Source organism: Neobacillus mesonae, from assembly GCF_001636315.1.
Classification (GTDB): Bacteria; Bacillota; Bacilli; order Bacillales; family Cytobacillaceae; genus Neobacillus; species Neobacillus mesonae.
On record NZ_KV440949.1, the window covers coordinates 4,066,726 to 4,124,396 of the forward strand.

General features: G+C 40.1%; 49 protein-coding genes, 15 tRNA genes, 3 rRNA genes and 3 pseudogenes (1 of these 70 running past the window's edge). 61 read left to right on the top strand and 9 right to left on the bottom strand.

Annotated elements, in window-relative coordinates; genetic code table 11:
• Positions 1-42 precede the first annotated feature (42 nt).
• From A6749_RS18890 to A6749_RS18900, 3 genes are all read left to right on the top strand, one after another.
• On the top strand, positions 43-300 hold the full coding sequence (locus tag A6749_RS18890) for a YgaB family protein (protein ID WP_066394083.1): 258 nt from the start codon (positions 43-45) through the stop codon (positions 298-300).
• A 161-nt stretch (positions 301-461) separates the two neighbouring features.
• Positions 462-992: a nucleoside tri-diphosphate phosphatase gene (gene ntdP, locus A6749_RS18895; RefSeq protein ID WP_066394094.1), complete on the top strand. Its 531-nt coding sequence runs from the start codon at positions 462-464 to the stop codon at positions 990-992.
• Between the two features lie 180 nt (positions 993-1,172).
• Positions 1,173-2,939, top strand: a complete 1,767-nt coding sequence (locus A6749_RS18900) for an ABC transporter ATP-binding protein (RefSeq protein WP_066394096.1) — start codon at positions 1,173-1,175, stop codon at positions 2,937-2,939.
• A 17-nt stretch (positions 2,940-2,956) separates the two neighbouring features.
• Here A6749_RS18900 and A6749_RS18905 read toward each other — a convergent pair whose 3' ends face one another.
• Both A6749_RS18905 and A6749_RS18910 read right to left on the bottom strand, forming a co-directional pair.
• Complete coding sequence (locus A6749_RS18905) at positions 2,957-4,036, bottom strand: FUSC family protein (RefSeq protein ID WP_066394098.1); 1,080 nt, start codon at positions 4,034-4,036, stop codon at positions 2,957-2,959.
• A gap of 189 nt (positions 4,037-4,225) precedes the next feature.
• Complete coding sequence (locus A6749_RS18910; RefSeq protein ID WP_066394118.1) at positions 4,226-5,521, bottom strand: glutamate-1-semialdehyde 2,1-aminomutase; 1,296 nt, start codon at positions 5,519-5,521, stop codon at positions 4,226-4,228.
• A gap of 242 nt (positions 5,522-5,763) precedes the next feature.
• Here A6749_RS18910 and A6749_RS18915 point away from each other — a divergent pair.
• The 6 genes and pseudogenes from A6749_RS18915 to perR all read left to right on the top strand — a co-directional run bounded on the left by A6749_RS18915 (position 5,764) and on the right by perR (position 10,243).
• Positions 5,764-6,773, top strand: a pseudogene (locus tag A6749_RS18915) (ABC transporter ATP-binding protein).
• Complete coding sequence (locus A6749_RS18920) at positions 6,766-7,557, top strand: ABC transporter permease (protein ID WP_066394122.1); 792 nt, start codon at positions 6,766-6,768, stop codon at positions 7,555-7,557. Before A6749_RS18915 ends, A6749_RS18920 begins: the two are co-directional and overlap by 8 nt.
• Before the next feature lie 3 nt (positions 7,558-7,560).
• Positions 7,561-8,346: an ABC transporter permease gene (locus A6749_RS18925; RefSeq protein WP_066394132.1), complete on the top strand. Its 786-nt coding sequence runs from the start codon at positions 7,561-7,563 to the stop codon at positions 8,344-8,346.
• 138 nt (positions 8,347-8,484) lie between these two features.
• Positions 8,485-8,877, top strand: a complete 393-nt coding sequence (locus A6749_RS18930; protein WP_236719703.1) for an ion channel — start codon at positions 8,485-8,487, stop codon at positions 8,875-8,877.
• A gap of 75 nt (positions 8,878-8,952) precedes the next feature.
• The gene (gene bcp / locus A6749_RS18935; protein WP_066394136.1) at positions 8,953-9,420 is read left to right on the top strand and encodes a thioredoxin-dependent thiol peroxidase; all 468 of its coding nucleotides are present in this window, start codon (positions 8,953-8,955) and stop codon (positions 9,418-9,420) included.
• Positions 9,421-9,805: 385 nt separating this feature from the next.
• Positions 9,806-10,243 (top strand): peroxide-responsive transcriptional repressor PerR, encoded by a 438-nt coding sequence (gene perR, locus A6749_RS18940; RefSeq protein WP_066394144.1) that lies wholly within the window; start codon positions 9,806-9,808, stop codon positions 10,241-10,243.
• Positions 10,244-10,360: 117 nt separating this feature from the next.
• Here the strand turns inward: perR and A6749_RS18945 are convergent, their stop codons facing one another.
• On the bottom strand, positions 10,361-10,714 hold the full coding sequence (locus A6749_RS18945) for a YgzB family protein (RefSeq protein WP_066394150.1): 354 nt from the start codon (positions 10,712-10,714) through the stop codon (positions 10,361-10,363).
• 153 nt (positions 10,715-10,867) lie between these two features.
• Between A6749_RS18945 and A6749_RS18950 the strand changes: the two genes are divergently transcribed.
• The 27 genes from A6749_RS18950 (at position 10,868) to A6749_RS19080 (ending at position 26,660) form a co-directional block, all read left to right on the top strand.
• The gene (locus A6749_RS18950) at positions 10,868-11,743 is read left to right on the top strand and encodes a nucleotidyltransferase-like protein (RefSeq protein WP_066394153.1); all 876 of its coding nucleotides are present in this window, start codon (positions 10,868-10,870) and stop codon (positions 11,741-11,743) included.
• Positions 11,744-12,043: 300 nt separating this feature from the next.
• Positions 12,044-13,593, top strand: a 16S ribosomal RNA gene (locus tag A6749_RS18955).
• Positions 13,594-13,799: 206 nt separating this feature from the next.
• A 23S ribosomal RNA gene (locus A6749_RS18960) occupies positions 13,800-16,735 on the top strand.
• A gap of 134 nt (positions 16,736-16,869) precedes the next feature.
• Positions 16,870-16,986, top strand: a 5S ribosomal RNA gene (gene rrf / locus A6749_RS18965).
• The 16S, 23S and 5S rRNA genes sit together here with 15 tRNA genes alongside, the layout of an rRNA operon.
• 14 nt (positions 16,987-17,000) lie before the next feature.
• Positions 17,001-17,075: transfer RNA gene (locus A6749_RS18970), tRNA-Asn, on the top strand.
• A 7-nt stretch (positions 17,076-17,082) separates the two neighbouring features.
• Positions 17,083-17,174, top strand: a tRNA-Ser gene (locus A6749_RS18975).
• Between the two features lie 12 nt (positions 17,175-17,186).
• Positions 17,187-17,261 (top strand) — tRNA-Glu (locus A6749_RS18980).
• Positions 17,262-17,265: 4 nt separating this feature from the next.
• A tRNA-Val gene (locus tag A6749_RS18985) sits at positions 17,266-17,341 on the top strand.
• Between the two features lie 21 nt (positions 17,342-17,362).
• Positions 17,363-17,436, top strand: a tRNA-Met gene (locus A6749_RS18990).
• A gap of 3 nt (positions 17,437-17,439) precedes the next feature.
• Positions 17,440-17,516: transfer RNA gene (locus tag A6749_RS18995), tRNA-Asp, on the top strand.
• A 149-nt stretch (positions 17,517-17,665) separates the two neighbouring features.
• A tRNA-Phe gene (locus A6749_RS19000) sits at positions 17,666-17,741 on the top strand.
• A gap of 13 nt (positions 17,742-17,754) precedes the next feature.
• A tRNA-Thr gene (locus tag A6749_RS19005) sits at positions 17,755-17,830 on the top strand.
• 26 nt (positions 17,831-17,856) lie between these two features.
• A tRNA-Tyr gene (locus A6749_RS19010) sits at positions 17,857-17,941 on the top strand.
• 5 nt (positions 17,942-17,946) lie between these two features.
• Positions 17,947-18,020 (top strand) — tRNA-Trp (locus tag A6749_RS19015).
• A 14-nt stretch (positions 18,021-18,034) separates the two neighbouring features.
• Positions 18,035-18,110 (top strand) — tRNA-His (locus tag A6749_RS19020).
• 39 nt (positions 18,111-18,149) lie between these two features.
• A tRNA-Gln gene (locus tag A6749_RS19025) sits at positions 18,150-18,224 on the top strand.
• A 5-nt stretch (positions 18,225-18,229) separates the two neighbouring features.
• Positions 18,230-18,304, top strand: a tRNA-Gly gene (locus A6749_RS19030).
• 8 nt (positions 18,305-18,312) lie between these two features.
• Positions 18,313-18,386 (top strand) — tRNA-Cys (locus A6749_RS19035).
• A 13-nt stretch (positions 18,387-18,399) separates the two neighbouring features.
• Positions 18,400-18,481, top strand: a tRNA-Leu gene (locus tag A6749_RS19040).
• Positions 18,482-19,123: 642 nt separating this feature from the next.
• On the top strand, positions 19,124-20,386 hold the full coding sequence (gene ltrA / locus A6749_RS19045; RefSeq protein WP_066390170.1) for a group II intron reverse transcriptase/maturase: 1,263 nt from the start codon (positions 19,124-19,126) through the stop codon (positions 20,384-20,386).
• A gap of 556 nt (positions 20,387-20,942) precedes the next feature.
• Positions 20,943-22,181: a group II intron reverse transcriptase/maturase gene (ltrA, locus tag A6749_RS19050; RefSeq protein ID WP_066390172.1), complete on the top strand. Its 1,239-nt coding sequence runs from the start codon at positions 20,943-20,945 to the stop codon at positions 22,179-22,181.
• A gap of 228 nt (positions 22,182-22,409) precedes the next feature.
• Positions 22,410-22,763: a hypothetical protein gene (locus tag A6749_RS19055; RefSeq protein WP_084797901.1), complete on the top strand. Its 354-nt coding sequence runs from the start codon at positions 22,410-22,412 to the stop codon at positions 22,761-22,763.
• 79 nt (positions 22,764-22,842) lie between these two features.
• Complete coding sequence (locus A6749_RS19060; protein WP_066394159.1) at positions 22,843-23,496, top strand: HAD hydrolase-like protein; 654 nt, start codon at positions 22,843-22,845, stop codon at positions 23,494-23,496.
• A gap of 66 nt (positions 23,497-23,562) precedes the next feature.
• Positions 23,563-24,762, top strand: a complete 1,200-nt coding sequence (locus A6749_RS19065; RefSeq protein ID WP_066394161.1) for a hypothetical protein — start codon at positions 23,563-23,565, stop codon at positions 24,760-24,762.
• A 133-nt stretch (positions 24,763-24,895) separates the two neighbouring features.
• Complete coding sequence (locus tag A6749_RS19070) at positions 24,896-25,291, top strand: VOC family protein (protein WP_066394164.1); 396 nt, start codon at positions 24,896-24,898, stop codon at positions 25,289-25,291.
• 12 nt (positions 25,292-25,303) lie between these two features.
• Positions 25,304-25,675, top strand: coding sequence for an MmcQ/YjbR family DNA-binding protein (locus A6749_RS19075; protein WP_066394167.1), 372 nt, complete (start codon positions 25,304-25,306; stop codon positions 25,673-25,675).
• Between the two features lie 193 nt (positions 25,676-25,868).
• Positions 25,869-26,660 carry a lipid II flippase Amj family protein gene (locus A6749_RS19080; protein ID WP_066394174.1) on the top strand — a complete coding sequence of 264 codons (792 nt, stop codon included), beginning with the start codon at positions 25,869-25,871 and terminating at the stop codon, positions 26,658-26,660.
• A gap of 42 nt (positions 26,661-26,702) precedes the next feature.
• Here the strand turns inward: A6749_RS19080 and A6749_RS29000 are convergent, their stop codons facing one another.
• Positions 26,703-27,176: a hypothetical protein gene (locus A6749_RS29000; protein ID WP_236719704.1), complete on the bottom strand. Its 474-nt coding sequence runs from the start codon at positions 27,174-27,176 to the stop codon at positions 26,703-26,705.
• Positions 27,177-27,221: 45 nt separating this feature from the next.
• Here A6749_RS29000 and A6749_RS19090 point away from each other — a divergent pair, with 45 nt between their 5' ends.
• From A6749_RS19090 to A6749_RS19125, 8 genes and pseudogenes are all read left to right on the top strand, one after another.
• The gene (locus A6749_RS19090; RefSeq protein WP_066394176.1) at positions 27,222-27,518 is read left to right on the top strand and encodes a hypothetical protein; all 297 of its coding nucleotides are present in this window, start codon (positions 27,222-27,224) and stop codon (positions 27,516-27,518) included.
• Complete coding sequence (locus A6749_RS19095; protein WP_066394177.1) at positions 27,515-27,841, top strand: YnfA family protein; 327 nt, start codon at positions 27,515-27,517, stop codon at positions 27,839-27,841. The genes A6749_RS19090 and A6749_RS19095 overlap by 4 nt, the downstream gene beginning before the upstream one ends.
• A gap of 174 nt (positions 27,842-28,015) precedes the next feature.
• A complete protein-coding gene (locus A6749_RS19100; RefSeq protein ID WP_066394179.1) occupies positions 28,016-29,029 on the top strand; it encodes a serine hydrolase domain-containing protein in 1,014 nt (337 codons plus the stop codon).
• Positions 29,030-29,197: 168 nt separating this feature from the next.
• The gene (locus tag A6749_RS19105; protein ID WP_066394188.1) at positions 29,198-29,656 is read left to right on the top strand and encodes a 2-thiouracil desulfurase family protein; all 459 of its coding nucleotides are present in this window, start codon (positions 29,198-29,200) and stop codon (positions 29,654-29,656) included.
• 24 nt (positions 29,657-29,680) lie between these two features.
• The gene (locus A6749_RS19110; protein WP_066394191.1) at positions 29,681-30,892 is read left to right on the top strand and encodes an MFS transporter; all 1,212 of its coding nucleotides are present in this window, start codon (positions 29,681-29,683) and stop codon (positions 30,890-30,892) included.
• Between the two features lie 18 nt (positions 30,893-30,910).
• Positions 30,911-31,318, top strand: a pseudogene (locus A6749_RS19115) (NUDIX hydrolase).
• Positions 31,319-31,483: 165 nt separating this feature from the next.
• The gene (locus A6749_RS19120) at positions 31,484-31,705 is read left to right on the top strand and encodes a DUF3231 family protein (RefSeq protein ID WP_066394193.1); all 222 of its coding nucleotides are present in this window, start codon (positions 31,484-31,486) and stop codon (positions 31,703-31,705) included.
• 82 nt (positions 31,706-31,787) lie between these two features.
• Positions 31,788-32,303 (top strand): DUF3189 family protein, encoded by a 516-nt coding sequence (locus tag A6749_RS19125; RefSeq protein ID WP_066394202.1) that lies wholly within the window; start codon positions 31,788-31,790, stop codon positions 32,301-32,303.
• Positions 32,304-32,467: 164 nt separating this feature from the next.
• On the opposite strand, the gene A6749_RS19130 is transcribed toward A6749_RS19125, so the two are convergent.
• Both A6749_RS19130 and A6749_RS19135 read right to left on the bottom strand, forming a co-directional pair.
• A complete protein-coding gene (locus A6749_RS19130; RefSeq protein ID WP_066394205.1) occupies positions 32,468-33,205 on the bottom strand; it encodes an HAD family hydrolase in 738 nt (245 codons plus the stop codon).
• A gap of 290 nt (positions 33,206-33,495) precedes the next feature.
• Positions 33,496-34,167 (bottom strand): B3/B4 domain-containing protein, encoded by a 672-nt coding sequence (locus A6749_RS19135; protein ID WP_066394216.1) that lies wholly within the window; start codon positions 34,165-34,167, stop codon positions 33,496-33,498.
• 120 nt (positions 34,168-34,287) lie between these two features.
• Here A6749_RS19135 and queG point away from each other — a divergent pair, with 120 nt between their 5' ends.
• The 7 genes from queG (at position 34,288) to A6749_RS19170 (ending at position 42,595) form a co-directional block, all read left to right on the top strand.
• The gene (queG, locus tag A6749_RS19140; RefSeq protein ID WP_066394218.1) at positions 34,288-35,418 is read left to right on the top strand and encodes a tRNA epoxyqueuosine(34) reductase QueG; all 1,131 of its coding nucleotides are present in this window, start codon (positions 34,288-34,290) and stop codon (positions 35,416-35,418) included.
• 90 nt (positions 35,419-35,508) lie between these two features.
• Positions 35,509-36,378, top strand: a complete 870-nt coding sequence (locus tag A6749_RS19145; protein WP_066401057.1) for an amidase domain-containing protein — start codon at positions 35,509-35,511, stop codon at positions 36,376-36,378.
• A 71-nt stretch (positions 36,379-36,449) separates the two neighbouring features.
• Positions 36,450-36,941 (top strand): tRNA (uridine(34)/cytosine(34)/5-carboxymethylaminomethyluridine(34)-2'-O)-methyltransferase TrmL, encoded by a 492-nt coding sequence (gene trmL / locus A6749_RS19150; RefSeq protein WP_066394227.1) that lies wholly within the window; start codon positions 36,450-36,452, stop codon positions 36,939-36,941.
• A gap of 35 nt (positions 36,942-36,976) precedes the next feature.
• Positions 36,977-37,726: an oxygen-insensitive NADPH nitroreductase gene (nfsA, locus tag A6749_RS19155; RefSeq protein ID WP_066394229.1), complete on the top strand. Its 750-nt coding sequence runs from the start codon at positions 36,977-36,979 to the stop codon at positions 37,724-37,726.
• A 340-nt stretch (positions 37,727-38,066) separates the two neighbouring features.
• Entirely contained in the window at positions 38,067-39,962 is a 1,896-nt protein-coding gene (locus A6749_RS19160) for a PrkA family serine protein kinase (RefSeq protein ID WP_066394231.1), read from the top strand.
• Between the two features lie 283 nt (positions 39,963-40,245).
• A complete protein-coding gene (gene yhbH, locus A6749_RS19165) occupies positions 40,246-41,412 on the top strand; it encodes a sporulation protein YhbH (protein WP_066394233.1) in 1,167 nt (388 codons plus the stop codon).
• A 409-nt stretch (positions 41,413-41,821) separates the two neighbouring features.
• The gene (locus A6749_RS19170; RefSeq protein ID WP_066401058.1) at positions 41,822-42,595 is read left to right on the top strand and encodes a CAP domain-containing protein; all 774 of its coding nucleotides are present in this window, start codon (positions 41,822-41,824) and stop codon (positions 42,593-42,595) included.
• 65 nt (positions 42,596-42,660) lie between these two features.
• Here the strand turns inward: A6749_RS19170 and A6749_RS19175 are convergent, their stop codons facing one another.
• Both A6749_RS19175 and A6749_RS27780 read right to left on the bottom strand, forming a co-directional pair.
• Positions 42,661-43,917, bottom strand: coding sequence for a sensor histidine kinase (locus A6749_RS19175; RefSeq protein ID WP_066394241.1), 1,257 nt, complete (start codon positions 43,915-43,917; stop codon positions 42,661-42,663).
• Between the two features lie 111 nt (positions 43,918-44,028).
• Positions 44,029-44,271, bottom strand: a pseudogene (locus tag A6749_RS27780) (diguanylate cyclase domain-containing protein); the annotation flags it as partial.
• 401 nt (positions 44,272-44,672) lie between these two features.
• Between A6749_RS27780 and nagA the strand changes: the two are divergent.
• The 4 genes from nagA (at position 44,673) to A6749_RS19200 (ending at position 49,149) form a co-directional block, all read left to right on the top strand.
• Positions 44,673-45,872, top strand: a complete 1,200-nt coding sequence (gene nagA, locus A6749_RS19185) for an N-acetylglucosamine-6-phosphate deacetylase (protein ID WP_066401059.1) — start codon at positions 44,673-44,675, stop codon at positions 45,870-45,872.
• A gap of 1 nt (position 45,873) precedes the next feature.
• Complete coding sequence (gene nagB, locus A6749_RS19190; protein WP_066394245.1) at positions 45,874-46,596, top strand: glucosamine-6-phosphate deaminase; 723 nt, start codon at positions 45,874-45,876, stop codon at positions 46,594-46,596.
• Positions 46,597-46,619: 23 nt separating this feature from the next.
• A complete protein-coding gene (locus A6749_RS19195; RefSeq protein WP_066394246.1) occupies positions 46,620-47,360 on the top strand; it encodes a GntR family transcriptional regulator in 741 nt (246 codons plus the stop codon).
• A gap of 256 nt (positions 47,361-47,616) precedes the next feature.
• Positions 47,617-49,149 (top strand): MFS transporter, encoded by a 1,533-nt coding sequence (locus tag A6749_RS19200; protein WP_066394255.1) that lies wholly within the window; start codon positions 47,617-47,619, stop codon positions 49,147-49,149.
• A 77-nt stretch (positions 49,150-49,226) separates the two neighbouring features.
• Here the strand turns inward: A6749_RS19200 and A6749_RS19205 are convergent, their stop codons facing one another.
• Complete coding sequence (locus A6749_RS19205) at positions 49,227-50,411, bottom strand: ROK family transcriptional regulator (RefSeq protein ID WP_066394260.1); 1,185 nt, start codon at positions 50,409-50,411, stop codon at positions 49,227-49,229.
• Positions 50,412-50,662: 251 nt separating this feature from the next.
• Here A6749_RS19205 and uxaC point away from each other — a divergent pair, with 251 nt between their 5' ends.
• From uxaC to A6749_RS19235, 6 genes are all read left to right on the top strand, one after another.
• A complete protein-coding gene (uxaC, locus tag A6749_RS19210; RefSeq protein ID WP_066394267.1) occupies positions 50,663-52,066 on the top strand; it encodes a glucuronate isomerase in 1,404 nt (467 codons plus the stop codon).
• Positions 52,067-52,253: 187 nt separating this feature from the next.
• Entirely contained in the window at positions 52,254-53,666 is a 1,413-nt protein-coding gene (gndA, locus tag A6749_RS19215) for an NADP-dependent phosphogluconate dehydrogenase (protein ID WP_066394270.1), read from the top strand.
• Between the two features lie 270 nt (positions 53,667-53,936).
• Complete coding sequence (locus A6749_RS19220; RefSeq protein WP_066394280.1) at positions 53,937-55,205, top strand: nickel pincer cofactor-dependent isomerase, group 22; 1,269 nt, start codon at positions 53,937-53,939, stop codon at positions 55,203-55,205.
• Positions 55,206-55,222: 17 nt separating this feature from the next.
• Complete coding sequence (locus A6749_RS19225) at positions 55,223-55,993, top strand: SDR family oxidoreductase (RefSeq protein WP_066394282.1); 771 nt, start codon at positions 55,223-55,225, stop codon at positions 55,991-55,993.
• Positions 55,994-56,077: 84 nt separating this feature from the next.
• On the top strand, positions 56,078-56,878 hold the full coding sequence (gene larE / locus A6749_RS19230) for an ATP-dependent sacrificial sulfur transferase LarE (RefSeq protein ID WP_066394285.1): 801 nt from the start codon (positions 56,078-56,080) through the stop codon (positions 56,876-56,878).
• 120 nt (positions 56,879-56,998) lie between these two features.
• Positions 56,999-57,671, top strand: the 5' end (the start) of a protein-coding gene (locus A6749_RS19235) for a gluconokinase (protein ID WP_066394288.1). 803 nt of this gene lie beyond the right edge of the window; only the first 673 of its 1,476 coding nucleotides appear in the window; it begins with the start codon at positions 56,999-57,001; its stop codon lies beyond the right edge, outside the window.

Consider the following 57,671-nt stretch of genomic DNA (forward strand, 5'->3'; position numbering starts at 1 on the left):
TTTTAAAGAATACATAGAGGAACAAAAAAAGGCGGTGAGGGAATGGATGAGTTTAATCGATTAGTCTCTGAACAGATGGCAACAATGGAAAAATTACTGTTTCTACAGGCGGAGCTGGAACGCTGTCAAAAAATTGAAGTGGAATTGCTTGCATTGCAAGAAGAAACAGATCTCGAAAGTATCCAAGCCGACATTCAACTGATGAAAAAAGAGTTAAAAGAAATACAGGCCATTTTTGAAAAACAAACAGAAGAGGTCATTGATTCCTACCGGGAAATGAACCTGACTCCTTCTACATAAAACAGATTTTTACAAAAAGAGCCATGGAAAAATGGCTCTTTTGTTTTAAATTCTAGTCACAACCGTTATAATAATAAGAAAAGGACTTTTCTTTGTTGCCTTTTGTCGGTAAATTTATAGGTTAGGTTGCAAAGCGTTCGAAAATGAAGGTAGGGGAGAAAATGGGCGTACCCATCGAAGGTGAACCAGTACAAATACATAGCTATAAACACAATGGGCACATCCATCGCGTCTGGGAAGAAACAACTATCTTAAAAGGATCGCAAAACCTGGTGATTGGCGGTAATGACCGCACTCTGGTAACGGAATCTGACGGCAGGACTTGGATCACAAGGGAACCGGCGATATGTTATTTCCATTCGCAATATTGGTTTAATGTAATTGGTATGATTCGAGAAGATGGCATTTATTACTATTGTAATATCAGTTCACCTTTTATTTTTGATGGTGAAGCACTGAAGTATATTGATTATGATCTCGATATTAAAGTGTACCCTGATATGACCTTTAATTTATTGGACCAAGATGAATATGAACGTCATCGGCGGGAAATGAATTATCCCGATGTCATTGATCAAATTTTAAAACGGAATGTCGATAAACTGATTCAAATGATTAGACAGCGAACCGGCCCGTTTGCTCCAGATTTTATCGATATTTGGTATGAACGTTATTTAACGTACAGACGGTGATTGACAAGGGGCGGAGCGCCGCAAAAGTGAATTCGTCAAATTAAGTATGAAGATCATATTTATTTTGTGACTTGAGTAAAGTGGAGCTTGGCTCTGCTTGCACCGCCTTTTTTTATTCGCCTGTTGACATGTTCAACAGGCGTTTTTAATGGAAAAAGAGATAAGGAAGGGGGATTTCGTTTGGATAGTATACGAAGGTACCTTACATTTGTGAAACCGTACCGCTTGCAAATTATTGCTACAATCATCATTGGAATTATAAAATTCTCAATACCGCTTACTCTGCCAATGTTGATTAAATACGTTGTAGATGATATTGTGCAAAATCCCGGTCTAGCGGCTAATGAGAAACTTCATAAACTCATGTTAATTATGGGGATAATGATTGTTATTTTTGTCGTGCTGCGGCCCCCGATTGAGTATTACCGGCAGTATTTTGCCCAATGGACGTCGAATAAAATATTATTTGATCTCCGTGATGCGCTGTATAAGCATATTCAAAAGCTAAGCTTTAAATATTATGCAAATACCCGCGCAGGCGAGGTTATATCACGTGTAATTAACGATGTCGAACAAACGAAAACCTTTGTTGTTACGGGTTTAATGAACTTATGGCTCGACATGGCCACGATTATTATTGCTATTATTCTTATGTTTTTATTAAATGTGAAGCTAACCATTGTTTCGATCTTGCTTTTTCCACTTTACGCATTTTCGATTCGCTTTTTTTTCGGAAACCTACGCCGCTTAACAAGAGTTCGTTCGCAGGCGCTGGCCGAAGTCCAAAGCTATTTACATGAACGTGTTTCCGGAATGCCGGTCATTAAAAGCTTTGCCATCGAGGAATATGAACAAAATCAGTTCAATAAAGTGAATTACAATTTTTTAGATAAAGCATTGAAACACACAAGCTGGAATGCGAAATCGTTTGCCGTCGTCAACACGATTACGGATATCGCTCCATTACTCGTTATCGCCTATTCCGCCTACCTAGTCATTCAAGGAGATTTGTCATTAGGAACTATGATGGCATTTTATGCTTATATCGATAAGCTTTATAATCCGCTGAGAAGATTGGTCAATTCTTCAACAACGATAACTCAGTCATTCGCATCCATGGACCGTGTTTTTGAACTTATGGATGAAAAGTATGATGTGGTTGATGACCCGAATGCGGTTGAATGCCGGCAGGTGAAAGGGGATATTTCGTTTGAAGCTGTTTCTTTTGCTTATAACGAAGGGGAAGAAACTGTCTTAAAGGATATCGATATCCATGTGAAAAAGGGTGAAACGATTGCCCTAGTAGGTATGAGCGGCGGAGGTAAATCTACATTTGTCAGTTTGATTCCGCGTTTTTATGATGTGACCAAAGGAAGTATCCTTCTGGATGGTGTGGATATCCGAAAGTTTAAGGTTCAGTCTTTAAGAGATAAAATTGGAGTTGTTTTTCAAGACAATATTCTTTTTAGTGAATCAGTCAGGGAGAACATCTTATTAGGAAAACCTGGTGCCACCGAGGAAGAGGTCATCAATGCGGCCAAAGCGGCCAATGCCCATGAGTTTATTTCTAATCTTACAGATGGATATGAAACAAAGGTGGGGGAACGGGGTGTCAAGCTATCCGGCGGTCAAAAGCAAAGGATTGCCATAGCCCGCGTCTTCTTGAAAAATCCGCCCCTCTTAATTTTGGATGAGGCAACATCTGCTTTGGATTTGGAAAGTGAACACTTAATTCAGGAATCACTGGAGGAATTGGCGAAGGACCGGACGACCTTTATTGTGGCCCATCGTTTATCAACCATTACGCATGCTAACCGGATTGTATTAATTGATCATGGGCGGATTGTCGAAATTGGGACCCATGACGAACTGATGGCGATTCAAGGAAAATATTATAACTTATTTCAGGTACAAGCCCTAGAACATAAGGAAACCGAAGCAGAATAAACTTGCTTCGGTTTCTTCTATTCCGCTTCGTCCCCTTCAATTGATATTTCATTATGGTGAAAGGAATGGAAGCTTGTGATTAATGTGTCAAGATGCTCCACCTGCTCACCGTAATCAATGATGGAGGCAATAATTTGCATCATATGATAAATATGCGGCTGCTGTTCTTGACCAAAAAGTTCATTTTGAAATGTTAAAAAGAAATTGAATAATTCTTCTTTATTTAAATTATCATTTTCCTCAGGATATGGCGGCGGCGTTGGAATTTTCCCGATAAACCTGAGCATGAGATGTTCATGATGGTATACAAGAGAATCAAGCTGTTCCTGTGTCGCCTGCTTGAAATCCTCAGGAAGCTGTAAAAGCTCATTTTCATAGCGATGAATTCGTTTTAACGTATCAAGTGCTTTTCTTGCTGCAATTGTCATCTGCCGGTAAACAACCAGCTTTCGGGATTTTTCCAAGTCGTTCTTTCTAAAAAGCCTTCGTTCTTCTTTGTACATTTTATAAAACTGTTCCATCGAATGTACATTCTCTTTAAGTTTTCTAATATCCTCTTTCAGCAGCTGATGATCATAATTATGGCGGATGCTGAGGCGTATCCATTTGATCGTTTCCTCGGTTGTATGGACAATTTTTAAATAAAGTTTATTTTCGTATTTTGGCGGCATAAACACGAGATTGACAACAAATGCCGAGAAGACGCCTATCATCACCGTGGAAAAACGAATACCCGCAAACTGAATAAAACTCATGCTTGTTGTTTCCATAATTGAGATGAGCGTAACGAGCGAAAGTCCAATTGTATTTTCAAGCTTTAATTTAAGATGAAATAAGATCACAATTATGGCGGCGAATCCAATAACAATAAAATGATTACCAAGAAGCAGGACAAAAACGACAGCAAGGATCGCACCAATCACATTCCCTTGGATTTGTTCAATAATGGTTAAATAAGACCGGTAAATGGTTGGCTGAATCGCAAAGATGGCGGCGATTGCGGCAAAGACCGGTGAAGGGGAATGCAGCAGCTGAGCGATATATAGTGATAGAACAATCGCAATTCCCGTTTTTAAAATGCGGGCTCCTAACTTCATTATTTAGCAGGTTCCTTTCAAAATTGGTTATATGGGGAGTTAATACCCTTAAATAATAATGTACTATACATGGATTAAAACATATTATCAAGAAAAATTATATGAACAAATATCAAATTGTTGCTAAAAATCGGATGGAAAAATAAAACGTCCGCTAAAATGGGCTTGCGGACGTTTTATGGGGAGTTATTATTCTGTTTTTAATGCTGCAAATGCATTATTAACGGCATGTAAGGTAGCTTCAACATCTTCTGCCGTATGGGCAATGGTAAGGAACCACGCTTCATATTTCGAAGGAGCTAAATTGATTCCTTGTTGGAGCATGAGTTTGAAGAATTTCGCAAACATTTCTCCATCTGTATTTTCAGCCTGCTCGTAGTTTTCTACTTTTTCGTTTGTGAAATAAATGGTAAGTGCGCCTTTTAAGCGATTAATCGTGATGTTGATTTCGTTTTCCTTTGCTGCTTGTAAAATACCATCTTCCAGCATCGCACCTAAACGATCAAGATATTCATAGATCCCTTCTTGCTTTAAAACCTCAAGGCAGGCGATTCCGGAAAGGATGGAAGCGGGGTTGCCAGCCATTGTTCCCGCCTGATAAGCAGGTCCGAGCGGCGCTACTTTTTCCATAATTTCTTTCTTACCTCCGTATGCACCAATTGGCAGGCCGCCGCCGATGATTTTGCCCATTGCGGTTAAATCAGGCTTGACCCCTAATAAATCCTGTGCACCGCCATACATGAACCGGAAGGCGGTAATGACTTCATCATATATAACAAGCGCCCCAGCCGCATGCGTAAGCTCATTTATCTGTTCGAGAAAGCCTGGGTTCGGCTCGACAATCCCGAAGTTGCCGACAATTGGTTCAACTAAGACTGCAGCAATCTCGCTCCCCCATTTTTCTAAAGCCTGTTTAAATGGTTCAATATCATTGAATGGTACCGTAATGACTTCTTGTGCTATTGATTTTGGTACCCCTGCAGAATCTGGTGTGCCAAGAGTGGATGGGCCAGAACCGGCAGCAACAAGGACAAGGTCAGAGTGACCATGATAACAGCCGGCAAATTTTACGATTTTATCACGTCCGGTATAAGCGCGGGCGACGCGAATGGTCGTCATCACCGCTTCAGTGCCGGAATTGACAAAGCGAACCTTATCGAGCGAAGGCATCGCTTCTTTGAGCATTTGAGCAAACTTAACTTCGTGTGGTGTTGGGGTTCCGTAAAGGACCCCTGTTTCCGCAGCCCGTTTGATTGCTTCGGTAATATGCGGATGGGCGTGTCCTGTGATAATCGGGCCGTATGCGGCTAGATAATCGATATATTGGTTGCCGTCGACATCCCAGAAGTATGCACCTTGGGCGCGCTCCATCACAACTGGTGCCCCGCCTCCTACCGCTTTGTAGGAACGAGACGGACTGTTTACACCACCGACAATATGCTCTAATGCTTCGTTATGTAGCTTTTGTGAATTGGAAAATTGCATGATTTTTCCTCCTATTTTTTCATCATTTTTATTTTATCATGTTTTCATGGTTTTAACTTTTTGACTATTTAAGGAGTAAAGGTTATATTTGGCGAAGTCACGGATATATTGCTAGAAGTCAAAGATAAATATAATTGATTATAAGGCGGACGGTTATTTTACTTCATGTGAATGAAGCGAAAGAACCGTCCCCATGCATCATTGATGTGTTAGTATGTTATGTATCGGGAGGTACTAGAAAGATGAATAATGCGATTGAAGTGAAGGGTTTACGGAAGGAGTTTAAGGCGTATTCGAGCCGGTCAGGGTTGAAGGGAGCGTTTCGGGATCTTTTTACCCGTAATTATAAAGTGGTTCCGGCTGTTAATGATATTAGTTTTTCAGTTAAACAGGGAGAAATGGTAGGTTATATCGGGGAGAACGGGGCAGGTAAATCGACAACGATTAAAATGCTGACCGGGATTTTGACCCCGACTTCTGGACATATCCGGGTTAACGGGATGAATCCCCATAAAGAGCGGGAAAGATTTGTCCGCACGATTGGGGTTGTCTTCGGCCAGCGTTCACAGCTATGGTGGGATATTGCCGTACAGGAATCATTCCGGCTGCTAAAAAAAGTTTATAAAGTGACGGATGAACAATATGACGACCATATGCAGGCAGTCATTCGAACGTTAGATATTGAGCCGCTTTTAGATAAACCAGTCCGTAAACTTTCACTTGGACAAAGAATGAGATGTGAATTGGCAGCTGCACTAATACATAATCCGCCATTATTATTTTTAGACGAGCCAACAATCGGACTGGATGTACTTGTCAAACTCAAAATTCGTGAATTCTTAAAGGAAATCAATCAGAAATACAATACAACGATTCTGCTTACCACACATGATCTTTCAGATATTGAGGCCCTGTGTGAACGGGTGGTTATGCTGGATGAAGGCAAGGTTATTTACGATGGTGCGCTAAATAATTTAAAAGAAAATCTGGAAAAGAGCTGCATTTTCAGTTTCTTGAAAAAGTGGATCTTCCAGCTGTTAAAAAGATCACCAGCGGAATGCCGGTTAAATGGGAACTTGATGAAAAGGATCAGGTGTTTATTGCCAACCTTGAGAATGACGATCTATTAATTTCTCAAGTTATCGCGACTGTTGTAGCAGCTTTTAAAATCAAGGATATCAAAATAAACGAGACCTCAACGGAAGAGATCATTCGTAATATTTATGAAAAGGGTGCGGTCGAAGTTGGATAAATACTTGGAAATGATTCGCGTCCGTTTTTTGATGATGCTTGCGTACCGGACGAATTATTATACAGGAATTCTGATTTACAGCATTAATATCGGTGCTTATTATTTCTTATGGACCGCGATCTATGGCGGCAAGGAGGAAATCCAAGGCCTGTCTGTTGTGCAAATGACGACCTATGTCGCGATTTCCTGGATGGCACGGGCATTTTATTTTAATAATCTTGACCGGGAAATGGCGATGGAGATTATGGAAGGAAAAGTCGCTGTTGAACTAATCAGGCCTTATAATTATTTGGGTATGAAAACCATGCAGGGGCTTGGGGAAGGGATCTTCCGGCTATTCTTCTTCTCATTGCCTGGACTTGTCATTGTGTATTTCGTTTTTCCGATTCAGTTCACTTGGGATTTAGGTGTGTGGAGTTTATTTGCGCTTTCCATCTTGCTGAGCTTCTTTATCAATACACAGTTGAATTTATTAACCGGTATCACGACCTTTTTCTTTTATAATAACTCCGGTTTGATTCGTGCCAAACGGGTCGTTATCGACTTGTTTTCAGGACTGCTGCTTCCGATTAGCTTCTTTCCCGGCTGGGTGCAGTCGATTATGAAATTTCTGCCGTTTCAAGGGATCAGTTATGTGCCAAGCATGATCTTTACACAGGGTTTTTCACAGCATGAGGCATGGGCGGCCATCGGTCAGCAATTTATTTGGGTGCTTATTTTAATCCTGCCGATTCAAATACTCTGGTATATTGCCAAGAAACAGCTGGTCATTCAAGGGGGATAAATCGTGTTTTATGTTTCAATGTTTTTTCAATATATCTCTCAATATGTAAAAACAAGAATGCAGTATCGGGCGGATTTATTTGTAGAATTTTTCTCTGATTTAATGTCACAGGCTATCAATCTGATTTTTATCCTGGTTGTGTTTGGTCATACGAATTTGCTCGGCGGCTGGAGCAGGGATGAAATCATCTTTATTTATGGCTTCTTTCTTGTGCCGTATGCTGTGTTTTCTGCGTTTTTTAACATTTGGGATTTTAATGAGCGCTATATCATTAAAGGGGAGCTGGACAGGATTTTAACAAGACCGATTCACAGTCTGTTTCAAATCATTTTGGAGCGGATTGAATTGGAGTCGCTGTTAGGGGCAATTACCGGAATTGCCGTTATGTTCTATGCCGGTAGTCGGCTTGGACTATCGCTATCGTGGTATGACCCGATATTATTTATAATTTTTGTCATCGGAGGAGCCCTTGTGTATGGCGGGATCTTTGTGATGCTAGCCTGTATTAGCTTTTGGGCCGACGCCAAAACATCCATCATGCCGATGATGTATAACATCAGCAACTACGGCCGCTATCCTGTCAATATTTATAATAAATTAATCCGCTTTGTGCTGACATGGATATTACCGTTTGCATTTGTTGGAGTGTATCCGGCTTCTTTCTTTCTAGAAAAAAATGAATGGAATTGGTACGCTTTTCTAACACCGGCGATTGGCATAGCCTTCTTCAGTCTATCGGTCATACTGTGGAATCAAGGAGTCAAAAAATATCGCGGTGCGGGAAACTAATTATTAAAGGTGGCATTGGTGTCAGGCACCATGTGAAATTTTCACATGGTGCCTGACACCTTTTCTCTTTTTGATATTTTATTGGCCAAGCAGGCATAGAAATAAAGTATCTCCCTTTGGATATAGAGGTGATTGTTAGTGATAATTTTTTTGCTGCCAGTGGTTTTGTTTTGTATTTTTATGAGCATTCGGACATTGTTTATTCCAAATACAATTAAGGGGAAAATAGTATCTGTTGATAATTTTTTTTATTTATGTACCGTCTATTTAACAATCATCATCGGCTTTGGCCTAATCTATTTAATTTTACAATTAATGGGGCTGTCTGTGCTCGCGGAAGCAAGCAAAGAGCATCGATACAATATTTTCGAAACAAGCTTTTATTTTAGTGCGATGATGCTGTTTTCCGTTGGGAATGGAGATGTTATCCCGCAAGGATTAGGGAGAATGATTGCCGCGACAGAAGCGTTAATCGGCTACACATTACCAGCCGCCTTCGTTGCCAAAGTCATGTTTGACCGAGAAAAATAAGCAGTAAAGTTGTTTTGTTTCATCAGTTTGGTTAGGCTAGTGGTAGGAATATTTTACAAAATGGAGTGAAAGATGATGACAATCGAAGTAGGGAAACAAGCGCCTGATTTTACATTAGAAGCACATAACGGAGAGACCGTAACTTTATCTAACTTTAAAGGGAAAAATGTTGTTCTATATTTCTATCCAAAAGATATGACACCGGGATGCACAACAGAGGCCTGCGATTTCAGAGACCAACATGAGCAATTCAATGATGTAAATGCAGTAATTCTTGGAGTTAGTCCTGATCCGGTAGACCGACACCAAAAGTTTGTTGAAAAACACGGCCTGCCATTCCTGCTGCTGGCCGATACCGACCATCAGGTGGCAGAAGCATATGGAGTCTGGAAGCTGAAGAAGAATTTCGGCAAAGAATATATGGGTATTGAGCGGTCCACTTTTATCATTAATAAAGACGGCAAGCTTGTGAAGGAATGGAGAAAAGTTCAGGTAAAAGGGCACGTGGAGGCAGCCTTAACCTATATTAAAGAGAATCTTTAATTTTTGCCGCCTATTTTTCAGAGAAAAGGCATTTGTCCAATGCAATGAAGCTTGATTTGAATATCATTTTATTAGGGCATACCTCCTCAGATAAAATTTTTGGTCCTTTCGAAGGGCCTCTTTTTTTTTGCAAAAAAAGGAGAAGACTGATTGGCTAGAACTTTTCTCTATGTTTCAAAAAGTGTTATGATGAAAAAAAGTTAAAAATGAAATTAATGAATGGGAATTTTCGAGAGAAAGAAATATTTAAAAAAATTTATCATAAAATACAAACAAACAATTCAATGAGGGTTTGTGACATTACAATATTGACAAAAGTACTAAATGATTAGTAAAATTAATTATAACAATTATAATTTAATAATATGTTTTAGAAAAGAGGTGCATGGCGATGAAACAGTTAAAAGAAGCGTTGGATACCCTTAAGGATACGGGAGTCAGGATTACTCCACAACGTCATGCGATACTTGAATATTTAATAAACTCGATGTCACATCCTACTGCAGATGAAATTTATAAAGCCCTAGAAGGAAAATTCCCAAACATGAGTGTGGCAACAGTTTACAATAATTTACGAGTATTTCGTGAAGTTGGACTTGTAAAAGAATTAACCTTTGGTGATGCTTCCAGCAGGTTTGACTTTATTACAACCCACCACTATCATGTTATTTGTCAGCATTGTGGAAAGATTGTTGATTTCCATTATCCCGGTTTAGACGAAGTCGAGCATTTAGCTTCACATGTAACTGGGTTCAAGGTGGATAACCATCGTATGGAAATTTACGGAACCTGCCCTGATTGTACAGGGAAAGAAGTGCATTAATGCGTATCATTAAAAAAGGTGGCTTAACCATTATGGCTTTTAAAACCATGTGGTTAAGTCACCTTTTTTGTTCCGCTCCGTAAGCGGCGGGCTTACGTTGTAAAACGGCTGTTACCGCTATTTGTTATACGATTTCTTGTTATATTTTTCATCAAATTCTTTACCAACCAAATTCTGGTCAAGTGTCAATGGTTCACGGCAATGCATACACATATCCACCCTTCCAAGCATCTTTGTAGGTTTCCCGCAGTTAGGGCATTTTACCTGAATGGTCTTCGTGGACAGCATTCCGATCCAAAAGTACACCACTGTACTTGCAATAACAAAAAGGAGTCCCAAAATCATAAAAATGGTCATAATAAGTGGTGAAGTACGGAAGTAAATACCGACATACATGACAATAAAGCCGATAAAGATTAATGAAAGTGCAAAGGTACGAATTTTATTAATTTTACTTGAATATTTCGCCATGTTTCATCCTCCTAGTGAAACTATACCATATTTATTTTAAAAGGGAAAAAAGATATCAATTGAAGAATGTCGAAATTTGTCTTAAATTTTAGAAGGAGATTTTTCATTACTGTCGAACATATATTGCTAGCAGGAAAAATGGAGGTATGTTGAATGGAAGACATTCTTCGGCCCATTTATCAAGAAAGGGCGAGCCAATTAAATACCTTAGGCGTGTTATTGGTAGAAAAGAAGGAAAAAGCAATACTCACAACAGATTCTTTTGATGTTATTTTGTTAATTATCGTTAGAGAGGCAAATAAGCCGGTATTTACAAAACATTATACTTATGGCGGGCAAAAGGCTGCTATGCATATTATTTCCGAGGTACAGCTAAAGGAATGGATCTTATTAGGAACGAATCGTAAAATGTTTGAATGGCTGCACCATGCCAAAATTATTTTTGACCGAAATGAATATGTTGCCAACCTAAAAACAGAACTGCAGGAATTTCCGTTTAACGGCAGGAAAATTAAAATAGGCTTGGAGTTTGCAAAGCTGATCCGCCGTTATGTAGATGGAAAAACATTATTCGAGAACAAGCAGTATCTTGATGCGTACAATCATGTTGTTCACTCGCTGCATCATTTGGCAAGATTGGCTGTGATTGAAAATGGAATGCATCCAGAACTTACGGTATGGCGGCAGGTAAAACAAATAGAGCCGGAAATTTATAAATTATATGAAGAGCTGATCAGCAGTGAAGAAACTCTTGAACAAAGACTTGAGCTTTTGTTTTTGGCAAGTGAGTTTTTAATCCATTCCAGAACGGAATTGGGCTCTGCTCATTTATTAGAAATTCTAAGCCTAAAAGATTATTGGATGTTTAATGAGATGATGGGGGAGCCGGAATTAATTCCTTACTCAGTGGATTTGTCCGTTTTACTTGAGTATTTAATTGACAAACATTTATTAGAAATCGTTAATATTGAAACAAAGGGGCAAGGGGTTTTTCATCGCTGTTACCGTGTAAATAAAAAATTATCGTAAAAAAGTAAAAAAACTATTGACCGTTGAATAAATACTTGGTATATTAATAACCGTCGCTGCGAAACATTTAAGAGCTTTCGTAGTTGGCGGTTGAAAATAAGGTGTTGACATAACGATTCACCTTATGTTATATTATAAAAGTCGCTTTTGAGCGATTGAGAAAAAATGTTGGATTAGAAAAATAATTCCAATTCAACCTGATTGTTCTTTGAAAACTAAACAAACAAAAACGTCAACAAACAATAATTATTCATCTCTTTATGAGATGAAGCCAACGTAAAATTTATGAGCTAATCAACTTTCTTGGAGAGTTTGATCCTGGCTCAGGACGAACGCTGGCGGCGTGCCTAATACATGCAAGTCGAGCGAACTTGCGGGAGCTTGCTCCCAAAAGTTAGCGGCGGACGGGTGAGTAACACGTGGGCAACCTGCCTGTAAGACTGGGATAACTTCGGGAAACCGGAGCTAATACCGGATAATTCTTATCAACACATGTTGATAAGCTGAAAGTCGGTTTCGGCTGACACTTACAGATGGGCCCGCGGCGCATTAGCTAGTTGGTGAGGTAACGGCTCACCAAGGCAACGATGCGTAGCCGACCTGAGAGGGTGATCGGCCACACTGGGACTGAGACACGGCCCAGACTCCTACGGGAGGCAGCAGTAGGGAATCTTCCACAATGGACGAAAGTCTGATGGAGCAACGCCGCGTGAGCGATGAAGGCCTTCGGGTCGTAAAGCTCTGTTGTTAGGGAAGAACAAGTATCGGAGTAACTGCCGGTACCTTGACGGTACCTAACCAGAAAGCCACGGCTAACTACGTGCCAGCAGCCGCGGTAATACGTAGGTGGCAAGCGTTGTCCGGAATTATTGGGCGTAAAGCGCGCGCAGGCGGTCCTTTAAGTCTGATGTGAAAGCCCACGGCTCAACCGTGGAGGGTCATTGGAAACTGGGGGACTTGAGTGCAGAAGAGGAAAGCGGAATTCCACGTGTAGCGGTGAAATGCGTAGAGATGTGGAGGAACACCAGTGGCGAAGGCGGCTTTCTGGTCTGTAACTGACGCTGAGGCGCGAAAGCGTGGGGAGCAAACAGGATTAGATACCCTGGTAGTCCACGCCGTAAACGATGAGTGCTAAGTGTTAGAGGGTTTCCGCCCTTTAGTGCTGCAGCTAACGCATTAAGCACTCCGCCTGGGGAGTACGGCCGCAAGGCTGAAACTCAAAGGAATTGACGGGGGCCCGCACAAGCGGTGGAGCATGTGGTTTAATTCGAAGCAACGCGAAGAACCTTACCAGGTCTTGACATCCTCTGACACTCCTAGAGATAGGACTTTCCCCTTCGGGGGACAGAGTGACAGGTGGTGCATGGTTGTCGTCAGCTCGTGTCGTGAGATGTTGGGTTAAGTCCCGCAACGAGCGCAACCCTTGATCTTAGTTGCCAGCATTCAGTTGGGCACTCTAAGGTGACTGCCGGTGACAAACCGGAGGAAGGTGGGGATGACGTCAAATCATCATGCCCCTTATGACCTGGGCTACACACGTGCTACAATGGATGGTACAAAGGGCTGCAAAACCGCAAGGTCTAGCCAATCCCATAAAACCATTCTCAGTTCGGATTGCAGGCTGCAACTCGCCTGCATGAAGCCGGAATCGCTAGTAATCGCGGATCAGCATGCCGCGGTGAATACGTTCCCGGGCCTTGTACACACCGCCCGTCACACCACGAGAGTTTGTAACACCCGAAGTCGGTGGGGTAACCGTAAGGAGCCAGCCGCCTAAGGTGGGACAGATGATTGGGGTGAAGTCGTAACAAGGTAGCCGTATCGGAAGGTGCGGCTGGATCACCTCCTTTCTAAGGATATAAGCTGGACATATGAGCCAGACAATAAAAGTTTGTTTGATTGTTTCTTGTTTGTTTAGTTTTGAGGGAGCAATTTTCTCTCAAAGCTTTTTTATTCGTTCTTTGAAAACTAGATAATCGTATAGAAGAAGAAACCAAGTAAGAACCGAGTATCGCCATTTTAGTTTTTCTCTCTAAATTTAGAGTAAAACCTTTTAGGTTAAGTTAGAAAGGGCGCACGGTGGATGCCTTGGCACTAGGAGCCGATGAAGGACGGGACTAACACCGATATGCTTCGGGGAGCTGTAAGTAAGCTTTGATCCGGAGATTTCCGAATGGGGGAACCCACTGCTCGTAATGGAGCAGTATCTTTACCTGAATACATAGGGTATTGAAGGCAGACCCGGGGAACTGAAACATCTAAGTACCCGGAGGAAGAGAAAGCAAACGCGATTCCCTAAGTAGCGGCGAGCGAAACGGGAACAGCCCAAACCGAAAGGCTTGCCTTTCGGGGTTGTAGGACACTCAACATGGAGTTACAAAGGAACGGGGTAGATGAAGCGACCTGGAAAGGTCCGCAATAGAAGGTAAAAGCCCTGTAGTCGAAACTTCGTTCCCTCCTGAGTGGATCCTGAGTACGGCCGGACACGTGAAATCCGGTCGGAAGCAGGGAGGACCATCTCCCAAGGCTAAATACTCCCTAGTGACCGATAGTGAACCAGTACCGTGAGGGAAAGGTGAAAAGCACCCCGGAAGGGGAGTGAAAGAGATCCTGAAACCGTGTGCCTACAAGTAGTCAAAGCCCGTTTATGGGTAATGGCGTGCCTTTTGTAGAATGAACCGGCGAGTTACGATTGCATGCAAGGTTAAGTTGAAGAGACGGAGCCGCAGCGAAAGCGAGTCTGAATAGGGCGAATATAGTATGTAGTCGTAGACCCGAAACCAGGTGATCTACCCATGTCCAGGGTGAAGTCCAGGTAACACTGGATGGAGGCCCGAACCCACGCACGTTGAAAAGTGCGGGGATGAGGTGTGGGTAGCGGAGAAATTCCAATCGAACTTGGAGATAGCTGGTTCTCTCCGAAATAGCTTTAGGGCTAGCCTCACGTTGTTAGAGTCTTGGAGGTAGAGCACTGTTTGGACTAGGGGCCCTCATCGGGTTACCGAATTCAGACAAACTCCGAATGCCAAAGACTTATCCGTGGGAGTCAGACTGCGAGTGATAAGATCCGTAGTCAAAAGGGAAACAGCCCAGACCACCAGCTAAGGTCCCAAAGTATACGTTAAGTGGAAAAGGATGTGGAGTTGCTTAGACAACCAGGATGTTGGCTTAGAAGCAGCCACCATTTAAAGAGTGCGTAATAGCTCACTGGTCGAGTGACTCTGCGCCGAAAATGTACCGGGGCTAAACGTATCACCGAAGCTGTGGATTGACATCTACGATGTCAGTGGTAGGAGAGCGTTCTAAGGGCGTTGAAGCTGGACCGTAAGGACCGGTGGAGCGCTTAGAAGTGAGAATGCCGGTATGAGTAGCGAAAGATGAGTGAGAATCTCATCCACCGAATGCCTAAGGTTTCCTGAGGAAGGCTCGTCCGCTCAGGGTTAGTCGGGACCTAAGCCGAGGCCGAAAGGCGTAGGCGATGGACAACAGGTTGATATTCCTGTACCACCTCTTTATCGTTTGAGTGATGGGGGGACGCAGGAGGATAGGGTAAGCGCGCTGCTGGTTATGCGCGTCTAAGCAGTTAGGCTGATGAATAGGAAAATCCGTTCATCGTAAAGGCTGAGCTGTGATAGCGAGGGAATTATAGTACCGAAGTTCCTGATTCCACACTGCCAAGAAAAGCCTCTAGCGAGATAAAAGGTGCCCGTACCGCAAACCGACACAGGTAGGCGAGGAGAGAATCCTAAGGTGAGCGAGAGAACTCTCGTTAAGGAACTCGGCAAAATGACCCCGTAACTTCGGGAGAAGGGGTGCTTATTGAGGTGCATAGCCTCGATGAGCCGCAGTGAATAGGCCCAGGCGACTGTTTAGCAAAAACACAGGTCTCTGCGAAGCCGCAAGGCGAAGTATAGGGGCTGACGCCTGCCCGGTGCTGGAAGGTTAAGAGGAGGGGTTAGCTCACGCGAAGCTCTGAATCGAAGCCCCAGTAAACGGCGGCCGTAACTATAACGGTCCTAAGGTAGCGAAATTCCTTGTCGGGTAAGTTCCGACCCGCACGAAAGGCGTAACGATCTGGGCACTGTCTCAACGAGAGACTCGGTGAAATTATAGTACCTGTGAAGATGCAGGTTACCCGCGACAGGACGGAAAGACCCCATGGAGCTTTACTGTAGCCTGATATTGAATTTTGGTACAGCTTGTACAGGATAGGTAGGAGCCTGAGAAGCCGGAGCGCCAGCTTCGGTGGAGGCGTCGGTGGGATACTACCCTGGCTGTATTGAAATTCTAACCCTCACCCCTGATCGGGGTGGGAGACAGTGTCAGGTGGGCAGTTTGACTGGGGCGGTCGCCTCCTAAAATGTAACGGAGGCGCCCAAAGGTTCCCTCAGAATGGTTGGAAATCATTCGCAGAGTGTAAAGGCACAAGGGAGCTTGACTGCGAGACCTACAAGTCGAGCAGGGACGAAAGTCGGGCTTAGTGATCCGGTGGTTCCGCATGGAAGGGCCATCGCTCAACGGATAAAAGCTACCCTGGGGATAACAGGCTTATCTCCCCCAAGAGTCCACATCGACGGGGAGGTTTGGCACCTCGATGTCGGCTCATCGCATCCTGGGGCTGTAGTCGGTCCCAAGGGTTGGGCTGTTCGCCCATTAAAGCGGTACGCGAGCTGGGTTCAGAACGTCGTGAGACAGTTCGGTCCCTATCCGTCGTGGGCGCAGGAAATTTGAGAGGAGCTGTCCTTAGTACGAGAGGACCGGGATGGACGCACCGCTGGTGTACCAGTTGTCTTGCCAAAGGCATCGCTGGGTAGCTATGTGCGGACGGGATAAGTGCTGAAAGCATCTAAGCATGAAGCCCCCCTCAAGATGAGATTTCCCATAGCGTCAAGCTAGTAAGATCCCTGAAAGATGATCAGGTTGATAGGTCAGAGGTGGAAGCATGGTGACATGTGGAGCTGACTGATACTAATCGATCGAGGACTTAACCAAGTCAATAATATTAGCGAACTCATTCTTACCAGTCTTCTTCTATATTATCTAGTTTTGAGGGAATGAAAAAAATTAAAATTTCCTCTTGCAAAATATAAAAAAGACATTATAATAAAATAGTGTCGATTAAATAGTCTGGCGGTGATGGCGAGAAGGTCACACCCGTTCTCATACCGAACACGGAAGTTAAGCTTCTCAGCGCCGATGGTAGTTGGGGCAAGCGCCCCTGTGAGAGTAGGACGCTGCCAGGCTGTTATAAAATTATTCCGCAGTAGCTCAGTGGTAGAGCTATCGGCTGTTAACCGATCGGTCGTAGGTTCGAGTCCTACCTGCGGAGCCATTAATATGGAGAGCTGTCCGAGTGGCCGAAGGAGCACGATTGGAAATCGTGTAGGCGGGTAACCCTGTCTCAAGGGTTCAAATCCCTTGCTCTCCGCCATATATATTTTATGGCCCCTTGGTCAAGCGGTTAAGACACCGCCCTTTCACGGCGGTAACACGGGTTCGAATCCCGTAGGGGTCACCATTTAGGAGGATTAGCTCAGCTGGGAGAGCATCTGCCTTACAAGCAGAGGGTCGGCGGTTCGATCCCGTCATCCTCCACCATATATATTTAATTCTTATTGTCGCGGGGTGGAGCAGTCCGGTAGCTCGTCGGGCTCATAACCCGAAGGTCGCAGGTTCAAATCCTGCCCCCGCAATACGGTCTGGTAGTTCAGTTGGTTAGAATGCCTGCCTGTCACGCAGGAGGTCGCGGGTTCGAGTCCCGTCCAGACCGCCACTTGTTTTAAATTGGCTCATTAGATCAGTCGGTAGAGCAGATTGCTTGCTTCTCCGAAAATTCTTCTCAAGTCAATCTGCGAGAAAAATCGTGAGATTTTTTGAGCAAAGGACTACAGCTTATCCTTCTGTAGGGTTCAATCTAAATATGGCTCAGTAGCTCAGTCGGTAGAGCAAAGGACTGAAAATCCTTGTGTCGGCGGTTCGATTCCGTCCTGAGCCACCATTTTTACTTGATTGCCGATGTAGCTCAATTGGTAGAGCAACTGAATCGTAATCAGTAGGTTGGGGGTTCGATTCCTCTCGTCGGCACCATAAGCTGACAAAATGAATATGTATATGGAGGGGTAGCGAAGTGGCTAAACGCGGCGGACTGTAAATCCGCTCCCTCAGGGTTCGGCGGTTCGAATCCGTCCCCCTCCACCATATACAGGGGTATAGTTTAAAGGTAGAACGAAGGTCTCCAAAACCTTTGGTGTGGGTTCGATTCCTACTACCCCTGCCATATAAATAATAATGGCGGATGTGGCGAAGTGGTTAACGCATCGGATTGTGGTTCCGACATTCGTGGGTTCGATTCCCATCATCCGCCCCATTGATTACTCAATAAGATATGGAGTACATTTTATATCATTGGGCTATAGCCAAGCGGTAAGGCAACGGACTTTGACTCCGTCATTCGTAGGTTCGAATCCTGCTAGCCCAGCCATTATTGCGGAAGTAGTTCAGTGGTAGAACACCACCTTGCCAAGGTGGGGGTCGCGGGTTCGAATCCCGTCTTCCGCTCCATAATGAATGGCGGCATAGCCAAGTGGTAAGGCAGAGGTCTGCAAAACCTTTACCACCGGTTCGAATCCGGTTGCCGCCTCCATAAATTTTAATATGCCGGTGTGGCGGAATTGGCAGACGCGCACGACTCAAAATCGTGTTCCGTGAGGAGTGTCGGTTCGACCCCGACCACCGGTATCAAAAAAAGGCTTCCAACATTTCAGTTGGAAGTCTTTTTTTATTTCTTCAATACGATCATATAGGCAGAAATCTTCAATAAAGAATGGGAAACCTTAAAGAGAGGTTTCCCTTATTTTGTGTGCCAGGCATGTTCATTTACTTGGCGGTGTGAGTCCGCTATGGGCGTTGGGATATGCGAACCATTAGCTGAAGGCAAGGGTGTTCATGGTGACATGAAATCTGAAGGAAGCCCTAGGCAAATCCTTGGTCTGAGGTACACGAACCACATTTGAGGTTTCAATTTCAGGACGAGTTTGCAAAACAAAATGAAGTCCCAAATATCCCCGGATGGAATTGAAATAAATGTGGCAGACATATGAGGAGAAGGTGGATGAACTTACCCTGGGAGGTCTCTTGATACCCTTTAAAGGAACCTACTTAGTGATAAGTAATTGAATCTAGAGAAGTCAGCCGAGGTCATAGTATCAACCTTACGGTTGAGAAGGACTGAACGAAAGGAGCGACCATGTTAGAGCAGTTTACAAAGGAACGAGGAGACAGCCAATCATATGACTATAAAAGAAGTAGGTGAACGGAATTTACTGAGAACTTTTGTAGAGTTGAGTTACCTTTGTGCAACCTCAAGAGCATGGGAACAATATGGAATCTAATAACGAGTTAATTGTGAGAATTATAAGCCGAGATAATATGAACCTAGCCTTTCAGAGGGTTAAGAGAAATAAAGGAGCTGCAGGAGTCGATGAGAAAGATATAGAAGCAACTCGCCTTTATCTGAAAGAATACGGTCATGAAATCCTCCGACTTATACAAGAAGGAAAATATAAACCACAAGCAGTCAGGAGGGTAGAAATACCAAAGCCCAACGGTGGAAAACGTAAGTTAGGAATTCCCACAGTAACTGACAGAGTCATTCAGCAAGCAATCTCCCAAGTATTAACCCCAATCTTTGAGAAACAATTTAGCCCCTATAGCTATGGATTTAGACCTAATAAAAGCGCACACCAAGCAATAGAACAGGCTAGACAATATATCGAAGAAGGCTACTATTACGTAGTGGACATAGACTTAGAGAAGTTCTTTGATAAAGTACAACACGACAAGCTTATGTCCATCGTTGCCAAGTCTATCACAGATAAAATGACTCTGAAATTAATCCGTCGATACCTTCAAGCAGGTGTTATGGAAAATGGAGTTGTATCGGTGAACAAGGAAGGAACTCCGCAAGGAGGACCACTGAGTCCCTTACTTAGCAATATCATTCTAAATGAGTTGGACAAGGAGCTTGAAAACCGCGGGCATAAATTTGTACGTTATGCAGATGACTGTAACATATATGTTAAGAGTCTAAAAGCAGGGGAACGGGTCAAAGAAGGAATTACAGACTTCATTGAGAAGAAATTAAAGCTCAAAGTGAATGAGGAGAAAAGCGCGGTGGGAAAGCCAATAGCACGTGTATTCTTAGGTATGAGTTTTTATCAATGGAAAAGAAAATCTAAAATATACGTGCCAAAGAAAACCAAGGAAAGATTCGAAGGAAAGCTAAAGAAACTCACGAACCGTAATTGGGGAGTAAGTATGGAATTTCGTATTCTAAAGATTAATCAACTTATTCAGGGATGGGGCAATTACTTTAAAATCGCGGATATTAAGAAATATGCATCCTTAACTGACGCGCATATCAGAAGGCGATTAAGAGCCTGCCGATGGAAAGAGTGGAAGAAAACGAAAACTAAATACAGAAACCTGAAGAAACAAGGTATTCCTTCAAATGTCGCTTGGAGATGTGCCAATACCCGAAAGGGTTACTGGAGATTTTCCAATAATCCAGTCTTGGATTCAGCCTTGAATAAGGATTATTGGATAAGACAAGGACTTAAACAATTAACTCAAATAATTTCATAGAACTTTCGAACCGCCGTATACCGAACGGTACGTACGGTGGTGGTGTGCTGTGAAAGGCACATCAGAGATGAGGGAAGGTCCCTCGATGGAGATTGTACCAGGCAAATCCATCAAACAACCCTAAGCTGCTGCAATAAAGAGTTGTGGTAGTAAGCGTCTAGGGAAAAGGTTGTATTAAAACAATCATGTGAGATATACAAAGATGAACGAAAGTGAATCGCTGAAGAAGTATCGATAACGTAAAGATTTGTCAAAACTTGTTGTTCACCACTAGACAAGGATAAGAGCAGAAGATAACCTGGAAAGCTGACTGTTCGGCAAACGGTATTAAGGCGACATGAGTGTATATCAGGCTCTGATGTGAAACACAGGAACCTGCATCACGATGTTAAGCGAAAAGTCACAAGCTACAGAAAAGCAAGGTCGAAATAGCGAAGCGTGGTACAGGGGCGGAGGTGCTCGTAGTAGTAATGAAGTTGCTGTAATGGCAATGGAGCGAAGGGGCACCATCATTCAACTCAATATCTGATAACAACTGTGGAAACAGGAGGATTTGATGAAAGAGAGTAAGCCATTTAAAATCTCTAAACATGTTGTACTAACAGCCTTTAAAAGAGTAAAAGCGAATAGAGGTAGTGAGGGAATTGATGGACAAGACATAAAGGAATTTGAGAAGAATCTCAAAAGAAACCTTTATAAAGTTTGGAATAGAATGAGCTCCGGTAGCTATTTTCCTCCACCAGTTAAGTTAGTTGAAATACCCAAGAAAACTGGAGGGAAACGAGGACTTGGTATTCCAACAGTCGAGGATAGAGTTGCACAGATGGTAGTTAAAATGTATCTAGAACCAAAGGTTGAACCGATATTTCATGAAGACTCTTATGGATACCGTCCAAATAAATCAGCCATTGACGCTATTGGACAAGCAAGAAAAAGGTGCTGGAAATATGACTATGTCATTGAGTTCGATATTAAAGGATTGTTCGATAATATTGATCATGAATTATTAATGCGAGCTGTTCAAAAGCACACAAAAGAGTCATGGATAAGGATGTATGTAGAAAGATGGCTCAAAGCACCATTTATTGATTCGGAAAATCGTAAGATTGAAAGAAATTCGGGAACACCGCAAGGTGGAGTAATAAGTCCAGTTCTTGCGAACTTGTTTATGCATTATGCGTTCGATGTGTGGATGTTGCGAACAAATCCACGAGCGCCTTTTGAACGATACGCAGATGATGCCATCATACACTGCAAATCGGAAGAAGAGGCTCAGGACATACTGAGAAAACTTAATCAGCGGTTAAAAGAATGCAAACTGGAATTACATCCGGAAAAGACAAAGATTGTCTACTGCAAAGATAAGGATAGGGTAAATGAGTATCCAGTTATTGAATTTGACTTCTTGGGCTACACTTTTCGTAGGATTTTCATCAAAGACAGGTTAGGAAGACTACAATTTAATTTTCTTCCATCAGTAAGTAAAAAGTCCGGGAAATCTTTCCGTAGCAAGATAAAGGCAATGAATATTCATAAGTTTACTGGTTGCAATATCCAAATCATAGCAGAGATGATAAATCCGATGATTAGAGGTTGGCTCAATTACTTCACTAAGTACAATCCATCAGCAGTTAAATACTCAATTGATTGTGTAAATCGGAGATTAACCAAATGGGCAATGTGCAAATATAAGAGATTTAGAGGACATCGAAAAAGAGCCGAAACATGGCTTAAAGCACTGGCAAAAAGAGAACCCAGCATGTTTCCACACTGGGTTAAAGGAATGACTCCTTAATGGTTGAATGATATGAGCCGTATGAATCGAGAGATTCACGTACGGTTCTGTGAGAGCCTCTGGGTGAAACTCCTGGGAGCTACTCGACTGAGAGGTCGGGGGTTAGTCACCCCCTCCTACTCGATTTTGTTGTTTAACAATTAAATTAGAATAGTTAACTTTAGAGGAAGCAGTAATAATGAAACTTTAAGTAAATTTCTACGTCTTTTTTTAAAAGGGGGATTACCTTTGGGAAAAAAACAGTTTTATAAAACAATAATATTTATCACTTTTTTAGTAATTGTTTCAGGCTGTACTAATGATCATCGTTCAGCCGACTGGGCCTATTCATTTGTTGTATGGGACGGTTTTATGTTTAAAATTTGCGATGAGTATGTTACTGAAATAGGCGAGGAAATTGGTCAAGTAACGAAGTTTTCAGATATGGAGGGGACGTATTCCGGAAACTTTTCGAATACGTACAAAAAAGGTACAAAGTACTTGGTAATCAAGGGGATAAGCACAGATGAGGCAATTGCTGTTAAAGAACTGGATGGGAGGTTCCGAAAAGCCATCAGAATAGGGAAGTATGGAGAAAAATAATTGTCTTATTAATTCCATGTCCAGCACTGGTGATTTATTTGTTAAACTTTTTAAAAAAACATAGATTAGGAGATTAGAAATGTTACAATCAATTATTTTTGATATGGATGGGACTCTGTTTCAAACAAATAAAATTTTGGAATTATCTCTTGAAGATACTTTTAACCGATTAAGAGAAAATGGTTTTTGGGGGCAGGCCACACCGATTGAGCAGTATCGAATGATTATGGGTGTTCCTTTACGGAAAGTATGGGAAACCTTGCTGCCGGACCATTCAAATGAAATTCGAGAACAAGCTAATGAATTTTTCCATGAAAGACTCATAGGAAATATTAAACACGGAAACGGGGCATTGTATCCGAATGCTGAAGAAGTATTGGGCAATTTAAAGGCCATGGACTGTTCTATTTTTATCGCAAGTAATGGTTTAATAGAATATCTAAGTGCTATTGTAGATTTTTACGGGCTTAATAAGTGGGTAACGGAAACATTCTGTATCCAGCAAATAAACTCTTTGGATAAGGCAGACCTCATAGGGATGATTATTAAGAAATATAATTTAAACAACGCAGCGGTAGTTGGAGATCGCATATCAGATATTAAGGCTGCAAAACAAAATGGTTTAATCGCAATCGGTTGTAATTTTGATTTTGCACAGGAAGACGAACTTTCCCACGCTGACATTGTAATTGGGGATTTAATCGAATTAAAAACAATTGTACATAAAGTTTGATAAAAATCTTTTCCTAAGGAAAAATTAACAATTTCATCAAGTAAACTGTGGTGGGGAGAATTGAAAATGAACAGCTATCTAAAGAGAATAGTCCAAGATCTAAGCAGTGTTGAAATGCAACAATATTGGCCTGGGTTTCTCTTACCTGCTTTTGCGGTACATGATAAGAATAATGTTTTTCTATTTAATCATCCCAAGTTTAATCAACAAAATACATTTCATAATTTACCCTGGACTTCGCAGTTTACCGGCGATACTTGCATTGATTATGAGGGATATCCAACAGCTGTTGTAAATTTGGAATTGCACAGGGATTACGAGGATTTGTTTTCAATCCTGGTTCATGAATCGTTTCATTGTTATCAATATATTAAAGGGGAAAAACGGTTTCCAAATGAGGTGTTGGGATTCATGTATCCTTTGTCTGAAGAAAATGTGGAAATTAGGAATCAAGAAAGAAATAACCTTTTTAAGGCATTGATGGCAAATGATACATCAAAGATGAATCATTATATTAATGTGTTCGTTTCACTCAGAGAAAAAAGAGCAGAGCGAATTGTCGAGCACCTTTTATATGAAAACTTGGTTGAAACCATAGAAGGCCCTGCATGGTATGTAGAGTTAAAGGCGTATGCAGAAAAGAGCAGTTTAAGCTGCAATTTAATTTTAGAAAAATATGCCCAAGGTTTAATAGACAAATATGAATCATCCCTTCATATTAGAAGAAGCTGCTATAGTTCGGGGCTTTATATATGTTTGCTTTTAGATAAAATTTCGCCAGATTGGAAAAATGAATTTTTTGAATCGGAACTTAGTTTATATGACTTTTTCAAACAGCATTATGCTGAACTATCAGAGTTTAATTTAGAAGATATCCAGATTAGCAAGGAAACTCAGGATATTGTTAACTTTGTAAAAAAGAATAAGGAGAATGAATTTGAAACATTTTTACAGAAGCCTGGATTTCATCTTTTGATAGAAGGCAAAATAGCGGTGAAAACGTTTGATCCAATGAATATTACAATTTTAGGAGAAAAAGTATTACATAAAAGTTTTATGAAGGTTAGAATCAGCGATAGCGAATATTTTATTCAACAACCTGTAATGGCCTGCTTTAGTGACCATTTTTTGAACCTAAATAAGTTGCATTTAATATTGGATATAAATCCGGTAATGAAATTTGATTCATTATCAATACATGGTATTGGCGTAATTGAAGGGGAATATATGAAGCGGGGCAATTATCATCATCTTTTAATTCAATAAAGCAGAACGGAAGGACTAATGATGGTTGAATATTTTTCCAATATTTTCACGATAATATAGAGGAAATTAAGAATCAAAAATAGAATATGATTTATGATTTATGAAATCTTTTTATAAAAAATTGGAGGCTTGTATGGGAAGATTAGTTCATTTTGAAATCCATGTGAATGATATGGAACGGGCAAAGAATTTTTATGGTGAGGTTTTTGGATGGTCCTTTCAAGATTGGAGCGAGTATGCGGGGATGCCTTACTTCGGAGCCGTGACTGGCGATGAAAATGAACCTGGAATCAATGGTGCTTTGATGCAGCGTCAAGGGAATCCGCCAGAAGCAACTCAAGCATTAAATGCTTATGCTTGTACAATGGGAGTAGAAAGCTACGATGTAACAGAAGCTAAAATTATTGAGAATGGCGGTAAGGTCGCAATGCCTAAATATGCCCTGCCTGGAATGGCGTGGCAAGGATACTATTTGGATACCGAAGGGAATATTTTTGGAATTCATCAACCGGATAGGAATGCAAAATAGGAGATTAAAAGCATGAATTCTCGAGAGACAGCTGAGACGCTTGAAAATGTTCGTAAAATTTGTCTTAAACTGCCTGAGGCTGTTGAACACATCGACGGTTTTGGGCACAATACTTTTAAAATCAATGGAAAATCCTTCGTGATATCCGGTGAAAGCGAGAAAGGTTTCAGGTTGTCATTCAAGTCAGATCGGGAAACACAAGAATTATTATTGCAGAAGGAGTATTTTTTCAAAACTCCTTATATCGGACATCACGGATGGGTATCCATTCAAAACCCAAACGAGGAAAACTGGTCTGAATTAACTGATTTAATTCTAGAAGCATATTTACGTGCTGCGCCAAAGCGCTTGATAAAGCAATGGAATGAATTGCATAAAAAATAAGGAAAGGCGGAATGCTCTGCCTTTCCTTATTTTTTATGCCATTTTTCTTGTTTGTACCTTAGTTATAAAAGTGAATCATAGCACCTGGTTGGCAAAAGATAAATTTTGTCTATCTATTTTAAGGGAAATAGTAGAATTTTAGACATTGGATAGTATATAATTTGCAGGATAAGATTAGGAAAGGGGGAAGGCGATGAGTACTCAAATCATCATAGTATTAATATTAAATTTTATCATTTCGTTGATTGGAACGTTAGCATATTCTGTCCGAATGGTTGGTGTTAGAACTGGAAAAATAGCTGTTTCATTTGCAGTGTTTAATATACTAACGCTAGTCTCCAGAATGGCGGTAACATTTCAAGTTCCATTATTAACAAAATATGTAGAACATCATTCAGGTAGCTATAACCTATTACATATTTTTTATGTCATTATTTTAGTATCGGGTGCTGCCACCATTGCCGGGGCGTTTTTAATCCCGACTTTTCAAAGGCTATTTTTTAAAGGAGTATTACATTTTTCGATTGATCGGTCTATTCCTAAACTGATGATACATAGTTTTTCTAAAGCAGGAGTTCATCATATTAAGGACTGTGTGGCCATCCCAGTAAAAGAAAATATAACTGGATTTAAATTTAGGAAATTACCTGTTAAAATCATCATTTTTAATCTCGTTGCTGTTGCATTGCTAACTGTGGGTGCTTTAGCGCCAATTTATGCGGGCAGCATTGCGCCGGATTTGCGGGCAACTTGTATTACTTTATCTTCCATTATCAATGGTATTGCGACGATTCTTATGTCCATATTTATTGATCCACAGTTATCAATTATGACCGATGATGTGGTTGAAGGAAAGTGTACAGAAGAAGATTTTCGCACAGTGGTGATTGGAATGGTCGGAAGCAAAACGTTAGGAACTGTTGCTTCGCTGTTGCTGATTATTCCTGCTTCGTATTTGATCGTATTTATTGCGAAGATAATATAGAAAATCATTTAGCTGAGGCTTTTTTAGCTAATATCATTTTAGCTAAAGCTTCGGCTTTTCGCACTTTCTTTCCTTCCATGCTTTCATCAAATTAGTATGCATATCTCTCGGTTCCTCAATTGAAAACCAATCAATGGAATGAGCGGTGGTGGGCAGCCATTTTTTAAGGCGTAGTCTAATTTTTTCATGGTTTGTGTAGTGGGGGTATATGACGGTAGATTTCCCGCCTCTTCCGTTATAAAACTTGATGTCTTCAATTTCATCCCAATAAATTTTGTTATCCTTCAGATCAACGACAATCCCATCATGCCCCCAATAAATTCCCTTACCTTCTTTTCTCTTTTTCAATAGGTAAAAAGAATAGCCTAATAAACCAAATGAGAAGAGTATTCCTGTAATAACGGTAAGTAAGTGTGACAGGATGTTTTTATAATCCAAAAAGCATAATAATAAGAGAATGGAGCCAGAAATCATAAAAACCAATATCAGATACATAGAAGACCTGTAAATTTTCAATTGAACCTCACACTTTCTGCTCATTATTTCGGAAGGGGAACTTCAATGTCATTACTGTTTGAAATCCTTTCATATATCTTTGATAGTTTTGGTCAAGATCATTCTTTAGATACCAGAAAAATTGATCAGCATATTAAGGAGCTTAACAACTATCCATGGTTTAAAGTAATATATGATGATGAAAAATATCATAAGTTATTTTTCGTGAATCGAGAAGTTAGAAAGTATCTGCAGAGTAAATTTCGTGTGAAGAGAATCATTAAAAGTAAACAGGCACAAATGAAGTTTATCAAATTCTTACAGCTGCAAACAATAAAAGGTGGTAGAAAAGGGGAAATATGATTTACGCAATCGTTTTATTCATTCTTGCGGGAATTGCTGAAATTGGCGGAGGCTATTTAGTCTGGTTATGGCTGCGAGAAGGGCGGCCATACTGGTATGGAATAATCGGTGGTATTATTTTGGTTTTGTATGGAATAGTTCCAACGCTGCAGAAATTCCCTTCTTTCGGAAGAGTCTATGCAGCCTATGGAGGAGTGTTTGTTATTCTGTCTGTGTTATGGGGCTGGGGAGTAGATCGCAAAACACCTGATACTTATGATTGGATTGGAGCAGTCATTTGTTTAATTGGAGTTTCGATCATACTTTGGGGGCCGAGACATTAAATCAGTGTGATTTGTGAAGATTTATTTTATTGGTTTCCATACTTTTGGAAAAACAAAGGGGTGCTCCGGCATTCCTTTTTTTGTGTTCTAAAGGATTTTGTATATTAATTATCGAACTAGTATGGTACCAATCATAAAATTAATTTATATCCAAATTGTAAATGAAGGAAGAGTATGATGTTAGATAGAAAATTAAATAATCGGTTTGCTTCAGTAGTAACACATGTAAAAAATACGGCACAAGCTCTCGATTGTTCCGGGGCAAGTGTAATGGTTATACATAACGACAAAGTTGTCACCAAGGAATACTGGGGAAAGCATTCAAAAGATCCCAATGCAAGACCTATTCATGAAGACTCACAGTATCATGTAGCTTCAGTTCGGAAAAGTTATATTGGATTTGCTGCAGCATATGCAGTATTCAACGGTTTTATTGATTCTATCGATGATCCTATTACAAAATATTTATCTTTTACAAATGAAGAATTTCTAAAAAAAATAACAATTAGACATCTGTTAACACATACCCATGGTTTAAATACAATAGACGGGAAATTAATCAGGGAGTTTGCTCCAGGACAAAGTTGGGCATATCGGGATATAAATATTGAATTATTAACACAAATTTTTAAAAACTCAACAGGAAAAACGATAGCACAAATCCTAAATGAAGAAGTTTTTAAACCTTTAGGGTTTAGGGAAACCGGCTGGTATGACGAACCAAATGAGAAATTGGTACAAGTTATCAAAGAACAAAATGATAAGTTTTGGTCTAAGAGTAAAGGAGCAGACGGAGATAAGAAGAATATGTACGTATCTGCCCGGGAGCTCTCTTATTGGGGGTACATCCATTTAAGGCAAGGTTTTATCGATGGTAAGCAAATGGTTTCAAAGGAAATTTTAAAACTAGCAACAACCTTACAAAGTCCAAAGCTATTGAATACTGATTTACCTCATAATGGCTTTTTATGGTTTGTTAAGGAGTTACCTGCAAAGAGAACGGAAATTGGCGATCTTGTGCCAAAGGGGGCATATCAAATTTTGGGCTATACAAATGTAGCATTGTTGGTTATTCCTAAGCATGATATTGTTGCAGTTCGTATGTTTAATAGATTTGGATCAACTCCCGGTTATGATTATTTGTCGGATATTAGAGGATTTGGGGACGTTGTTTCGGAGTGTGTATAGGAATATTTATATGAGTTACAACCATTTAAATAAAATGCGGAAACATCCGAAATAAAGCTATGGGACTTAAAAGAGGATATTGGATATTTTGATGCAGTAGATATAGAATTATTAAAATACATTTAAATAGAAAAGAGAATATCCAATTTTAAGGGAAAGGGGTTATTTATGATCTTAGTGAGTTCTTGCTTAGCTGGGGTAGAGGTAAGGTACAATAGTACGCATAGTTTAAACAAAGAGATACATAAATTAGTAGATGAAAATAAAGCTGTTACAATTTGTCCTGAATTACTAGGAGGATTCTCAACTCCAAGGGAACCCGCTGAAATCGTAGGTGGAGACGGCGGGGATGTACTAGATGGTAAGGCGGCAGTTATAGAGAAATCAGGCAAAGATGTAACTGAATTATACATTAAAGGAGCTTACGCAGCATTAAAAAAAGCGAAAGAAATAAATGCATCAGTAGTCGTTCTCAAAGAGAATAGTCCTTCTTGCGGAAGCTCTATGATTTATAATGGCGAATTTAAGGGAAAGAAAATTGTGGGAAATGGAGTTACTTCAGCTCTTCTTAAAAGAAATGGAGTAAAAGTAATATCAGAGGAAAAATTTCTTAAAGATTTCCTTTAATATTGTGAAATAACAGGAGATGTTATGAATAAGGTTCCATTTTATAGTTTCTTGGTTGGCAAAACCAGTTTAGCACTTGCTGAAGTTATTTACATAATGGTGATCACCACATTTATTTATCAAAAAACCGCTTCTGCCTTGATTGCTTCATTGTTTCCTTTACTCCAAGCTATGGCTAATTTAGTTGCAGGTTTGGTATTTCCGTTAGTTCTAAGAAAGCTTCCTTTTTCTAAATTATTGAGAAGTCTTCCATGTATAAGGGCTATTTTAATAACGCTATTACTTGTAAGTTTTGAACATATTACTGGAAATATTTATGTGCTGCTTATTCATGTGTTAATCATTTCCTTTATAGGTGGTTTGGAGAAGCCGATTCTTAATTCAATTATTCCTAAATTAGTAGCTAAAGACCATCTTGTAAAAGCAAACAGTTCAATATCAGTTACAACACAATCAGCACAAATAGCTGGATATAGTTTTACCGGCTTTGCTGTCATACATTGGGGGCATCACCCTACTTTATTTTTTAATGCAGTATTAATATGGATGGCTGTATTGTGTATTTTTCATACATCAAAATATACCGCTCAGGAGGAAGGAATAGCACAAGTAAACCAATCAAAGTGGGAATTAATCAAAGAAGGCTGGGCTTTACTTTGGCATAATCAAACGTTAAGAATGGTTACATTAATGGATGTAATTGAGGGGGCAGCTGGTTCCATTTGGATTGGCGCAATCACACTGGTGTATGTAAAAGAGGCATTAAATCGAGGAGAGCAATGGTGGGGCTTCGTTAATGCAAGTTATTCCATAGGATCTATTATTGGCGGTTTACTCACCTTGCTGCTTGCCAACTTGATTCAGAGGCATTTGATTGTTAGTATGGCGGTCGGTTCGCTATTATTTAGCCTTTTTACTTTAATTTATGGGCTGACAAGCGTCCCTATACTTGCACTTTTTCTGTGCGTTGCCATGGGGCCGGCATATCAGATTAGGGATGTTGCTCAACAAACTGCCTTTCAATTAAATATTGAATCACAACACCTGCCGAAGGTATATGCATCACAGGGAATCCTGCTATCAATTGTTACTGGTTTCTCCATATTATTAATGGGCTTGATTGCGGACTATATCGGAGTTCGAGCAGTCTATATTTTTGGTTCCATCCTAATCTTTATTTCCGCAATTTTATCGTTGTCATTAGTTCAAGCAGGAAAAAGGAAAGTTTTTAAATAAGTTATGGAGGATTTGAAAATGCAACCACCTAAACATATTGTTTCAGCAGCTACGATTGTTTTAAACAATAAAAATGAAATTTTATTAATTAAGGGACCTCGCCGGGGATGGGAAATGCCTGGCGGGCAGGTGGAAGAAGGGGAATCATTGAAAGCTGCTGCTATTAGAGAAACATAAGAGGAATCCGGCATAGATAATGAGAATATTAAATTCTGCGGAATATTTCAAAATGTAAATGAAACAATTTGTAATACATTATTTTTAGGTAAACCGGTTGGAGGAGAGTTAATCACTAGCAGTGAGAGTTTAGAGGTTGGTTTTTTCTCAATTCAAAAGGCATTAGAAATGGTCACATGGAAAAACTTTAGGCAAAGAATTGAGTATTGCTTAAATGACAATCTTCAGCCTTTTTTAGTTGAATTTTAGAGAACTTTCTGTTCTAAATGACCATTTGAGAGCTGAGTGCGCTAACCACCTTACTGTGATAAAAACAGTAAGGTGGTTTTTTAGGTTAAACGTTATTTACATATTCTTTTCAAAAATAGGGGATATTTTAGCTAAAAAGAAAGTTTAAATACATGGAGGTTAGCAATGGAGACTGGAAAGCAGGTAAGGCTTACAGCGGCGGAGATTACATCCCTTTGGGCCTCTTATATGAATGATAGTGCAATCTCATGTAAGTTAAAATACTTTTTATCTAAAGTGGAAGATGAAGAGATTAAACCCTTAATCAAACATGGTTTAGAGCTTGCTCAAGGAAATGTGAAAACTTTAGCTGAAATATTTAATAAGGAAAAGTATCCTATTCCATAACAGCCGCCTATGGCCACGGATCGAGACGAGCTGGCAAAACAAGGCGAATAAATGGTTATTGAAACCGTAAAGGATGATTTCGATGATTTATATTTATAACGACTATGGCGGGACACATACCACATCCATGGCAGCAGCATATCATTTGAAAAAATTGCCACAATCAGAAGTGAAATTAACCACTGAGCAAATTTTAGATATGCCTTATTTTAATCAATTGGATCATGAGGATTTTGGAAAGCTGATTTTCCATGGAGTCGACGAAGACAATAACCCTGTTTATACGATCGGGAGAAAACGAAACAAACTTGTTGTCCCAGCCTTAAAAGAAATGATTTTATTGCTTCAGGACAAATTTCAATTTCAGGAAAAGATAATTTTCTCCAATACTTCACCAACCGTACCACTGGCTATGTCAATTGGCGGATTCTTTTCAAGAGGATTAAAAATAGATATGATCGGTATTCCGTTTTTGGTTAAAGGGGCTAAGCAGTGCTGTGATAATGTCTTTCGTTTAGTTCAAAATACGAAGGAAATTGGAAAATCCGGCTTTCAGGAAAAGGTCATTATTTTAGAAAATGAAATGTTTAAAAATTAATAGTAGATACAATAATAAAAATTACAATTCCCTTTTAAAAATATCCATAATTCACCTAAAGACTACCTTCAACTCAAGACAACCCAGATACCAAAAGTATAGATATTTTTATGAAGGAATTAGTGACGGCTAATCATCAAGGATTAGCCGTTTTCCAGTGGGCATTACATTGCTCGATAAAAATGATGTTCTTTTAAATAGTCCGGTAAATGTAGGATTGAGGTAAGTTCGGCAAAAGTACTGTTTGGTTCCATGTCAATATCCACGATATTATAGCTCCATTCAATTTCCGCGGGTATATGGACCGCATTAATTCCTAAATCTAATGCCGGTTTAATATCCGTTTTCAGAGAATTTCCAATCATCCACGTAGATTTCTTTTCGGAGTTAATTTTTCTTAACACCTTTTTTAAGGCTTTCTGGTTTTTATGTTCAAAAATAAAGACGCCATTTTGAAAATATGGCTCGAGCTTTAATTGCTTAATTTTTCGATATTGGTTTTTATGGTCGCCGCCTGTAAATAAATGCAGATGATGGCCATCTTCTATTAACTTATCTAACACTTCATACATTTCCGGAAAGGGTTCTACTTCAATTTTGAATACACTTTCCCCAATCTTGCGAACTTGTTCGATTTCGTTTGCTTTTAGCCCTTTATTAAATTGCTTACAAAAATAAAGATATGTTGTGACCAGCGATTCTGGATAACGTGAAGAGTGAAGCCCATGCTTATTAATACTTTTTAAATCAAATTCTAACTGCTTTTGTTTAACTTCCTTAACGGAGATATTTTTAAACCATTCTTTCATACGTTTTGCAAATTCATTTCCCGCCTGTTTAAAGTATTTATTGCAGTGGATCAGCGTATCGTCTAAATCCAATATTAAGGTTTGTTGATTCATGACCAATCCCCCCTAACGAATGGTGTAAATTAAATATATGAATGACTTTGGGAACGATGATATAACAGCCAATCCTTTTTTAAAATAGTGCTGATGTAGTGGAAGGATTATATTCTAGCCATTTTTGGCTACGGGAATTATTCGACAAAAAATGTCGAAAAATACTTGACGGTTTTCGAAAAAGTATGTATATTAAAAAAGTCGGTTACCGGCTTCATACATATTAACAACGCAGTGTATCGTTTCAAAATAGAACGATGCATTGCGTTTTTTATTAAAAAAAGGATGCTTTAATCGCATCCAAGTATTCTATAGCTGGCTTCCCCGCCGCTGATTTGTACAAACATATTCATTAAAGATTCTGTTAGTTTATTTGCTTCTTCTAAGTTAGTTGACGGTCGTAAATAGATAAGCTGCATTGCATTTTTTGTATTGTTTGTTACTGCAGTTCTCTCCGAATCGACAAAGGGACTTCCAAATGGCCCTTTCTGATCTGATGATATAATCAGTCTGTGCAGTGAATTTACCCGCCCATTTAGACCTATGTATTCTTCATTTTTCCCGCCAATTCGAATTTCCACGGGGCCTTCCGTCAAATCGGCATCATAGACACCCATCGGCACCTGATACTGCAGGGAGAAAAAATTATTTAAATCGGTGGCACTTTGCACAGAATTTAGGTAATTTTGTTTTTTTACCCGTCGATATAATGCCTCTGCAGAGTGACGGTAACGGTTAGGGTCCTTGCCGGTCTTTTTAAAAATGGCCCGCCATTCTTGTATACCTGGCAGCTCGGTTACATTTTTATTCTCAAGCTCAAAATAGATGGATTCTTGAAATAGCTGAAGCCGCCCTTTTAACATTTGCGGGGAATCCCCGACCGTAATATTTTGATATTCAATTACACCTAATTTAAAATCAGGTATCAGCTCCGATAATTCCGGCGAAAGTTGAATTTCCAACAATCCCACCTCCAAATTTCATTAAAAATAGTTTATCATAAATTGATGGACAGCTAATAATATGTGATTTTTAAATAGATCTGCACTGCTTTTCATTTCAAGGAAAGGAGGGGACTAACCTTGGACGTTAACAAACTAAAACAAGAAATTATCGCCTACAGTAAAACTATCGGCATTGATAAAATCGGCTTTACGACAGCCGATCCCTTTACAGAATTGAAAAACCGGCTGATTCGCCAGCAGGAGTTGGGCTATCAATCAGGGTTTGAAGAACCTGATATCGAGAAACGGACCAATCCTGCTTTGCTGCTGGAGGAACCACGGTCGATCCTCTCCATAGCTCTCGCTTACCCGGCAAAAATGAAAATCCGGGTGGAAAGTAAGAAGGGAGAAAGAAGAGGGATCTTTTGCCGGGCATCCTGGGGCCTGGACTATCATCATATTATCAAGGACAGACTTCAGAAGCTGGAGGCATTTATTTTAACAAAAGTACCGGATGCACGGTTGAAATCCATGGTCGATACCGGCGAACTTTCGGACCGGGCCGTAGCGGTAAGGGCGGGAATCGGCTGGAGCGGGAAAAATTGTGCGGTGATTACACCGGAGTTTGGCTCCTATGTTTATATTGGCGAAATGATTACAAGCATTCCGTTTGCACCAGATACACAAGTAGAAGACCAATGCGGTTCTTGCACTAAGTGCCTCGATGCGTGTCCGACAGGTGCTTTGGTGCAAGGGGGGCAAATCAATGCCCAGCGCTGTATTTCCTTTTTAACCCAGACAAAAGGATTGATTCCTGATGAATTTCGGGACAAAATCGGAAACCGTGTCTATGGCTGCGACTCCTGCCAGACGGCTTGTCCTTATAACAAGGGTAAGGATTTTCATTTTCATGATGAAATGGAACCAAATCCGGAAGTCGCTAAGCCGTTGCTCACGCCAATATTAAAATTAAGCAACCGTGAATTTAAACTGAAGTTTGGGCAAGTCTCAGGGGCATGGCGCGGGAAAAAGCCAATTCAGCGGAATGCGATGATTGCCCTTGCCCATTTTAAAGATGAAACTGCTGTTCCTGATTTAATCGAAGTATTGGAGAAGGAAGCAAGCCCTGTTGCCAAAGGGACCGCTGCCTGGGCACTTGGAAAAATTGGCGGGGAGCAGGCTTTAGAAGCGTTAAAGCGAGCAAAGGAATCTGAAACCGACCTGGAAGTACTTCAGGAAATTGAAAAAGGATTATCTTTGATTTCTTAAAAAGGGCAGACGTTTACTCCCTGCTTTTTTTTTATGTTAAAATTTCCTTTCTTTCATATGTATGAAGAGAAAGGAGCTGATTTTTCCAAAATGGAGAAGGCACTTCAAGAGCTATTTGAATTCAGGGTTCAACAGTTTGTCGGTAACGAGCGGAATGCAAGAGATCTATTTTCAAAGGCTGAGATAAAGCTGGAGTCGCTGTTAAAAAGATCTGCTGAAATTGTAAAGGCAAAAGCGGCCGGAAACATAATTGACACTACAAATGAAGAAGAATTTCAAAAGGTAAAATATCTCGCGCATTATCAATATTTGATTAAACAGAGAGGCAGTCTTTATCTGGAAGAAGAGACAGAGGAGAGGGTAGCAAAGTTCTATAAAGGCGCCCTTATTATGGATGAGGAGGTTAAGCCGCCAATAATGGAAAATGACTCATTCTCTATTCAAAATGCTTCAGAGCCTGAGGAACGCATTAGCTACCAATACGATCGTCTCAAGGCGGTGCAATATGCCGAACGCTGGTGGAATACGTATAATCCGGCATATAAAAAATTTGAAAATAATTGCACCAATTATATTTCACAATGCCTCAGAGCGGGCGAGGCACCGATGAGAGGGCATCCCAACCGCGGCACGGGCTGGTGGTACCAGCATACGAATTGGAGCTACAGCTGGGCAGTCGCCCATTCGTTGAAGAACTATTTAGGGAATTCCAAGAGCGGGCTTAAAGCAAAGCAGGTTAGCAGTCCTGAGCAGTTGAACCTGGGTGATGTGATTTGCTATGATTTCGAAGGCGATGGCCGGTTTAATCATAATACAATAGTGACGGGCAAAGATGCCAATGGAATGCCTTTGGTGAATGCCAATACTTATAACAGCCGGATGAGGTATTGGGCCTATGAAGATTCTTCCGCCTATACACCGAATATTAAATACAGGTTCTACAACATTATCGACGGCTGAAAACCTAAAGTCTTGAACAGGAGTATGATAATGGTATAATTGCAAGTAGAGTTTTTTTCGAGGTGAGAAACGTGTCAGTGCATGTTGTATTATTCCAGCCGGAAATTCCTTCTAATACCGGAAACATTGCCCGCACTTGTGCAGCAACCGATACCACTTTACATTTAATTCGGCCATTAGGGTTTTCCACCGATGATAAAATGTTGAAAAGGGCCGGTTTAGACTATTGGGAGTTTGTTAATATTGTTTATTATGATTCCTTAGATGAATTTTTTGAACAAAATGCCGGCGGTGAGTTCTTTTTTTTAACAAAGTTAGGCGAAAAACAGCATAGTTCATTTGATTACAGCGATAGGAAGAAAGACTATTACTTTATTTTTGGACGCGAAACAACAGGTCTTCCGAAAGAGATAATTGAACAAAACTACGACCGGTCATTGCGGATTCCAATGAATGAAAACGTCCGTTCATTAAATCTGTCAAATACTGCAGCCATTCTTGTTTATGAGGCACTAAGACAGCAAAACTATCCAAACTTAATCGAAAAAGGGCCTGAATGCTAGGCCTTTTTTTCTTATCAGAAAGGAGTTCTAACCATATGAACGAAGTAATCGAAACCATTCTTAATCATCGCTCGATTCGACATTTTGAGGACAAGCCGTTAACCGCCGAGCAGATCAAAACTATTGTTTCCTGTGCTCAGGCTGCGGCAACTTCTAGCTTTATTCAAGCCTATTCCATTATTGGGGTTAAGGACAAAGAGAAGAAGAAAAAGCTGGCTGCGCTTGCTGGAAACCAGGAATATGTTGCCAACAATGGTCACTTTTTTGTTTTTTGCGCCGATCTTTACCGCCATACGCTTATAGGCGAACAGGAACAAATGGAAGTCATCCCAACTCTTGAAAGTACCGAAAAATTTATGGTGGCATTAATTGATGCGGCATTAGCAGCACAAAATGCGTCCATTGCGGCTGAATCCATGGGGTTGGGAATATGCTACATAGGTGGTTTGCGCAATCATTTAGAAGAGGTAAAAGCGATTTTAAAAACTCCTGAAAGAGTGATCCCGCTGTTTGGGCTTGCCGTAGGCTATCCTTCAAAAATAACCGAAAAAAAACCGAGATTACCATTGGAACATATTTATCATGAAGAAGAATACGAGCAGAATCAAGAGGTATATCTGGATCAACTTCAAAATTATGATGAAATTATTTCACACTATTATTATGAGCGGACAAATGGTAAACGTCAGGATCGCTGGTCAGAGCAGATGGCAAACATGCTGTCTAAACAAACAAGAATGTATATGAAAGAATTTGTTCAAAAAAATAAATTGAATTTAAGATAAAAAAAGGGCCGCTTATCCGATAAGCGGTCCTTTTGGCTATACTTTTTATTTATTTTGTACCTGGTTTGTCATTAAACCCTGAAGTAAATATTGCTGCTAAGAAAGCTACCATTACGCAAAGGATTAGGAATAAGCTCATTGTTATGTAAATCCCCCTTCGTCATCAGATTTTCATTTTTACATATAGTTTTATTATAGCCTATCTTTGAAAAATGAAAAGGGCAAGATGGAAAGAAAACAAAAAAGTAATAGTCGATTACTTCTTGGTCACGCATGTTCAATTGATAAGGCGCATAGAGTATATTAATCGTCTCTGATTAAGCTACAGGGGGAGGGTATTATGGATATTTTAAAAAAAATCGAGATGTTTCGTGAAGAAGAGGAAAAACTTCGCTGGGAAGGTTCGTTTGCGGATTATTTAGAACTGTTAAAGGAAAAGCCATGGGTAGCACAGTCAGCACATTCTCGAGTTTATAATATGATTAAAGATGCTGGAATCGAAGCAGAGAAGGGGGCGAAAACCTATAATTTCTTCAGTCATCAATTATTTGGGCTTGAAGAAGCACTTGAAAGGCTGGTAGAGGAATATTTTCACCCTGCTGCCAAAAGGCTCGATGTCAGAAAGCGAATTCTGCTTCTGATGGGTCCCGTCAGCGGAGGAAAATCAACGCTTGTCACAATGTTAAAACGTGGATTGGAGAAATACTCGCTGACCGACCGCGGCTCGGTTTTTGCGATTAAAGGATGTCCAATGCATGAAGACCCGCTCCATTTAATTCCTCATCATCTGAGACAGGATTTCTATGATGAGTATGGAGTCCGCATTGAGGGTAATCTTTCACCGCTTAACATGATGCGGCTTGAACAGGAGTACGGCGGCAGAATTGAGGATGTATTAGTGGAAAGAGTCTTCTTCTCTGAAGACAAACGTGTCGGGATTGGAACATTTAGCCCGTCAGATCCGAAATCGCAGGATATTGCCGATTTAACTGGAAGTATTGATTTTTCAACGATCGCTGAATACGGTTCTGAATCTGACCCGCGTGCCTATCGTTTTGACGGGGAATTGAACAAGGCAAACCGAGGGATGATGGAATTTCAGGAAATGTTAAAATGTGATGAAAAGTTCCTTTGGCATTTGCTGTCATTAACCCAGGAAGGTAATTTTAAAGCGGGGAGATTTGCGCTCATAAGTGCTGATGAGTTAATCGTCGCCCACACAAACGAAACGGAATACCGCTCTTTTATTTCCAATAAGAAAAATGAAGCACTTCATTCCAGAATTATTGTCATGCCAATTCCGTACAATTTAAAAGTGTCCCAGGAAGAAAGAATTTATGAAAAAATGATTCGTGAAAGTGATGTGGCGGATGTTCATATTGCTCCTCATACGTTAAGAGTGGCGGCGATGTTTACGATTCTTACCCGCTTAAAGGATCCGAAGAAGGGCGATATTGACCTTGTGAAGAAAATGCGCTTGTATGACGGAGAAAGTGTGGAAGGCTTTAACAAAGCGGATGTCGATGAACTGAAGAAGGAATACCCGGATGAAGGAATGAGCGGAATTGACCCGCGTTATGTGATTAACCGGATTTCCTCGACAATTATTCGCAAAGACGTACCATCAATTAATGCACTTGATGTATTAAGATCGCTTAAGGACGGTCTTGACCAGCATCCATCAATTACAAACGAGCTGCGCGAGCGTTATATGAACTATATTTCAATCGCACGAAAAGAATATGATAATATTGCCAAAAAAGAAGTACAAAAGGCATTTGTGTACTCATATGAAGAGTCTGCTAAGACATTAATGGACAATTACCTTGATAATGTGGAAGCATACTGCAATAAAGCAAAGCTGCGTGACCCATTAACCGGTGAAGAAATTAATCCAGATGAGAAGCTTATGCGTTCCATTGAAGAGCAAATTGGTATTTCTGAGAATGCAAAGAAAGCATTCAGGGAGGAAATTTTGATCAGAATCTCCGCCTTTGCTAGAAAAGGCAAGCGGTTTGATTATAATTCCCATGACCGTCTTCGTGAAGCAATCCAGAAGAAGCTGTTCGCAGATCTGAAGGATGTAGTCAAAATCACAACGTCTACGAAAACACCAGATGAGCAGCAGCTGAAGAAGATTAATGACGTTGTGGCCCGCTTAATTGATGAACATGGTTATAATTCAACATCAGCAAATGAATTATTACGTTATGTTGGCAGCTTGTTAAACCGTTAAAAATGCTTGTGGTAAAAAATGAAGGACTGGCGGAAGAATCTGCCAGTCTGTTTTTTTCTAAAGTATTCGCCTGTTAATTAAGTACGTATATCCAAAAATATGTATGCTTGTCCATTTTTATAGGCAATAAACCATTTGTCTTAATTATTTGTAAATTATTCTCGCTTTCTGCATAGGATAAAGTAATCTATCTTTTGCCTGAATTTTTACACTCGCGTTATTGTATGACTTTGTGAAAAATGTGTGCATGTTTTATTAAAAAAATTTATAAGGAGGGGTTAAAATGACTGTCAATAACCATCAGTTTGTGATCTCTAAAGAAGATTGGTCCCTCCACCGTAAAGGCCACGATGACCAGCAGCGCCATCAGGAAAAAGTCCAGGAGGCAATCCGCAATAATCTTCCCGACTTAATTACAGAAGAGAGTATCATTATGTCTAATGGTCGCGATGTGGTAAAGATTCCGATTCGTTCATTAGACGAGTACAAAATTCGATATAATTATGACAAAAACAAGCACGTGGGCCAGGGGGACGGTGACAGTCAAGTTGGTGATGTAGTGGCACGCGATGGGTCAAGCGGACAAAAAGGTCCCGGTAAAGGGCAGGGTGCCGGAGACCAAGCTGGAGAAGATTATTTTGAAGCAGAGGTTTCATTAATGGAACTGGAGGAAGCATTGTTTAAACAACTGGAACTGCCGAATTTAAAGAAAAAAGAAGAGCAGGAACACCTAATTGAAAACATTGAGTTTAATGATATTAGAAAAACGGGATTAATGGGGAACATTGATAAAAAACGCACGATGATGTCTGCTTTTAAACGAAATGCGATGAGCGGCAAGCCGGCATTCCATCCGATTTACAAGGACGATCTAAAATTCAAAACCTGGAATGAGGTAGTGAAGCCTGATTCTAAAGCTGTTGTCATTGCAATGATGGACACAAGCGGTTCAATGGGAATATGGGAAAAATATATGGCCCGCAGCTTTTTCTTCTGGATGACCCGCTTCTTACGAACAAAGTATGAAACAGTGGAAATAGAATTTATTGCTCACCATACAGAAGCGAAGGTTGTTTCTGAAGAAGACTTTTTCTCTAAAGGAGAAAGCGGCGGAACGATTTGTTCTTCGGCCTACCGCAAAGCATTGGAAATTATTGATGCGAAATATAATCCACGGAAATTTAACATTTATCCCTTCCATTTTTCAGACGGTGATAACTTAACATCTGATAATGCCCGCTGTGTAAAGCTGGTCGAGGAGTTAATGAAGATCTCCAACATGTTCGGCTACGGTGAGGTAAATCAGTACAATCGTCACTCGACCCTAATGTCTGCCTATAAAAACATCAAAGATGAACATTTCCGTTACTACATCCTCAAACAAAAAGCTGATGTATTCCACGCTATGAAGAGCTTTTTCCAAAAAGAAGAAGAAAAAATGTACGCATAAGCGATAGCATTGGAAACAGGTGCCTGACACCTGTTTTTTTGCGTTTATTACCATTAATACTTTGAACGAAAAAAATAAAAAATAGGAGTGCAAGAAGAAATCATTCTTTTTGCAAAAGGGGGTAATACGGGTGATAAAGAAGTCAGCAGGTGTAGCTTTAACAGCGATGCTTACGATTGGACTAGCAGCTTGTAATAACAATAATAAAACCGGTTTAAATGACATAAACGATCGAAATGACCGGGTCGGCATGAATGTCACTAATCGTGATAATGATTGGAATGACTTACGTAATGTCCGCAATGATGATTGGACCCGCTATAACGGACCATTAACGGAAAATTATCGAAACAATGATAATGATTTAAATTTGTTTGACGGTAAGAATAAAACAAGAACAGACCGAGATATGATTTCGGCATACCAAACAACATTGAATAGTGATCAGTATCCTCAAACAAAAGCGGTATTAATTGAGGATGCAAAATATCAATTTATCCCAGCGGGTAATAACGGCATGTTTGATTCAGGGTTTTTTCAGCAATTTCAGCCATATTTAGGACAGCAAGCACCAGCGGTAAAGCCGCCGGTTCAGCATGCTGCTCCACAGCCGTCACAGCCTGCTCCTAAGCAAACCCAGCCGGGACCACAGCAGCCGGCGCCAAATCGGACTCCGGTACCAAAGCAAACCCAGCCGGCGCCAAATCGGACTCCGGTACCAAAGCAAACCCAGCCGGCACCAAATCAGACTCCGGCACCAAAACAAACCCAGCCTGCTCCTAAGCAGCCAGCAGCAACTGGAGCGATTAGTCAATATGCCCAGCAGGTAATTAATTTAACAAATGTGGAACGTAGGAAAAAAGGTCTTTCAGATTTGAAAGCCGATTCACAGTTAAGTGGAGTTGCCCAGAAAAAGGCCGACGATATGCAGCAGAACCATTATTTCTCTCATACAAGCCCAACTTATGGGTCACCGTTCGATATGATGAGAGATTTCGGTGTAACATATAAATCGGCTGGAGAAAATATCGCTCAAGGTCAGCGTACACCGCAAGAGGTAGTAACAGCTTGGATGAATAGTGAAGGTCACCGCGCCAACATCTTAAGTACAAAATATACCCATATTGGCGTTGGGTTTGAAGAAGCTGGAAAACATTGGTCACAAATGTTTATTGGAAAATAGAAAAGCTGACGGAAGAAAAAAATGATAAAACCCAGAACCAGAACCGACTGTTAATCCGGTCGGTTCTAGTTCCCATTTAGTAAAGAGATCGTTGGAAATTTAACAAGGATTGTTGTCCCATTTCCTACTTCACTTTGAACCCGGATGGTTCCATCCATAGCTTTAACAATACTATATACCACCATCATCCCTAAGCCGGTCCCATTTTTTCCCTTCGTGGAATAGAATGGTTCCCCCAGCCTTGCCAATTGTTCGCGTGTCATCCCCTCACCTGTGTCCTTCACAGTAATCGTTACTTCAGTTTGGCTGAACTCAGTAGATACGGATAAGTATCCACCATTTGGCATCGCTTCGATAGCATTTTTTAGTATATTGACAAAGCATTGCCGAAATTTTTGCAAATCCCCTTTTATAAAACCAATGATGGAGAAATCAGTATGTATTTCAACGGAGTTTTGATTAGCTAAGGGCTGAAGAAGGTTAATTGTTTGCCTAAGTTCACTTTTAACATTAATTTCCTCGATGGTTTCTAATGCTGGTTTAGCAAATGTTAAATAGTCCTGTATTACCCTTTCAGCGGAAAGCAATTCTTCTTTTACTATTGACAAATATTCTTTTCGCTTTTGTCTGGGAAGGTAATCATCCTGTAATAATTGCACAAAGCCAGTCGCAGCAGTTAGCGGGTTGCGGATCTCGTGGGAAATAGCCGCCCCCATTTGTTCAACAGCCTTTAATTTTTCAGCTTTAATTAGCTGCTGTTTCATTTCCTCATTCTTTCTAAAAAATTCAATTGAGTAGGAAATAATTAATACCCCAAGCGGTGGAATAAACAGATAGGCCGCGAGCACATCAAGCAGGGAAGATTCTGTTTCATTAAATCTTAATCCTACAAATGATAGCATTCCCAATGCCATACTAATAAGGACGGATATTGCCATCCGTCGAATTGCAGGCTGTTTCCCAAACCAAGGAAATAATCGCCAAGCAACGATGGCAAATGGGACATAAAGTGCGATGGTTTGATAAAAACCTAAATTAATGCCATACAAACCCCTTAATAGGACTGTGAAAGCTGCTAGGATTGGTCCAATTCCTAAATAAAGACTGCCAATGACTAACGGAATGACCCGTAAATCATACCTGGCGTGGGGAACCGGATGATAAGAGAACTGAATGCAGCTCCATAAGAGAATAATGAAAAAAATAATATAGGAGGGTTTTGAAAAGGTCAATTTTCTGTTTTTTTCAAGAAAAATAAAGCAAAAAAATAGCACGATAATAATTATGGAAAGATTCAGAAAAAAGTGTTTAGTAATTTCCATTAACTTCACCGACCATAAAAGGATGATAGTAAAATTTTACAGCTTTTTTGTACATGTTACAACAAAATTCTACAAGCATAAAGAAAAAAGGCTTGAATCTTCAAGCTTTTTTCATAAATTAACGGTTGAAATGGTGTTCCTTCCATTTGACTTTGATAAATATAGTGCTGAATCCGCTTTTGCGATTAATTCTTGCGGTTTCACCAATGCCTCCGGAATGATGGTTGTAGAAACGATACTTAATGTAACAGTGGAGGATACCTTGGAATTATTGTGGGGAATATGCAGTTCCTGGATAACAGCCTGAACTTGCTTCGCTGCTCTCATTGCCTCATTTTCGCTGGATTGTGGTGAATATAAACAGAAAAATGATAAGCTATAAAACCGCTTATAAGAGCGGGGATTTTAACGATAATTGCTTGTTTTTAAATAATTGCCCCAATATGGAGAAGGTGGCAATTAATAGTGCTAAATTAGCGATAAAGTCTTTTAACATTCAAGAATCTCCTGTAAAACGCATTATGGTAAATTTTTCAGCTTTCCAATTATACTATAAAAAATAGTTAATTTTGACGAAATTTGATTACAATATGTAAAAAGTTTTATCTTCATTCGACATTTTCCGGGAAATAAATTAGTACTAAGGACATACTTTTGAGGCGGCAAGTTCCAGAATGATCAGATAAGAATATTGGTATAGACAACTATACATGGGAATGCTACTATAAAGAGGACATATGAAAGGAAGTCTTGATATGGATAAAATAAAATCTACTTCTATTTTACTTAAGGGAATTCGTGTTTATACAGAGAATGAAATAATTGAAAATGGCTATATCAAAATCAAAGACAACTTAATAGACGAAATAGGAACAACAGATCGGCTTGGGAGTATGGAGGATTATGAAGTGCTGGAAATCCCTTCAGGATATCATGTAGTACCTGGCTTTATCGATGTTCATATACATGGAGTGAATGGGGCAGACACGATGGATGCAACAAAGGAAGCACTTGATACAATGGTGATGGCATTGCCAAAAGAAGGGACCACCAGCTTTCTTGCGACAACGATTACTCAAGAGGCAGAGGAAATAGAAAAGGCTATTAAAAATGCTGGCGAATATATTGAAATGCAGTCCGGTCAAGGAAAGGCGGAAATCCTTGGTATTCACTTGGAGGGTCCATTTGTGAATGCGAAAAAAGCGGGAGCACAGCCTATTCAGCATATCATTGATCCGAATCTTGAATTGTTTAAACAGTGGCAGGCATTGGCTAAAGGAACAATCAAGCTTGTGACATTAGCACCAGAGCGGCCTGGGGGCTTAGAAATGGTCCGTTACTTAAAGGAAAATGGGGTTATTCCGTCTATCGGCCATACAGATGCCACCTTTGAGCAGGTGAGCGAAGCCATTGATGCCGGGGCAAATCATGTGACACATCTGTATAATCAAATGAGAGGACTGCATCATCGGGAACCTGGTGTTGTAGGTGCTGCATTTTTACGTGATGAATTAAAAGCTGAAATGATTGTTGATGGTGTCCATGTCCATCCGGAAATGGTCAATCTCGCTTATAAACAAAAGAAAAGTAAAGGCTTGTTGTTAATTACAGATTCAATGCGGGCAAAATGTTTGAAAAACGGCACGTACGACCTTGGCGGACAAGAGGTAATAGTACAAGACGGCAAAGCAGTACTGGGAGACGGGACGCTTGCCGGAAGTATATTAAAGCTGGGTCATGCTGTGAAAAATGTCTTACAGTATACAGGTTGTACAATTTCAGAAGTAATAGAAATGGCGTCGGTTAATCCGGCAAAACAATTAAATGTTTACAATCGAAAAGGCAGTCTTGCGGCAGGAAAGGACGCCGATATTGTCATTCTTGATGATCAAATGAATGTTTATATGACTTTTTGCCGAGGAGAGGTCGCCTTTAATAAAGAGGAGGAAGCTTAAGATGAATTTGATTAAAGTAAAAGATTATGCAGAGATGAGTCAAAAGGCAGCGGAATTTATTATCGATAAAGTACGTAGTACACCAGGGCTAAAGCTCGGGCTGGCAACAGGAGGAACACCGGTAGGAACGTATCAAAAACTGATTGAAGATCATCAAAACAATAAAACATCTTATCATGATGTTGTTACATTTAACCTGGATGAGTATATCGGACTCTCAGGGGAAAATAAGAACAGCTATCGTTTTTTTATGGACAACAAGTTATTCAATCATATTGATATTGAAAAAAGTAATACCTTTATTCCCCGTGGTGATGTTGAGGATATTATTTCAGAATGCAGGAAATATGAAGAATTAATCAGCAAGCATGGCGGCGTGGACCTGCAAATTCTAGGTATTGGCGGCAACGGGCATATTGGATTCAATGAACCGGGTACGTCCTTTGACACCAAAACCCATGTTGTAAATTTAGCCGACTCCACCATTGAGGCTAACGCTAGATTCTTCAACAGTATGGAGGAAGTTCCAACGCAGGCCATCACGATGGGGATTTCCTCTATTATGAAAAGTAAAGAAATCCTGCTGCTCATTTCCGGTGAGGGTAAAAGAGAGGCAATGAAGCAGCTGCTTCATGGGAAAATTTCTGAAGAGTTTCCCGCATCTGTTTTAAATACTCATCCCGCTGTTACCATTATTGCCGATCAAGCGGCATTAGCCGATTAAAAAGAGGAAGTGTCAGTAGGAGAATGATTAATAAGAATTCCCCCATTCCACTTTATTATCAGCTTGAAGAATATATTAAAGGGCTAATTGAAAAGGGCGAGTTGAAACCTGGTGATGCACTGCCGCCGGAACGGGAATATGCAGAAACAAATCAAATCAGCCGAATGACAGTCAGGCAGGCCTTTACCCAGCTGGTAAACGAAGGTTACCTATATCGGATACAGGGCAAAGGAACATTTGTGGCGGAACGGAAAATTGAACAGCCTCTGCAGGGCTTGACAAGCTTCACCGAAGATATGAAGGCAAGAGGGCTCGTGCCTGGAAGCCAATTAATACACTTCGAAACGATCGCGGCTCCAAACGGAGTAGCAAAGCAGCTGTTAATCCCAGAAGCCGCACCGATTTATGAAATCTCTAGGATTCGTTTAGCTGATGGTGTTCCAATGGCGTTAGAAACCAGTTTTATTTCTGCCGAGTTAATTACAGGGTTGACGGAGGAAATTGTAAATCAATCCTTATACGCCTATATGGAAGAGCAATTAAAACTAACGATTGAAAGCTCAACCCAGATTATTGAGGCTTCGATTGCAAATAAGGAAGAGGCTGAATATTTACAAATCAGTGAAGGTGCTCCAGTGATGCTGATTCAAAATATTGCATACTTAGAAGATCGGACGCCGGTGGAATTTGTAAAATCTGTTTTTCGTGCCGACCGTTACAAATTTATGATTCAAAAGAAACGCCAGAAACTATCTGGAAATTAAAAATAGGATTTAGGAGACAGGTACTTATTTGGTATCTGTCTTTTTACTTGAAATAGTCCCAATATTTTTTCCCCTTTATTATACCGCTTACAAAAAAGTTATTGACGAAAGTAATTAGACGATGATATTCTACAACTAGATCAATTAATTAGTTTAATAAACTAATTAAAAAGCCGAAATTCTCGAGAATGTCTACTTTTTTTATATTTTATTGTAAAGGGTTTCAAATACTAAAAGGACAAAAGGGGGAGCCGAGATGTCAAGGAAAGATAGGAAGGTTACGTTACGTACCAGTGTTGGCTTTGGATTAACAGATATTATGGGGGGTGGGGCCTTTACCATTATCGGTGCTTGGTTATTATTCTTCTATACAACGTTTGTTGGGCTGACACCCGTTGAAGCTGCTTCTATTATTTCTATTGCACGTGTTGTTGACGCGATTATAAGTTTGTTTATAGGAAGTTTAACCGATAACTTCTTAAAAAATAAATTAGGAAGAAAATTTGGAAGACGCCGGTTTTTCTTATTAATTGGTTCCCCGTTAATGCTTACTTACATTTTATTGTGGGTAACAGGAATGAACTATTGGTATTATCTATTCACTTATTTATTGTTTGAAGTTGTGGCAGCAATGGTTCTTATACCTTGGGAAACGTTACCATCTGAAATGACAAAGGATTTCAACGAAAGAACAAAAATGTCAACCGCTAGAATGTTTATCTCCGGTACGGGCACATTTTTAGCTACTTTTGTCCCTGGGCTGCTAATTTCCTATTTTGGAAATGATAATTCATATGCGTATTTTATTAATGGTGCATTCTTTGCTGTGCTATTTGCGGTATGTGTATTTATTGCCTATAAATCGACATGGGAAAACGAGCTTTCCCCAGAAGAAGAAAAAGCACTATTGGCAAACTCAAATGAACCAAGAAGTTTTAGTAAAACAGTTAACTCTATTGTTGAAGTTTTGGCAGGTTATGTTTCGACCTTTAAAATTAAAAGTTTCCGTAAACATTTAGCCATTTATATTTTCTCGTTTACTGCGAAGGACGTATTTAATGCGGTATTCATCTTCTTTTGTGTATATGCGTTAAATATCTCAGCAGCGACTGGGGCTAACTTACTTTCACTAAGTATTATTGGGATCCCTACGACAATATTATCTGGAATCTTGTTCGCAAAAATTGGACCTTCCAATTTATTTAAAATTGCTTATTCTACAATGATTGTATGTTTATTAAGTTTCTGGGCCATTTATTTAGTTAAACCAAGCTCAATGATTGTCATTTTATTTGTGATCGCTGGCATCTATCAAATCGGTAGAAGTATGTTGGAGTTTACTCCTTGGAATGTGTACCCATTTATTCCGGATGTTGATGAAATTGTCACTAAACAAAGACGTGAAGGACTTTTTGCGGCGGTTATGACCTTCTTTAGGAAAACTTCTGTAGCAATTGCAACGATGATTGTTGGTTTTGTACTGGAATTCGGAGGGTTTGTTAAAGGGCAGACAACACAATCTCCTGAAGCCATTCAAACCATTGTGTATACATTAGTAATTGGAACGATTGTATTGCTTCTTATTGCGCTATTTATTGCATTTACTTTCAAATTAAATAAACAAACACACGCAATCTTAGTGAATGAAATTGAGCGCTTGAAAAATAACGGCTCAAAAAGCGATGTGGATCCAAAAACAAAAGAAGTCGTAGAAGAGCTTACTGGATATCACTATGATAATATATGGGATAGTGAAGTGGCAGAAAGTAAAAAATGGAAGATCTCGTAAGAAGTAAAATAAAAAATCCATTAAAAAATCCCCTTCTCGACCTATTCGGCTGAGAAGGGGATTTTGTTGCTGCACAATTAAAATTCATTTTGGAGTGCTTGATTTTCAAAATTTAGATTCAGTATTGGAACATCTAAGAAATGTTTAATAGCAAGTGCACAAGCTCCCAAACTGCATGCTTTATCCCCTATTGAGGAAATTAATAATTCTTGATAATGGCTGATGGAAGAATGAAGATTTTCCCTAATTTTATGAATAGAATTTGGATACATTCTTAGGAATTCACTATCAAGGACTAAAACATCCGGATTATATAGATTGATCATATTATTCAATCCAATGGACAAATAATAGATAAATTGTTCCATCTTGTCGTGAATGTCCTCATCGCCTTCATCAAGCCATTTTTGAATATGTTCATAAGTCATATTTTTTATTTTTCTATCTTCGGATAGTTGTTTGAAAACACTTGCTTCTGATGCGTATTTTTCCCAGCAACCTTTATTTCCGCATTCGCATTGTTTTCCTTCAGGTACAACAATCATATGCCCGGCTTCTCCGGCATAGCCGTTATGACCGCGGAAAAAATCATTATTTCTCATCATACCAAGTCCAATTCCTGAATAGAGAGTTGCACATAGAAGATTATCTGTCGAGTGGTGTACAAAAACACGTTCAGCAAACGCGCATAAATTCGCATTGTTTTCTATATAAATATCAATCCCGATTTCTTTTTCGAGATCATTCTTTAAGTTAATATCATTCCAGTCGAATCGCGGTACGTAATGGATAATTTCATCTTTTGAGACAAGGCCGTGGATAGCAATAACAATCCCTACTATACCATAGCGGTTGTCTTTCCATTCCACTATGTAATTTTTAATCTGATCAATTAAAATAGGAAGGGTTTCTGAATAGGCTGTCGTATTAATCTCAATTGTGTTTGATGAAATCGGAATACCTAGGAGGTTTGATAAGGTAAAAGTAATTTTACCAAAATCAAGGTCAATGCCCAGCGCATAGCCTGCGCTTCCGTCTAGCGAAAGCATGATAGGCTTTCTTCCAACAGAATTATGCTCAAGCTGCTGCTCTACAATCAGCCCTTCTTCCAATAAGTCAGCTACCTGAGCGGAGATGGTAGCTCTCGTCAAGGCTGTGGCTTTGGATAGGTCTGCCCTTGAAATCAGCCCTTCCTTAACAATTTCTTGAATTATGATTGAACGATTAATTCTTTTAATATAAGCCGCATCACCAGTAACCATTTGAATCCTCCATTTCTACGAAGCAAAAAACCTTCGCTCCTATTATAACAGTTAATAGGCGTAAGGTCTTAATTATTTTGGCAGTTAATAATCTGATAATTGACGAAAATAAATAAACGTGGTAACGTAAATATATATTTAATTTGTTTAATAAACAAATTAATAAAAAGATATCTATTTTTTTATATAATTCTGTAAGGGTTTACAGTTGATTTTCATTTACAGCTAGACAATGAACTGGAGTGGGGAAAATGAAGAAATTTATGGATAAACATTTTTTATTAAATTCGGACACCGCTATAAAGCTTTATGAAAATGCGGCTGCCGATACACCAATATTTGATTTCCATTGCCACTTAAGCCCGCGGGAAATCTGGGAAAATAAGTCATATGAAAATATTACACAAGTATGGCTTGGCGGGGATCACTACAAATGGCGCACAATGCGTATGCACGGGATAGGCGAAAAATATATTACAGGCGACGCAACTGACTGGGAAAAGTTTGAAGCTTGGGCTAAAACGGTACCATACTTAATTGGGAATCCAGTTTATCATTGGACACATATAGAATTAAAAATGTACTTCGGTATTAACAAGGTCCTTAGCTTGGAAACAGCCAAAGAAATATGGGATGAATGCAATGAAAAATTACAAAGCCCTGATTTCAGTGCAAGAGCGTTGATTGAAAGATCTAATGTGAAGTTTATCGGAACAACGGATGATCCGGTATCTACACTTGAATACCATAAACTATTGAAAAATGATGACTCTTTCAGGGCTATCATCGCCCCAACTTTCCGTCCCGACGGCGCGCTCTTTATTGACCGTCCGACGTTTAAAAACTGGGTAGAAAAATTAGAGCAGTCGGCAGGCACCGAAGTGAACTCACTAGACGGATTTTTAGCAGCACTAAAGCAGCGGGTTGATTATTTTAATGAAATTGGCGGCCGTGCATCCGATCATGATATTCAAAAGATGGAGTTCGTTGAAAAACCAAAGCAAGAAATTGAAGGTATATTCAATAAAGGATTAAACGGTGAACAGCTTTCAGCTGCTGAACTCGTTGCCTATCGCAGCTTCCTATTAAAAGAACTTGGAAAAATGTATGCCGAAAAACAATGGGTAATGCAGCTGCATATGGGAGCAATGAGAAACAACAACACCAGAGCGAAAAAGCTCATTGGTCCTGATACCGGTTTTGATTCGGTTGGCGAAGCCAATATGGCGGAAGGCTTGTCGCGTTTTCTGGATGCGCTTGACCAGGAAAATGCGTTGCCTAGGACAGTGTTGTTTAACCTAAATCAAAAAGATAATGTAGTCTTAGCTGGTATGATGGGGAATTTCTATGAAGAAGGCATCCCAGGAAAAGTTCAGCTTGGTTCCGGCTGGTGGTTCCTCGACCATATTGATGGAATGGAAAAACAAATGAAGGACTTTGCTAATGTTGGTTTATTAAGCCATTTTATTGGTATGTTGACTGATTCACGCAGTTTCCTTTCATATGCCCGTCATGATTATTTCCGCCGGATTCTATGTAACATTCTTGGCGATTGGGTAGAACAGGGACTTGCACCAATTGACATGAAGCACTTGGAAACCATCGTGAGAAATATTTGCTATCATAATGCCGAAAAATATTTTTTAGTACGTTAAAGAATAGACTTGAATAGACACAGGGGGTTCAGCACAAGGAACCTCCTGCTTGACTACATTTAAGCAAAAGACTTAAAATTATGAAATTAAGAGCGAAGTGGCTTTAGATGGTTTTATTTTAACTATGTGGTAACGTTAAATAGTGGAAGGTTTACAAAGAAATACATAGGAAGGATATGGATATAGAATGACTAAACAACAAATTGGTGTTGTCGGATTGGCTGTTATGGGGAAAAACCTTGCATTAAATATTGAGAGCCGAGGTTATTCAGTAGCTGTTTTTAACCGTTCATACGATAAAACTGAGGCATTCTTAAAGGATGAAGCAGAAGGGAAAAACTTTGTCGGTGCGCGGACTGTTGAGGAATTTGTCAATTCCCTGGAGAAACCGCGCAAAATATTATTGATGGTTAAGGCGGGAGCGGCTACGGATGCTACCATTGAATCGTTAAAGCCATTTCTTGAAGAAGGCGATATCCTGATCGATGGAGGCAATACATTCTTCCAGGATACAATCAGACGAAATAAGGAACTCGAAACAGCAGGCTTCCATTTCATTGGAACTGGTGTTTCAGGCGGTGAAGAAGGGGCATTAAAGGGTCCGGCAATCATGCCAGGCGGTAAAAAAGAAGCCTATGAATTAGTTCAGCCAATCTTAGAAGCGATTTCCGCTAAGGTTGAAGGAGATCCATGCTGTACTTATATTGGTCCTAACGGCGCCGGCCATTATGTGAAAATGGTTCATAATGGAATTGAATATGGCGACATGCAATTAATTTGTGAGGCATACTTCATCTTAAAAAATATCCTGGGTTTAAGTACTGAAGAGCTTCATCAAGTCTTTGCAGAATGGAACAAAGGTGAATTGGACAGCTATTTAATTGAGATTACAGCTGATATTTTTACAAAAGTCGATCAAGAATCCGGCAAACCGCTCGTTGATGTCATTCTAGATACAGCCGGTCAAAAGGGAACAGGCAAATGGACCAGTCAAAATGCTTTAGATTTAGGTGTACCTCTTCCGATTATTACAGAATCCGTATTCGCTCGTTTTATCTCTGCAATGAAAGAAGAACGTGTGAAAGCAAGTAAGGTACTGAATGGACCAGAAGTTAAGCCATACGAAGGAAATAAAGAAGAGTTGATTGAAGCGGTTCGGAAAGCTCTTTATATGAGTAAAATTTGCTCTTATGCACAAGGCTTCGCACAAATGCGCGCTGCTTCTGAGGAATATGAGTGGAATCTTCGCTACGGCGATATTGCGATGATTTTCCGTGGCGGCTGTATCATTCGCGCTCAATTCTTACAGAAGATCAAAGATGCTTACGACCGGGATCCGGAACTAGCCAATCTGTTATTAGATCCATATTTTAAAGAAATTATCGAAAACTATCAATCAGCACTTCGTCAAGTGCTTGCCGTGGCAATTGAGCGGGGAATCCCAGTACCATCATTTGCAAGTGCTATTTCCTATTATGACAGCTACCGAACGGAAACATTACCTGCAAATCTATTACAGGCACAGCGTGACTACTTTGGAGCCCACACGTATCAAAGGGTTGATAAAGAAGGGGTATTCCATACAAATTGGATGGAGTAAAGTTTTCTTCAGAGACAAAACCTTTTCAACAAAAAAGGTTTTGTCTCTTTTTTTAATATGTACTTGTAGCTTTATTGACGATAGGGAGGTATCATGTTAAGATAAAAATAATTAGTTAGTTTGATAAACAAATTAATTAAAGTGATTATGAAATATTTTGTAAGCTTATTGATGAAAGGGATTACAGAGAATCGATAGATCAACTAATTATCTACATGCAAATAAATAAAATGAGGAACACTTTCATAATGAAAAGGAGTGTTTTTTTCGGTGGGGATTCTTCAAGAGCTTCTAAAAGATATACCAGTGCCAAAATTAACAAAGGTTAAAGTTAAATTTGATGATCAGAACCTAAAAGACCTTGGTCATGCTTTAACAGAAAAATTACATCAGGAACATATAAAAAATACAGTTAAGCCGGGAATGGAGATTGCGGTTGCAGTTGGCAGCCGCGGGCTAGATCGTATTGTTGAATTAACGGCGGTAACCGTCCAATTTTTAAAAAATTTAGGGGCAAAGCCATTCATCGTTCCAAGCATGGGCAGCCACGGAGGCGCTACGGCCGAGGGGCAGCAAGAAGTACTCGCGCATCTTGGGATTACTGAGGAAAGCGCTGGCTGTGAAATACGTTCGTCGATGGAGGTAGTCAAGATTGGTGAACTTCCAAATGGCTTGCCGGTGTATATCGATAAGTTTGCCTCGCAAGCAGACGGGATTGTCGTCATCAATAGGGTAAAACCGCATACGGCTTTCCGGGGACCTGTAGAAAGCGGCATTATGAAAATGATAAGCATCGGTTTAGGAAAGCAAAAAGGAGCCGAAGCATGTCATCAAATGGGGTTTAAATATATGGCGGAAAACGTTCCCGCTATGGCGAAAATCATCATGGAAAAGACGCCGTTCTTGTTCGGGGTAGCTACGGTTGAAAATGCGTTTGATAAAGTGGTGATCATTGAAGCATTAACTCAGGATGAAATTATTGCCAAAGAACCGGAGTTACAGAAGCAGGCTAAAGCGTTATTGCCGAAATTATTTTTTGATCAATTAGATGTACTGGTGATTGACGAAATAGGCAAAAACATCAGCGGTGATGGAATGGATCCGAATATTACCGGCCGTTATCCAACTCCGTATGCTTCTGGAGGCCCTGATGTTAATAAAATGGTCGTGCTGGATGTAACCGAAGAATCAGAGGGGAATGCCAATGGGGTAGGAACCGCGGATTTTACTACCCAGCGGCTTGTTGACAAAATGGATTTGGAAGGTACCTATGCCAACGGTTTAACGTCAACTGTTGTGGCACCTACTAAAATAGCGACTACGTTGCCGAATGATCAACAGGCAATTCAAGCAGCTATTAAAACAAGTAATATATTAGATTTTCACAATGTTAAACTGGTCCGGATTAAAAATACACTAAAGCTGAGTGAAATTGAGGTATCGGAAGCTTTACTAGAATATATAGCAAACCATCCTAATATGGAGCAGGTTTCAGATCTATATGAGTTTCCATTTGATGAAAACGGAAATTTATTTTAACTAGGGGAGAGACGGCTATGTCACAATTATTTGATTTAACAGGGAAAACGGCTGTAGCGATTGGTGGAAATGGGGTTCTGGGTTCAGCAATGGCAAAGGGCTTGGCGGAGCATGGAGCCAAGGTTGCAATTGTCGGCCGGAATCTTGAAAAGGCAGAAGAAGTGGTGAACGAGATTATTAAAAATGGCGGAGAAGCAAAGGCTTTTCGGGCAGACGTAAGCTCAGAAGATGCTTTAATGCACCTTGCCGATGAAATTGATGAATGGTCCGGCGGCTGTGATATTTTGTTAAATGCACCGGGAACTAATAGTTCAACACCTTTTTTTGAACTTGGAATGGATGAATATGATAGAATCATGGAAATTAATCTTAAAGGGATTGTCCTTGCATGCCAGGTATTTGCAAAGCGAATGATAGAGCAGGGAAGAAACGGAAGCATCATTAATATTTCGTCTGTTTCATCGACTACTCCGCTGTCACGGGTGTTTACTTACTCCGTATCAAAGGCTGGGCTTAACAGTGTTACCCAATTTTTAGCACGTGAATTTGCGCCGCATGGAATCCGTGTGAATGCCATCATTCCAGGTTTTTTCCCAGCTGAGCAAAACCGCAAAATTTTAGATAAAGATAGAATAGAAAATATTATGAGACATACTCCTATGAACCGTTTCGGGGAGGCGGAGGAGCTGCAGGGTGCAACGGTATGGCTCGCCTCTGAAAAGGCTTCGAGCTTTGTCACAGGTGCCCTGATTCGGGTTGACGGCGGCTTTGGCAGTATGACAATCTAGTCAATACACATAAAGTTGGTTATTATAAAATATGATAAAATGATGGTTATCATACTTTATAGATATTGATGGGAGATGGGGATAGTGTTAACAGAGAAATACGGAAAATTGGCATCAATTCTCCAAGAAATGGAGTCGGTTGTGGTCGCATTTTCCGGTGGTGTGGATAGTACATTTTTATTAAAAGCGGCAGTTGATACTCTAGGGACGGATCACGTCCTGGCAGTTACAGCTGACTCTGAAACATATCCTAGCAGCGAACTAGAAGAGGCGAAACAACTTGCCGAAATAATTGGTGTTAAACACGAGGTAATTCATACATCCGAACTAGCCATACCTGGATATGCGGAGAATAATAAGAACCGCTGTTACTTTTGTAAAAGCAGTTTGTTTGATCATTTAATTCCTGTTATGGAGGCAAAGGGTTTTAGCAATGTGATTTATGGTGTCATTGCCGATGATATGAATGAATATCGTCCAGGGATGCAGGCTGCGAAAGAGAAAGGTATCCGAGGTCCGCTGCAGGAAGCTAATTTGTTTAAAGAAGAAATTCGCGAGCTTTCTCGCCAGCTAAATTTGCCAACATGGGATAAACCGTCATTTGCTTGTTTATCATCCAGAATTGCGTATGGCGAGTATATTACAAGAGAAAAGCTGACAAAGGTAGAAAAAGCAGAAAGATATTTAAAATCGCTGCAAATTCGTCAGGTGCGAGTTCGAACACATCAGGAAATTGCAAGAATAGAAGTGGAACCAAATGATATGAAGAAGGTTCTTGAACATCACGATTCCATTGTGAAAGAGCTTCAAGAATACGGATATAAATATATTACCTTAGATCTTATTGGATATCAGAGCGGAAGTATGAACAAGGTTCTAAGCTAAAAAAGGGTAAAAAAAGAGTCAGGATAGAACAAAAGGCTTTGGGTGGTTCCAAGGCCTTTTGTTCTAGTTTGGCAGCATTATATGCTCCATCATGAAAAATGGACTAAAGGATGAAGAAACATGACACAAGAATTTGTTCTAGGACTTGATATTGGTACGACCAGTGTAAAGGCCTGTATTTTTCATTTAAATGGAAAGCTCGAAGCGGAAGTTGAAAAGGTAAATACTTTTTATTATCCGGAGACTGGATGGGCAGAACAGGACCCTGAAGAAATCGAACGCTCTAGTGTTGCGGCCATTAAGGAAGCGATTGAAAAAGCAGGAATCGAAAAACATGAGCTGCTTGCTGTTGCTTTTTCAGCAGCGATGCATTCTCTTATTTGTATAGACGAGGAAGGCAAGCCGTTATCTAAAGCATTAATTTGGGCGGATGGACGAGGATTTGCCCAGGCGGAGCGAATCGCGGAAACAAATGGGAAAACAATTTACGCAAAAACGGGGACGCCAATTCACCCAATGACACCATTTATTAAGCTTTTATGGATGAAGGAAACTAATTATGAACCATATAAGAAGGCAAAATATTTTATGTCCATTAAGGAATACTTACTCTATCGCTGGTTTAATGAACGGGTTATTGATTATTCCATGGCCTCTGCCACAGGGCTGTTTAATCCTGAGACATTGAAATGGGAGCCGGAATTATTAAGACAGACCGGTATTTCTGAAGACCAGCTTTCCGCAATTGTCTCACCAACTAAGGTGCTTACTGGTATTGACCAACAAATTGCGG

Bases quoted from the DNA above. Each gene is read 5' to 3' on its own strand.
- A6749_RS18890 (WP_066394083.1), top strand. From the start codon at position 43: ATGGATGAGTTTAATCGATTAGTCTCTGAACAGATGGCAACAATGGAA.
- ntdP (WP_066394094.1), top strand. From the start codon at position 462: ATGGGCGTACCCATCGAAGGTGAACCAGTACAAATACATAGCTATAAA.
- A6749_RS18905 (WP_066394098.1), bottom strand. From the start codon at position 4,036: ATGAAGTTAGGAGCCCGCATTTTAAAAACGGGAATTGCGATTGTTCTA.
- A6749_RS18910 (WP_066394118.1), bottom strand. From the start codon at position 5,521: ATGCAATTTTCCAATTCACAAAAGCTACATAACGAAGCATTAGAGCAT.
- bcp (WP_066394136.1), top strand. From the start codon at position 8,953: ATGACAATCGAAGTAGGGAAACAAGCGCCTGATTTTACATTAGAAGCA.
- perR (WP_066394144.1), top strand. From the start codon at position 9,806: ATGGCGATGAAACAGTTAAAAGAAGCGTTGGATACCCTTAAGGATACG.
- A6749_RS18945 (WP_066394150.1), bottom strand. From the start codon at position 10,714: ATGGCGAAATATTCAAGTAAAATTAATAAAATTCGTACCTTTGCACTT.
- A6749_RS18950 (WP_066394153.1), top strand. From the start codon at position 10,868: ATGGAAGACATTCTTCGGCCCATTTATCAAGAAAGGGCGAGCCAATTA.
- ltrA (WP_066390170.1), top strand. From the start codon at position 19,124: ATGGAATCTAATAACGAGTTAATTGTGAGAATTATAAGCCGAGATAAT.
- ltrA (WP_066390172.1), top strand. From the start codon at position 20,943: ATGAAAGAGAGTAAGCCATTTAAAATCTCTAAACATGTTGTACTAACA.
- A6749_RS19060 (WP_066394159.1), top strand. From the start codon at position 22,843: ATGTTACAATCAATTATTTTTGATATGGATGGGACTCTGTTTCAAACA.
- A6749_RS19065 (WP_066394161.1), top strand. From the start codon at position 23,563: ATGAACAGCTATCTAAAGAGAATAGTCCAAGATCTAAGCAGTGTTGAA.
- A6749_RS19070 (WP_066394164.1), top strand. From the start codon at position 24,896: ATGGGAAGATTAGTTCATTTTGAAATCCATGTGAATGATATGGAACGG.
- A6749_RS19075 (WP_066394167.1), top strand. From the start codon at position 25,304: ATGAATTCTCGAGAGACAGCTGAGACGCTTGAAAATGTTCGTAAAATT.
- A6749_RS19080 (WP_066394174.1), top strand. From the start codon at position 25,869: ATGAGTACTCAAATCATCATAGTATTAATATTAAATTTTATCATTTCG.
- A6749_RS19090 (WP_066394176.1), top strand. From the start codon at position 27,222: ATGTCATTACTGTTTGAAATCCTTTCATATATCTTTGATAGTTTTGGT.
- A6749_RS19095 (WP_066394177.1), top strand. From the start codon at position 27,515: ATGATTTACGCAATCGTTTTATTCATTCTTGCGGGAATTGCTGAAATT.
- A6749_RS19100 (WP_066394179.1), top strand. From the start codon at position 28,016: ATGATGTTAGATAGAAAATTAAATAATCGGTTTGCTTCAGTAGTAACA.
- A6749_RS19105 (WP_066394188.1), top strand. From the start codon at position 29,198: ATGATCTTAGTGAGTTCTTGCTTAGCTGGGGTAGAGGTAAGGTACAAT.
- A6749_RS19110 (WP_066394191.1), top strand. From the start codon at position 29,681: ATGAATAAGGTTCCATTTTATAGTTTCTTGGTTGGCAAAACCAGTTTA.
- A6749_RS19120 (WP_066394193.1), top strand. From the start codon at position 31,484: ATGGAGACTGGAAAGCAGGTAAGGCTTACAGCGGCGGAGATTACATCC.
- A6749_RS19125 (WP_066394202.1), top strand. From the start codon at position 31,788: ATGATTTATATTTATAACGACTATGGCGGGACACATACCACATCCATG.
- A6749_RS19130 (WP_066394205.1), bottom strand. From the start codon at position 33,205: ATGAATCAACAAACCTTAATATTGGATTTAGACGATACGCTGATCCAC.
- A6749_RS19145 (WP_066401057.1), top strand. From the start codon at position 35,509: ATGGAGAAGGCACTTCAAGAGCTATTTGAATTCAGGGTTCAACAGTTT.
- nfsA (WP_066394229.1), top strand. From the start codon at position 36,977: ATGAACGAAGTAATCGAAACCATTCTTAATCATCGCTCGATTCGACAT.
- A6749_RS19160 (WP_066394231.1), top strand. From the start codon at position 38,067: ATGGATATTTTAAAAAAAATCGAGATGTTTCGTGAAGAAGAGGAAAAA.
- yhbH (WP_066394233.1), top strand. From the start codon at position 40,246: ATGACTGTCAATAACCATCAGTTTGTGATCTCTAAAGAAGATTGGTCC.
- A6749_RS19170 (WP_066401058.1), top strand. From the start codon at position 41,822: ATGATTTCGGCATACCAAACAACATTGAATAGTGATCAGTATCCTCAA.
- A6749_RS19175 (WP_066394241.1), bottom strand. From the start codon at position 43,917: ATGGAAATTACTAAACACTTTTTTCTGAATCTTTCCATAATTATTATC.
- nagA (WP_066401059.1), top strand. From the start codon at position 44,673: ATGGATAAAATAAAATCTACTTCTATTTTACTTAAGGGAATTCGTGTT.
- nagB (WP_066394245.1), top strand. From the start codon at position 45,874: ATGAATTTGATTAAAGTAAAAGATTATGCAGAGATGAGTCAAAAGGCA.
- A6749_RS19195 (WP_066394246.1), top strand. From the start codon at position 46,620: ATGATTAATAAGAATTCCCCCATTCCACTTTATTATCAGCTTGAAGAA.
- A6749_RS19200 (WP_066394255.1), top strand. From the start codon at position 47,617: ATGTCAAGGAAAGATAGGAAGGTTACGTTACGTACCAGTGTTGGCTTT.
- A6749_RS19205 (WP_066394260.1), bottom strand. From the start codon at position 50,411: ATGGTTACTGGTGATGCGGCTTATATTAAAAGAATTAATCGTTCAATC.
- uxaC (WP_066394267.1), top strand. From the start codon at position 50,663: ATGAAGAAATTTATGGATAAACATTTTTTATTAAATTCGGACACCGCT.
- gndA (WP_066394270.1), top strand. From the start codon at position 52,254: ATGACTAAACAACAAATTGGTGTTGTCGGATTGGCTGTTATGGGGAAA.
- A6749_RS19225 (WP_066394282.1), top strand. From the start codon at position 55,223: ATGTCACAATTATTTGATTTAACAGGGAAAACGGCTGTAGCGATTGGT.